The sequence below is a fragment of the Lentzea sp. NPDC055074 genome, assembly GCF_053608005.1.
Genome location: NZ_JBSGUQ010000009.1, coordinates 244,904 through 302,152 on the forward strand (window position 1 = coordinate 244,904; position 57,249 = coordinate 302,152).

Sequence of the window (57,249 nt, forward strand, 5' to 3'; positions counted from 1 at the left end):
ACGACCACGAAACCCTGCCGCGCCAGCTCCTCTCCCAGGTAGTCGTACCCGCGGTAGCTCGGGAACGCGTCCCCCGCTGGACACGGCCAGGCCCAGTCGGCCTCGGTCGCGCACGGCTTCCAGAAACCGTGTGCCAGCAACACCAGCGGGCGCTTGCCGACGAGCGTGCGCGGCGCGTGCACGACCGCGGTGAGTTCGAGGTCGGCGACCCGACCATCCGGTCCGGTGCGAAAGCCGGGCACCTGGAAGGCCCGATCACCGAGCGAGTACTCGACCTTTCTGACTGCCTGGCCGTGGCCGGACGGGCTCGCGGAGGAGGTCGGCGCGGCCAGCACCATCGCCATCACGACGGCGGCCGCGGCTTTTCCGATAACCATGCGGTGATCCCATCGGGAAGTTGTGGGCGTCCTGTGAGGGAGCTGTCACGGTTCTGCCACAGCGACGTGACCGGCGAACCCGGCGAACCGTTGCGCCAGTGGGCCTCTGCCCTCTTTCACGTCACGCCACAGCTGACGATGCCGTTCCATCGCCGATGGATCGTTCACCTGCACGACGACGATCCCCTGCCGTGCCAGTTCTTGGGCGTACGCGTCCGTGCCCAGAGTGTTGAACACCAGCGGCCGTACGCCGACGAGAGTGCGCGGCGCGTGGACCACGCCCGTCAACCAGCCCGTCTCATACCTCATGGTCATGGTCGCGGGGCGGTAGTCGTCGTCCCGCGAGGGAGCCGCCGCCACGCTCGGCGCTGTCAGCACCAGGGCGCACGCCACGGCAACAAGGACTCTGCCGAAAACCATGCACCCGATCTCATCGAGCCCGTGTGCGCTGAACGTCCGGACTATGTCACGGTTTCGCTACAGCGCCCTCGACGCCGTCGAGCAGAACTTTCAATCCACCGCGGAAGTTCTCCACCGCGTCGTTCTCCAGATAGGGCAGTTCCGGGTCGATCGGCTCACGATCGTTCTCGAGAACGTGCAGCATGGGGAACTTCTTGTCCAGGTCGGGTTCGATCTCCGCCAGCACCGCCGACCGCGCGTACCACCACTCCTCGTCGCCCTCGCCGGTCGCGCCACCGGCGGCACGGGCCTCCGCGACGGTCTGGGCCGCGCCGCGCACGAAGTAGTTGATGGCACCGACGATGCCGCGCAGCTCCCGGCCGGGCAGGCCGGTGGACACCAGGACCGCGGCCAGCGACTCGATCACCGCGAACTCGTGCGGCCCGAGCACCGGACGCGCCTGCGAGACCTGCAGCATCCACGGGTGGCGGCTGTAGAACTCCCACATGTCGTGCGCCCACCGCGTGGCAGCGGACCGCCAGCCGTCGTCGAGGGGGTACGACGCGGGCAGTTCGGCCATCGCGCGGTCGTACATGAGGTCCACGAGCTCGTTCTTGCCGGGCACGTACGTGTAGAGCGCCATGGCCGTGCGCCCGAGCCGCTCCCCCACCGCGCGCATCGAGAACGCCATGCCCTGCTCGTCGGCGACCTCGATGGCCGCGTCGACGATCGCGTCCACGCTCAGCCCCGGCTTCGGACCGGGCCGCTTCTCGGCGACCGACGCCCGCCAGAGCAGTTCGATGGACCGGCGCGGGTCGCCCTGACCTGCGTAGACGACCACGGTTGCGACTCCTTACAACGTAAAGTAACCTCGTCCGGTCGATACTTTACGACATAAACAATCTTTGGGGGAAGCAGCTGTGAACGCTGTCGCCGACAGCCATGACTGGATCCAGGTCCGCGGGGCCAGGGAGAACAACCTCGCGGACGTGTCGCTCGACCTCCCCAAACGCCGCCTGACCGTCTTCACCGGCGTGTCCGGCTCCGGCAAGTCCTCGCTGGTCTTCGGCACGATCGCGGCCGAGTCCCAGCGCATGATCAACGAGACCTACACGGCGTTCCTGCAGTCCTTCATGCCGTCGATCGGCCGGCCCGACGTGGACGCGCTGCACAACCTGAGCGCGGCGATCATCGTCGACCAGGAGCGGATGGGGGCGAACTCCCGGTCCACCGTCGGCACCGCCACCGACGCGCACACCATGCTCCGCATCGTCTTCAGCCGCCTCGGCGAGCCGTACGTCGGCACGTCCGGCGCGTTCAGCTTCAACCTGCCCGAGGGCATGTGCCCGGCCTGCGAGGGCCTCGGCAAGGTCACGACCATCGACGTGGACGCCATCGTCGACCGGACGAAGTCGCTGAACGACGGCGCGATCGACGCCCCGAACTACGGTGTCGGCACCTGGTACTGGCAGGTGCTCGCGAACTCGGGCCTCTACCCGGCCGACCAGCCGATCGACACGTTCACCGAGCAGCAGCTGCACGACCTCCTGTACAAGCCGACGACGAAGCTGGCCGTCGGCGGCAGCAACGTCACCTACGACGGCCTGATCGCCAAGCTGCAGCGCACGATCCTGTCCAAGGACCGCGAGTCCATGCAGCCGCACGTCCGCGCGTTCGTGGACAAGGCCGTCACCTACGCCCCCTGCCCGGACTGCCAGGGTGCCCGCATCAACCAGGCCGCGCTGAACTCGAAGATCCGCGGCGTGAACATCGCGGACTGCTGCGCGATGCAGATCAGCGACCTCGCGCGGTTCGTGCACTCCATCGACGACCCGTCCGTCGCACCGCTGCTCGCCACCCTGCGCGGCACGCTCGACTCGCTGGTGGAGATCGGCCTCGGCTACCTCTCCCTCGACCGCGAGTCCGGCACGTTGTCCGGCGGTGAGTCGCAGCGCGTGAAGATGGTGCGGCACCTGGGTTCCTCGCTCACCGACATCACCTACGTGTTCGACGAACCGACCGTCGGCCTGCACCCGCACGACATCCAGAGGATGAACGACCTCCTGCTCCGCCTGCGGGACAAGGGGAACACCGTCCTCGTCGTCGAGCACAAGCCGGAGACCATCGAGATCGCCGACCACGTCGTCGACCTCGGTCCCGGAGCCGGTGTCAACGGCGGCCACCTCTGCTACGCCGGCGACGTGGCAGGTCTGCGCGCGTGCGGCACGCTCACGGGCCGGCACCTCGACCACCGCGCCAAGCTGCGGTCGGAGTTCCGCTCCCCCAGGGGTTTCCTGACCATCACGGGCGCCAGCACCAACAACCTCAAGGACGTCTCGGTCGACCTGCCGCTCGGCGTGCTGACCGTCGTCACCGGCGTCGCGGGCTCCGGCAAGTCGTCGCTGATCCACGGCTCGCTGCGCCACCGCCAGGACGTCGTCACGGTCGACCAGTCCCCGATCCGCGGCTCGCGCCGGTCCAACCCCGCCACCTACACCGGCCTGCTCGACTCGGTCCGCACGGCCTTCGCCAAGGCCAACGGCGTGAAGGCCGCGTTGTTCAGCGCGAACTCCGAAGGCGCGTGCGAGAACTGCAAGGGCATCGGGCTCGTCTACACCGACCTCGCGATGATGGCCGGTGTCGCCACGGTGTGCGAGAAGTGCGAGGGCAAGCGGTTCACGCCCGAGGTCCTGCGGTACACGTTGCGGGGCAAGAACATCAGCGACGTGCTCGGCATGTCCGTCGCCGACGCCCGCGACTTCTTCCCGTCCGGTCAGGCGCACGCCGTGCTCAGCCGGCTGCACGACGTAGGCCTGTCGTACCTGTCGCTCGGGCAGCCGCTCACGACGCTGTCCGGCGGCGAGCGGCAACGGCTCAAGCTCGCGATCCGCATGGCGGAGAAGGCGTCGACGTACGTGCTGGACGAACCGACGTCCGGCCTGCACCTCGCCGACGTCGACCAGCTGCTCGGGCTGCTGGACCAGCTGATCGACGCCGGCAACACGGTGATCGTGATCGAGCACCACCTCGCCGTCATGGCGCACGCCGACTGGATCGTCGACCTGGGTCCGGGCGCGGGCCACGACGGCGGCCAGGTCGTCTTCTCCGGCACCCCCGGCGACCTCGTGTCCACTTCGGACACGCTGACCGCCCGGCACCTCAGGGAGTACCTGTCATGAGCCTGCTGACGGTCACCTCCGTCACACCGCTGACCCCGCGCATGACGCGCATGACGTTCAGCGGCCCCGGACTCGGCGAGATCGGCACCTGGCCGGACCAGCAGCTCAAGCTGCTGTTCCCCCGGCCGGGCGGGTCCGCGCACGTCTCGGACGCGCCGGACGTCGGCACCTGGTACCAGGCCTACCTCGCGCTGCCCGACGCCGAACGGCCGTGGATGCGCGGCTTCACCGTCCGGTCGCTGGCCGGCGGCGTGCTGACCGTCGACTTCGTGCTGCACGGCGACAACGGGCCGGCGTCGAGCTGGGCCGCACGCGCGCAGGCCGGCGACGTCATCGGGCGGTTCGGGCCCTCCCCCGACTACGCGCGTCCGCTCGGCACGGCGGACCTGCTGGTGTTCGCGGGCGACGAGACCGCGTTGCCCGCGATCGCCTCCCTGCTCGAACTGCTACCACCGGACCAGCGACGGCTCGTGTTCGTCGAGGTCGCCGATCCGGTGGAGGAGCAGGACGTTCCCGGCGTGCGGTGGGTGCACCGCAGCGCCGGGGAGGACCTGGTCTCGGTGGTGACGGCAGCGGAGATCGCACCGTCGACGTGGGTGTGGCTCGGCGGTGAGGCCTCCGCGGTGCGTGCGCTGCGCAGGCACTTCGTCGGCCTCGGAGTGTCCAAGAAGGACATCGAGTTCGCCGGCTACTGGCGGCGGACGCTCACCCAGGACGACGCGCCCACCGCCGACGACCTCGCCGAAGCGCAGGAACGGATCGCCGCGCTCAGCGAGTGAACTCGAGCAGGGTGCGACCACCGGTCACCCTGGTCGTGAACGCGAGGCTGAGCCCGTGCTCCGCCGCCAAGCGCTCGAAGTCGTGGAGCCCTCGGTCCCGCCCGCCGAAGTGCACGAGCATGACGAGGTCGAACTCCGAGCTCTCGCCGAGGGACTCCACGACGAGCACGCGGTCGCTCGCCTGGGCGCACCGGGCCAGGATCCGGTGCGCGTGCTCGTCGTCCCAGTCGTGCAGGACGTCGAACAGCAGGCAGGCGTCACCGGTCGGCAACGGGTCGAAGAAGCTGCCGCCGGTGACCTCGGCCCGGTCCGCGAGCCCCTCCGACCGGAACAGCTCACGGGCGCCGGCCGCGGTCTCCTCCAGGTCGACCAGGTGGCCGCGCATCCCGGGGTTCGCGTGCAGGATCGCGGCGAGCAGGCTCCCGTGGCCACCCCCGACGTCGACGAGCGTGCCGAACCGCGCCCAGTCGAACGCCGCCACCACCTGCGGGATCCAGCCGCTCATGCGGTCGTTCATCTGCCGGTCGAACGCGGCCCGCAGGTGCGGCCGCTCGGCCAGGTCCTCCCAGAAGCCCTGGCCGAACCGGAGCGGATAGGCGGGGTCGCCGGTGCGGACGCTGTGGACCAGGTCGATGAACGCGAGGTCCGCGCGTCCGGCGGCGGAGTCGTGGTGCAGCAGGTTGTTCAGGCCGTTGCCCGCGTCCACGCCTAGCAACGCGCCGAAGTCCGTTGTGCGATGACCGGCGTCTGTTCTCTCGATCACGCCGAGGGTCGTGAGGTGGGCCAGGAGCAGGTCGAGAGCGAGCGGGTCGACCCCCAGTTCGGGCGCGAGGTCGTGGGCGGTGGCGGGCCGGGAACGCAGGCGGTCCGGCAGTCCGAGGGTCACGGCGACGCGCAATGCCATCGGCGTGACCAGCCCGGACATCTCTCGAAGCTTTCGCACGTCGGTGTCCACGGAGATCCACCCTGCCACCCCGGGCAATTGAATTTCGGTCAACACTGAAGCAATAGTGTCAACACGTTCTCACCTGCTGGACGTCGACGACGCGGGCACTCGATCGGCCTACTGTCTCGCCGCGTCAGATCATCTCGGCGCAGAAGCAGGTCACGCAGTTGTCCACTCCCGTCACGCGGTCCGTGCCCGCCGCGATCAGATCGGTGCTCGCCCGCGACCGCTGGGCGCTCACCGGCACGATCACCGTCGTGGTGATCGGCCTGGTCGCGATCTTCGCGGACGTCCTCACCGCCATCGAGGGCCACGACCCGTACACCTACGACTCGTCCGCGCTCGACCTGAACACCGGGCTGCCCGCGGGACCGTTCGGCGGGGTGAGCGCCGAGCACTGGTTCGGGGTCGAGCCGCTGACCGGGCGGGACCTGTTCGCGATCATCGTGCACGGCGCGCGGACGTCGTTCCTGATCGGCCTCGCGGCCACCCTCGTGTCGATCGGGCTCGGGGTGCTGATCGGCGCGGCCGCCGGGTATCTCGGCGGGTGGGTCGACCGGGTCATCACCTGGAGCGCGGACGTCTTCCTCGGTTTCCCGTACCTGGTGTTCATGATCGCGCTGGGTGCCGTGGTGCCGGCCGAGTTCCCCCGCACGCTGCTGCTCGTCGTGGTGATCGGGTTCTTCGGGTGGCCCGCGACCGCGCGGATCGTGCGGGCGCAGGTGCTCACGCTGAAGGAGCGCAACTTCGTGAAGGCCGCACGGGTGCTCGGCGCCTCGCCGTGGCAGATCTTCCGCACCGAGCTCCTGCCGAACCTCTGGGGCCCCGTGCTGGTCATGGCAACGTTGTCAGTGCCGAACAAGGTCGGCCTGGAGGCAGCGCTGTCGTTCCTCGGGGTCGGGGTGCTGCCGCCGACGCCGAGCTGGGGCCGGTCCATCAGCGCCGCGATCGACTGGGTCCGGGTGGATCCGATGTACCTGCTGTTCCCCGGGCTGGCGCTGTTCGCCGTCACGTGGGGCTTCAACGCGCTGGGCGACGGGCTGCGGGACGCCCTCGACCCGAAGTGGGAGGCCCGGTGAAGCACGCGTTGACGCGCCTCGGCGGGATGGCGCTCGTGCTGCTGATCGTGGCGTTCTGCACGTACGTCGTGTTCTACCTCGTGCCCTCGGATCCGGCGCTGCTGGCGTGCGGCAAGCCGTGCACGCCGGAGAACCTGGCGCTGGCACGGGAGTTCATGGGCTTCGACGAACCGTGGTGGCAGCAGTTCCTCTCCTTCCTCGGCGGGATCTTCACCGGACGGACGTTCGGCACCGGCGTGACCGCGATCCACTGCGCCGCACCGTGTTTCGGCTACTCGTTCCAGCAGAACGCCGACGTGCTGGAGCTGATCGGCGACCGGCTGCCGGTGACGTTCTCGCTCGCGGTCGGCGCCGCGGTGCTGTGGGTGGTCCTGGGCGTGGGGCTCGGCGTGTACGCCGCGCTGCGCAAGGGTTCCTGGTTCGACCGGGCCGCGCTGGCCGGGTCGGTCATCGGGGTGTCCGCGCCGGTGTACCTGGTGGGACTGCTCGGCATCCTCCTGCTCGGGTTCCAGCTCAACGTCGTCCCGGTCGGCAACTACACCCCGTTCGCCGAGGACCCGGTCCGCTGGGCGTGGGGGCTGGTGCTGCCGTGGTTCGTGCTCGCGTTCGCGCACGGCGCCTACTACGTGAAGCTGACCCGCACGCAGATGCTCGAGACGCTCAGCGAGGACTACATCCGCACCGCCCGCGCCAAGGGCGTGCCGGAGCGGACCGTCGTCGGCAAACACGCGCTGCGCAACGTGTTGCTGCCCGTCGTGACGCTGACCGGCATCGAGCTCGGCTCGCTGCTGGGCGGCGCGGTGATCACCGAACGCGTGTTCAGCCTGCCGGGTCTCGGCGGTCTGCTGATCGACGCCGTGCACTCCCGTGACCTGCCGACCCTGCTCGGCTGCACCTTGTTCGCAGGTTTTCTCGTAGTCGTCGCCAACGCCGTCGTCGACCTGTCCTACGGCGTGCTCGATCCGCGAGCACGACTCACCTGAGGGAGGAAAGTCCGTTGTACAGCAAGAAACTTCTTGCGGTCGTGCTCGTCGGTGCCCTGGGGGTGTCGGCGTGTGGCGCGAACGACCAGCAGCCCTCCGGTGACGCGGCGGCCAAGCCCGGCAAGGGCGGCACGCTGCGCGTCCTGTCCGAGTCCCGCACGCTGAACCTCGACCCGGCCAAGTCGCAGAGCCTCGCGATCACGACGCTCGGCCTGGTGCACCGCAGACTGACCGGCTGGCAGAACGCCGTCGGGCAGCCCGCGAAGGTCGTGCCGGACCTCTCCGACACCGGCAAGACGTCCGACGGCGGCAAGACCTGGACGTTCGTGCTGCAGGAGGGCCTGAAGTTCAGCGACGGCACGCCGATCACGTCCGCGGACGTGAAGTGGGGCGTCGAGCGCTCGTTCGCACCGGCGTTCGGCGGCGGCCTCGGCTACCACAAGGACCTGCTCGGCGGCGGTGACTACAAGGGCCCGTTCGAGGGCAAGGAGCTCGACTCGATCGAGACGCCCGACGCCAAGACGATCACCTTCAAGCTGACCCGCCCGTACGGCGACTGGCCGTGGATCGCCTCGACGCCCGCGTTCGCGCCGGTGCCGAAGGGCAAGGGCGCCGAGCCGGACTACTCGGAGAAGGCCATCGCGTCCGGTCCGTACCAGATCGGGACCTACACCAAGGGCGTCGAGGTCAAGCTCTCGCGCAACCCGAACTGGGACGGTGCCAAGGACCAGGTCCGCGCGGGCCTGCCCGACGAGGTCGTGTTCCAGCTCGGCCAGGACGCCTCCGTCGTCTCGCAGCGCCTCGCCGCCGACTCCGGTGACGACAGGTTCGCGTTCGGCGCGTCCTTCGCCTCCCCCGCCCAGCTCGCGCAGCTGCAGGCCAACGCCTCGGCCAAGTCCCGCGTCGTGACGTCGAAGTCGGGTGCCGTCGCCTACCTGGCGCTGAACACGCAGAAGGCGCCGCTGAACAACGTCAAGGTGCGCCAGGCCTTCCAGTACGCGGTGAACAAGTCCGCGTACCAGATCGCGTCCGCCGGCACCGCCGCGCTGGCCGGGGACGCCGCGACGACGCTGATCACGCAGGGCATCGAGGGCCGCGAGCAGTTCGACCTCTACCCGAGCAAGCCCGAGGGCGACCCGGACAAGGCCAAGGCGCTGCTCGCCGAGGCGGGCTTCCCGAACGGCCTCGACAACCTCTCGCTGGTGCTGAACAAGTCCAACAACCAGACCGAGAAGGCCGAGGCGATCCAGGCCGCGCTGGCCAGGGCGAACATCAAGGTCACCCTCCGCACGCTGGAGGCCGACGCGTTCGAGACCGAGACGAACCTCTCGGAGAACCCGGCCTACGACCTCACCCTCTCGTCGTGGCAGCCGGACTTCCCCAGCGCCAACGCGAACATCCAGCCGCTCTTCGCGACCTCGGAGATCGGCAAGGGCGGCTACAACATCTCGCGGTACTCGAACCCCGAGGTGGACGAGCTGATCGAGGAGGCGCAGTCCACCGTGGACGCGGCCGAGGCCGGGAAGAAGTGGGCCGCGATCGACAAGCGGATCCTGGCGGACTCGCCGGTCGTGCCGCTGATCTACACCCGCAACTCGTTCATCCACGGCTCGAAGGTCGGCAACTTCTACATCGCCGACTTCCCGGCCTACCCGAACTACCTCCAGGTGGGTATCAGCAAGTGAGTGCGCTGCTGTCCGTCGAGAACGTCTCGGTGGACTTCGGTTCCTCCCCGGCGGTCAGCGAGGTCTCCTTCTCGCTGACCGCCGGGGAGGTCCTCGCCGTGGTCGGCGAGTCCGGGTCGGGCAAGACCGTGACCGCGATGTCGTTGCTCGGTCTGCTGCCGCCGACGGCCTCCGTGTCGGGGCGGGCGGTGCTGGCCGGGCGGGACCTGTACTCGTTGTCGGCGGACGAGCTGCGCGAGGTGCGGGGCAACGCGGTCGGCATGGTGTTCCAGGAACCCATGAGCGCCCTCAACCCCGTGTTCACCATCGGCAGCCAGATCGTGGAGGCCGTGCGGGTGCACCGCGCGGTCTCCCGGGCCGAGGCCCGTGCACGGGCGGTGGAGCTGCTCGAACTGGTCGGGCTGCCTCCCGAGCGGTTCAAGGCGTATCCGCACGAGATGTCCGGCGGGCAGCTGCAGCGCGTGGTGATCGCGATGGCGGTGGCGAACGAACCGTCGCTGCTCATCGCCGATGAACCGACGACCGCGCTGGACGTGACCGTGCAGGCCGAGATCCTCGGGCTGCTGCGGGACCTGCGTGACCGGCTCGGCGTCGCGATCCTGCTGATCACGCACGACATGGGCGTGGTCGCGGGCCTGGCGGACCGGGTGGTCGTGATGAACGCCGGGCGGGTGGTGGAGACCGGGCCCGTGAAGCAGGTCTTCGGACGGCCCGAGCAGGAGTACACGCGGACGTTGCTCGACTCGGTGCTGCGCCTCGACTCCCGTGAGCTGGACGCACGGCAGCCCGAAGAACCGGTGCTCAGGCTGTCCGGCGTCTCCGTCACCTACGGCAGGTTCCGCGCCGTGTCCGACGTGTCGTTCGAGATCGGGCGCGGCGAGACCCTAGGCCTGGTCGGCGAGTCCGGGTCGGGCAAGTCGTCGCTGGCCGGGGCGATCACCGGTCTCACCCGCTACACCGGGCGGCTCACGATCGCGGGCAGGGAGGTGTCGGCACTGCGCAAGGCCGACCGCGGCCGGATCGGACTGGTGTTCCAGGACCCGCTGTCGTCGCTGAACCCGCGTGCCACGATCGCGAGGTCGATCGCACAGCCCCTCCTGCTGCACACCCCGTTGCGCGGCAAGGAGCTGACCGCGCGCGTCGACGAGCTGCTCGACGCCGTGCGACTGTCGTCCGCGCTGAGGGACCGCTACCCGCACGAGCTGTCCGGTGGCCAGCGCCAGCGGGTCGGCATCGCCCGCGCCATCGCGCTCGGCCCGGACCTGCTGATCGCCGACGAACCGACGTCCGCGCTGGACGTGACGGTGCAGGCACGGGTGCTCGACCTGGTCCAGTCGCTGCAGCGCGACCTGCGGTTCGCGTGCCTGTTCATCAGCCACGACCTGGCTGTCGTCCAGCACCTCGCCGACCGGGTCGCGGTGCTGCACCGGGGCGTCGTGGTCGAGGAGGGCACGTCGGTGTTCGCCGCGCCGCAGGACCCGTACACACAACGATTGCTGGCGTCGGCGCTTACCGTGGACGTATGAGCACCAACTGGGCGGGCAACGTCACCTTCACCGCGGCCCAGGTCGTCAGCCCGGCCTCGGCCGACGACCTGCGTGCGCTGGTGCGCGGCTCCTCGGCCGTGCACGTCGTCGGGTCGGGTCACTCGTTCAGCACGATCGCCGACACGACCGGCACGCTGGTGTCGCTGGCGGCCATGCCCGAGGTCTTCGAGGTCTCCGGCCACACGGTCCGGGTGAGCGCGGGCATGACGCTCGCGGCGCTGGCCGTCCGGCTGGAGGCGGCGGGCCTGGCCCTGCACACGCTGCCGTCGTTGCCGCACATCACCGTGGCCGGGGCGATCGCCACGGCCACGCACGGCTCCGGCCGGCGTTCTCTCGCGGGCGCCGTGCGGTCCGTCGAGGTGCTGCGCGGGGACGGTTCGGTCGTCGAGCTGGCCTCCGCGGGCGCGGCCGTGTCGATGGGCGGTCTCGGCGTCGTCACCACCGTGACGCTGGACGTGGTGCCGACGTTCCAGGTCGCGCAGACGGTCTACCAGGACGTCGCCTGGACGACGCTGCTCGTGCGGCTCGAGCAGATCTTCGACGGCGCGTACAGCGTGAGCGCGTTCGTCGACTGGCAGGGCGGCGCGACGCTGTGGGCGAAGCACCGCGTGGGCGACGAGGAGTTCGCGTTCCCGGGGCGGCCCGCGTCCGAGCCGGCGCACCCGGTGCCCGGTCAGCCCGCCTCCCGCTGCACGCTGCAGGGCGGTGTGCCCGGCCCGTGGCACGAGCGGCTGCCGCACTTCCGCGCGGAGTTCACGCCGTCCGTCGGCGAGGAGCTGCAGACCGAGTACTTCGTGCCCCGCAGCCGCGCGGTGACGGCGTTGCGGGCGCTGGCCGAGATGTCGACGGTGATCTCGCCGCTGGTGCAGGCCTGCGAGATCCGCACGATCAACGGCGAACCGCAGTGGCTCAGCCCCGCCTACGACCGCGACAGCATCGCGATCCACTTCACCTGGGTGCCGGACACCCCGGCCGTGCTGCGGCTGCTGCCCCGCCTGGAGGAGGCGATCGCGCCGCGGCCGCACTGGGGCAAGCTCTTCACGGTGCCGCCGGCGCTGCTGGCCGCCCGGTACCCGCAGTGGGACGCCTTCCGGGCGCTGCTCGCCGAGCACGACCCGAAAGGCGTCTTCCGCAACGACTTCCTGACCCGCTACTTCGGGTCGGCCGGGCCCCTCTGACGCAGGGCATCCAGCTCGGCGTCGGAGAACCCGTAGGTCGTCACGACGGTCATCTTCGCGCTGGTGACCACGAGGCCGGGGCCGAACTCCTCGACGACGACACCGCGCTGGTTCGCCGACTCGAAGAACGGCTTCCCGTCCACGCCGAGGTCGACCTCGGACGGCCAGAACAACGTCCGCCGTTCCTCACCGGGGTGGAACTCGTGCGCGAACTTGAGCTGGTGCAGGAACGTGATCCAGCCCTCGGTGATGTCCTCGTAGTAGTCGTCCCACTCGGGTGAGGTGCCCTTGGGCGCGCGGGTCAGCACCACGCGCGTGCCCTCGGGGACGGCGCTCAGCGCGAACGTGTCGTGGCCGTGGACGATCAGCGTGGTGCCGTCCTCCTCGGCGTTCGTGAAGAAGATGTGGTCTATCTCGGCTTCGAGCTCCGGTGCGTCCCAGCCGTGCCAGTGGCGCAGCTTCTCCTTGTCCCGGAACGACTGCCACACCTCGTCGACCGGCGCGGCCACGGTGATCTCGATCCGTACTGGTTCGTCACTCATCTGCTACTCCGGGGTGGCCCAGGGCGACCACCCGGTACGGGCGGCCTGACTCGGTGTCGTACTTCAGGGCGATCTGCCGCACCGCTTCGGCCAGATCGCTGGTGAACTCGTGGACGGCGCCGGGCGCGCCGAAACGGACCGTCGCCTCCACCGTGAACGTGAGCAAGCGCTTTCCCGCACCGGCCGCGGCGCCTGACATCCGCTCGACCTCGCGCGCGGTGTCCTCGGCGACCGACACGAGGTGCGTGGCGGCGAACTGGTCCTGGACGCCGGCCGCGATCTCCCGGCCGGGCTTCGCGCGCAGCACCCGTTCGACGCAGCCCCGCCGCTGCCGCTCCTCGACCAGTTCGACGAGTCCTGCCTGCTCCAGGGCTCGCACGTGGTAGTTGACGCGCTGCCGGGGCAGGTCGAGGGCCGCCGCGAGCTGCGTCGCCGAGGCGGGCGACTTCAGCAGCTCCAGCAGCGACAGACGCAACGGCGACAGCTCCACGCATAGCACGCTCTCATTTGACAAAATCGTTTGTCAATACCGGAACGGGACCGGAAACGGTTAGGTTCGTTGACGGTTGCAACAAACCACCCTCACCCTGTGACCCGTGAGAACCCCCCTGCTGGTGGCAGCGTTGGCAGCAGCGGCGATCGTTCCTGTGTGGACGGTCGCGGCGCAGGCCGACGTGGTGCCCGGAACCTCCTATCAAGTGACGAACGTGGGCAGCGGAAAGTGCGTGGAGTCGCTGGGCACGGCCAACGGCTCCCAGCTCCGCCAACAAGGTTGCTCCGGTCAGACGTGGACCTTCACGCCCACGAGCGACGGGTACTTCACCGTCGGCCAGGGCCAGGTCTGGGACGTCTCGAACGTGTCGACCGCGGACAACGCGGCTGTCCACATGTGGCAGTCGTTCAACGCGAACAACCAGCAATGGCGCCCTGAACAGGTCGGCACGGACATCTACCGGTTCGTGAACCGCAACAGCGCCAAGTGCCTCGACGTGCCCGGCGCGTCCACGGGCGACGTGCAGCTGGTCCAGTACACCTGCAACGGGACCAACGCACAGCTCTTCCGCCTCACCGGCGGCACGCAGCAGCCGGGCCAGCCCGACTTCGGCCCGAACGTGCTCGTCTTCGACCCGTCGATGCCCGCCGCCACGATCCAGGCGCGGCTGAACGACGTCTTCCGTCAGCAGGAAGAGGGTCAGTACGACGCGCGCCGGTACGCGATCATGTTCAAGCCCGGTAACTACAACGTCGACGTGAACATCGGCTTCTTCACCCAGGTCCTCGGCCTGGGCCTGTTGCCGGACGGCGTGACGATCAACGGCCAGGTGCACGTCGAGGCCGACTGGTTCCAGGGCAACGCGACGCACAACTTCTGGCGTGGCGCGGAGAACCTCGCGATCCGCCCGCCGTCGGGCACCAACACGTGGGCCGTCTCGCAGGCGTCCGCGATGCGCCGCACCAAGACCTACGGCAACATGCAGCTCGACGACAACGGTTGGTCCAGCGGCGGTTTCCTCGCCGACTCCGTGGTCACGGGCCAGGTCCGCTCCGGTTCGCAGCAGCAGTGGCTGTCGCGCAACACCGAGTGGGGCTCGTGGACCGGCGAGAACTGGAACATGGTGTTCGTCGGTGCCCGCAACGCACCGCAGACCTCGTTCCCGGAGCCGCCGTACACGAACGTCGCGCAGACCCCCGTCATCCGGGAGAAGCCGTTCCTGAACGTCGACGGCGGCGGCAACTACAACGTGTTCGTCCCGGCCCTGCGCTCCAACACCAGCGGCACCACCTGGGCCGCGGGCAACCAGCAGGGCACGAACATCCCGCTGTCGCAGTTCTACATCGCGAAGCCGGGCACCTCGGCCGCCACGATGAACGCGCAGCTCGCGGCCGGCAAACACCTGCTCCTCACGCCGGGCATCCACCAGGTCTCGGAGCCGATCCGCGTCACCCGTCCCGACACCGTCGTGATGGGCCTCGGTCTCGCGACCGTCATGCCCACCAACGGGAACATGGCACTGGACGTGGCCGATGTGGACGGTGTGAAGGTCGCCGGGCTGCTCATCGACGCGGCCCCGACCAACTCCCCGCTCCTCGCGCAGATCGGCGCCCCGGGCAGCAACGCCAACCACTCGGCCAACCCGACGTCGCTGCACGACGTGTACGTGCGCATCGGCGGTTCGGCCGTCGGGCGGGCCACGACCTCGTTGGTGGTCAACAGCCACAACGTGATCGGCGACCACCTCTGGCTCTGGCGAGGTGACCACTCCATCGGTGTCGGCTGGGACCTCAACACGGCCGACACGGGCCTGATCGTCAACGGCAACAACGTGACGATGTACGGCCTCTTCGTGGAGCACTACCAGAAGTACCAGACCATCTGGAACGGCCAGGGCGGCCGGACGTACTTCTACCAGAACGAGATGCCGTACGAGGTCCCGAACCAGGCAGCCTGGATGAACGGCTCGACGCGCGGCTACGCGGCCTACAAGGTCTCGAACAACGTCACGACGCACGAGGCGTGGGGCCTGGGCAGCTACGCGTTCATGAACGCGAACCCGTCCGTGGTGGCCGACAGGGCGTTCGAGGTGCCGAACACGCCCGGTGTGAAGTTCCACAGCATGGTGACCGTGTCGTTGGGCGGCAAGGGAACCATCCAGCGGATCATCAACAGCTCGGGCGGCACGGCGACGGCCGGGTCGACCGAGGCCTACCTGGCGAACTACCCGTGATGACGCACCTGCGCCGAGCATGACGCAGACGGTCCCGCACTCCGCCGGAGTGCGGGACCGTTCGTCGCTCAGCCCAGGCGCTTCGGCCGGTTGATCTTCATCTCGTCCATGTCGGTGACCTTGGCCTTCAGGCCCTGGAAGTCGACGCCCAGCTCGTCGAGCGCGGTGGACGCGCGCCGCAGTCCCGCCTCGTCCGGCTTCTCGGCGGCGGTGAGGATCACGCGGTAGCTGAAGAAGTCGAGCTTCTCGTCGTAGGTGAGCGCGCCCTCTTCGCTGAAGCCCGCGTCGCGCAGGAAGTCGAAGTCCCGCAGCCGGTCCTTCAACGACACGCGCTGGTCGTCGGTCAGGTCGGCGAAGCGTCCGCGGACGAGTACCCGGTAGGTGTGTTCAGCCACGAGCGAAGATGGTCCCCGATCCCCCACCGCTCTGGCCAACGATTTCCAGGTTGCGGAAGAATCTCGACCATGAACGCAAAAGAGCTGGTCACGCGCATCCGGACGGAGCTGCACCCCGGTGACCACGACAACCTCGTGGTGAAGCTGATCGAGACCGGGCAGGCCCCGCGCGCCGTGATCCAGACGTTCGCCGCGGAAGAGAACCACATCGTGTCGTCGGACTGGCGAACATTCCTGGCGCTGGCGAGCAAGGCGAGCGAGCCGAACGCGCGGGCGTTCTTCACGTTGCTCGCGGGCGGTGAGGAGCTCGTGCTGCCGATGTTGCGGCCGCTGGCGGAGGCGGCCGGCATGTCGGCCGAGGCCTTCCAGGCCTACGAGCCGTTCCCGGGCTGCCAGGCCTACCCGGCGTACCAGGCGTGGATGGCGCTCAACGGCGAGCCGACGGACGTGATCCTCGCGATCCTGGCGAACTTCACCGCGTGGGGCGGCTACTGCGCGCGCATGGCGAAGGGGCTGCGCGAGCACTACGGGTTCGACGACGAGGCGTGCGCGTTCGTCGACTTCTTCGCCACCCCGGCGCCGCAGCTGGAGGAGCGCGCGGTCGCCGCGATCCAGGCCTCGCTCGACGCGGGCTGGCAGCCGAAGCACGCGTGGCGCTACGGCCGTCTGCTGCAGGCCTACGAACTGCAGTTCTGGTCGACGCTGGCGTGAAGGGCGGGGGCGGCCCACCAAGCCGCCCCCACACCGTCATCGAGGCAGATAAGCCCGGTGGGCCTTGGAGAACTCGTAGTTGTTGTACTTGTCCCAGTTGATCGACCACGTCATGAGGCCGCGCAGGTTCGGGTACACGCCCTTGGGCTTGTAGCTGCCGCACCGCGTTCCCTTGGTGAGGCAGTCCAGCGCGGTCTGCACGTCCGCGACGGACGTGAACCCGTTGCCCGCGTACTGCGCGGCGGGCAGGCCGATCGCGACCTGGTCCTGGCGCAGGCCCGTGAAGAACTTCGACGCGTCACCGCGCACGGGGAACCCTGCGAGCACCATGTCGGTCATCGCCACGTGGAAGTCCGCGCCACCCATGTTGTGGTACTGGTTGTCCAGCCCCATCACGGGTCCCGAGTTGTAGTCCTGCACGTGCAGCAACGTCAGGTCGTTGCGCATGGCCTCGATCACCGGCAGGTACGCGCCCGTGCGCGCGTCGCCGGTGCCCGTGCCGCCGTAGAACTGGTAGCCGACCTGCACGAAGAACGTCTCCGGGGCCATCGTCAGGACGAAGTTGGCTCCGTAGCGCGCCTTCAGCGACCGCAGCGCCGAGATCAGGTTCACGACCACGGGCGTGGTCGGGTTCTTGAAGTCGAGGTCACCGGGGTTCAGCGACAGCGAGTGGCCCTCGAAGTCGACGTCGAGCCCGTTCAGGCCGTACTTGTCGATGATGCCGCCGACCGTCCGCACGAACGCGTCCCGCGCCGCCGTCGTCTCGAGCCGCACCTGGCCGTTCTGGCCGCCGATGGAGATGTTGACCTTCTTGCCCTTCGCCTGCTGGGCGCGGATGCCGGCGATGAACTCGGCCTCGGACTCGACGTTCGGGCACTCCGCGACCGGGCACTGGCTGAACCGCAGGTCGCCCGAGGTGGCGCTGGTCGGTTCGGCGAACGAGAGGTTGATGACGTCCCACTCGTCCGGCACGTCCTTCATGCGGATGTAGCCGGAGCCGTTGGCGAAGCTCGCGTGCAGGTAGCCGACGAGCACCTTGCGCGGCAACTGCCCCGTGGGCGGCTGACCGGTCGTGGTGGTGGTCGTCGTCGTAGTCGTCGTGGTTGTGGTCGTCGTGGTCGAAGTCGTCGAGGACGTCGTCGGACCCGTGCCACCGGTGCACGCGGCACCGTTGATCGTGCAGTTCGACGGGTCGGCGGTGCCGGCGGCGTTGAAGCCGAACGTCACACTCGCGCCGGGTGCGACGGAGCCGTTGTACTCCCGGTTGACGAAGGTGTGGTGGTTGCCGCTCTTGGTGAGCAGCGAGTCCCAGTAGGCACCGACGGTGGTCGAGGCGGGGTAGTCGAACTCGACCTTCCAGGAGCTGATCGCCGCGCTGGTCTCGTTCTTGATCGTCACCGTCGCGGTGTACCCGGTGCTCCAGCCGTTCTTGGAGAACGTCGCCGTCACTCCGGCGGCGCTGGCGGGGGCGAGGCTCACGATCACGGTGCCGAGCACCAGTGCGGCCACCGCGGATATTCGAGCGAACAACAGCATGGGTTCCATCCCTCACGCGTTGGCGGCCGGCAGGGGGTCACCCCGAATTGGACTAGACCATCTATCGCGAAGTCAAGGTCGGTGGCGTGGCCGGGAACGTTGCCGGGCGGATTCGCGGTCGAACGGGTGCATCGTGGTACCGCCCCCACGTCCCCCGTACTGGTCGTACGGGTGCGTCGTGGTACCGCCACCAGGCGCCCTGCTGGGCGTGGATCCGCCCGCCAACGGGCCTGGTCACGCCACTAGACTTCGTGGTCGTGCCCCACGCTCGTGCCTCCGACGGAACCAGGCTCTTCTACTCGGTCGAGGGCTCCGGACCCCCGCTGTTGCTCATCGCGGGCCAGGCGAACTCCTCGAAGTGGTGGTCACAGGTCCGCGAGGACTTCTCCGCGCGGTTCACGACGATCGTCACCGACCACCGCGGCACCGGTTCCAGCGACAAGCCCGACGTCCCGTACAGCACGCGGATGTTCGCCGGGGACTCCGTCGCGGTCCTCGCCGACGCGGGCATCGACAGGGCCCACGTCTACGGCACGTCGATGGGCGGCCGGATCGCGCAGTGGATCGCGGCGGAGCACGGCGACCGCGTCGACCGGCTGGTGCTGGGCTGCACCTCCCCCGGCGGCGCGCACGGCGTCGAACGCAGCCCTGAGGTGCGCAAGTCGCTCGCGCAGGTCGACGCGATGAAGGCGCGCAGGGCGTTGGAAGCGCTGATGTACACGCCGGCGTACAAGGGCCCGTACAACACGCTGGGCGACCCGCAGATGCCGCCGTACGCGCGCAAGCGGCACCTCTTCGCGAGCGCCGAGCACGACGCGTGGGACGCGCTCGAGTCGATCACCGCACCGACTCTCGTCGTGCACGGCACAGAGGACGTCTTCAACCCGACGGCCAATGCTCCCCTGATCACCGAACGCATCCCGAACGCGAAGATGCACCTCATCGAAGGCGCACGGCACGGCTACTTCGAGGAGTTCCGCGCCGAAGCCTCGCCTCTCGTGGTGGACTTCCTCAGCTCGTGACCCACCGGAGGCCGCGCATCAGCGCGTGGCCCGCGAACCGCACACCGGTGGCCTCGGCGATCGGCAGGTAGGGCAGCCGGAGCGGCATCCGCGCCCACGCCGGCAGGGTGGCGACCGCCGTGGCGCTCAGGATCCCGTACGGTCCGCGCGCCAGCAGCGGGAGCGGGGCCTTGAACAGCAGGAACCTGGCCGCCTCGCGCGCCTCGGCCGTGCCCTTCAGCTCAGCGCGGTACGAGTCGAGCTTCGCCTCGAGCGCGGCGGTGGTGCGCGGCGGGTCCGGGATGCCCATGGCGTCCGCGATGACGGCCATGTCGGCGACGTACCCGTCGTAGTCGTCGAGCGGCTTCTCGCCGTAGCGCTGGTGGCAGCGCAGGAAGCTGTCCACCTCGGCCACGTGCACCCAGCCCAGCAGGTGCGGGTCGTCGGCGCGGTACCGGCGGCCGTCCGGCGCGGTGCCGTGGATGTGCCGGTGGACGCGCCCGAGCCGTTCGACGGCCTCCAGCGCGTCCACGGCGGTGCCGTAGGTGGTGACGGCGACGAACAGGCTCGTGCGCTGCAACCGGCCCCACGGATCGGTCTTGTAGTCGGAGTGCTGGGCCACCGCCGCCATCGCCAGGGGGTGCAACGACTGCAGCAGCAACGCCCGCAGCCCGCCGATGAACATGGCGTGATCAGCGTGGACGTGCCGGATCGGCCGGTCCTCGGCGAACAGGCGCGGGCCGGGCGCGTCGTGGATCCTGCGCGCGTGGTCCGCCCGCTCCGGGCCCGCGACCTTCTCGAAGAGTCCCTGGCTCAGCTGCCGCCTCAGTGCCTCCAGCATCACTCCATCATGCGCTCCAGTAGTCGCGATCCGGAAGGATCAGCCACTGGTCCGGCTCGGTGAACGCCTTGTCGTTCTTCGGGCGCACCCCCGCGTAGGCGCAGCAGAACGCCAGTGCCTTGTGCGCGTACAGGTGTTCCAGCAGCACCTGCATGGTGTCGCCGCCCTCGTTCGGGCCGCCGCCGGGGTGCAGGTCCCAGCCGACCGTCTCGCCGTCGCGCTGGATGCTGCCCTGGTTGCCGCTCTTGGGGTTCGCGTACATGCCGTACACGACGGTGCCCTCGGACAGCAGCTTCGTCACCACGGGGGTCTGCACGTTGAAGTACCAGGGCTGGAACAGGATGCACCCGCCGGGCACCTCGGTGACGCTGAACGCGCGCTCGGTCTCCTCCTCGAACGGAGAGGGGTACCAGTCCCCCGCCGGCACCTCGGCCGGCACGTCGGACGAGGGCACCACGCGGGCGTTCAGCCTGCGCGCGACCTCCGCGGCGTCGAGCCCGGCGACGCAGGCCACGCTGTAGCCGTCGTGGTACGGGAACCCCTTCAGCGCGGTCACCAGCCTCCCGCACTCCGCGGTCGCCTCCCACTCGGCCTCGGTGAGCGTCTCGCCCGACGGGATCACGTGCGGCGTGGTGAGGCTGAGCCGGGCCGGGGACCAGCCGGACATCATGGGACGCACCGGGTCCGCGCCCGCGGCGAGCAGCACCCCGACGCTGTCCGCGTCGGCCTCGCGCACCGCCCGCCACAACGCCGTGCGGCCGTCGAAGACCTGGTCGACGTCACGGACGCGGGCGACGACCTCCGCCACGACCTCGGCGGAGCCCACCTCCGCCGCCATGTGCAGCGGAGGCATCCAGAACGGGCCGCTGTCCGGGTCGGCGCCCACGTCCAGCTTCGCGCGCACCGCCGCGAGGTTCTTCCAGTCGTAGTAGGAAATGCCCTGCCACAGATTCTCTTCCCCCATGCCACCGCACCCTAACCGACCGCGATCCGGTCGAGGTCGGGAGCGCCCGAGGTGTCGTTGCCGAACCTGACGGTGTTGGCGCCGGCGTTGAGGGTCACCGGGATCTCGGCCACGGACGGGGTGGTGTTGCCGACTCCGTCGACCTCGATCTCGACGGGTGCGCCGCCGTTGACCGTCACGAAGAACGAGCGCGGCCCGTTGACCGTGAACTGGACGAAGAGCTTGTAGGAGCGCGTTTCCGGCACCGTCACGTCCGGAAAGGTCACCGACGCGTCGGCACTGCCGCCGATGTTGCGCACCTTCTCCCCGCCTGAGCACCGCGCGCAGTTCGTCAAGCCGGTGCTGCCGAGCTGGTTCGCCGAGTCCTCGGCCTCGCGCACGAACACGCGGTCGGCGGGCCTGGTGCGCACCGGAACAGCGCCGGAGACCGTGCGCTCCGAGCCCAGGAGCCGGAACGACGCCGTCACCGGGATGCTCACCGAGCCCACGTCCTGCGCGGCGGGCGAGGTCGCGGTCCACACCCCTTCGAGCAGACCGCCCAGCCGCATCGAGTCGCGCGTCGCCGGCCCGCCGGTCAGCGTCCACCCCGCGGGCGGCACCGGCGCCAGCGAGACGTCGTCGATCTGATCGTCGGCGTCGAGCCGCAGCCGGGCGGTGATCTTCACGGCCTGTTGTCCGGGCCCGACCCATTGCACGCCATGGGGATGCACGGTCACCGTCGTCTTCGGCGTGTAGCCCGCCGGAGGCGGTCCGCCGACCGAGATCCGGTCCAGCCCGAGCCGTCCGGAGCCGAAGACCTTCACCGTGTTGGCGCCCGCGTTCAACGGCACCGCGACCGACGTCGGGGACGGCACGTCTCCGCGATCCTCCGGCACCGCAACGGACACCGGTGCCGCGCCGTTCACCGAGACCGAGACGGTGGACGCCTCGGCGGCCGTCAGGTCGAGCTGCAGCCGGTGGGTTCCCGCCGTCGCAACGGAAACATCGCGATAGGTCACGGCGTTGCGCTCGCCACCACCGAGCCCGGACACCTGACGAGAGCCGGAGCACGCCGCGCAGAACTCACCGCGCGCCGCACCCGACCGTGCCGCGTCCTCGGCCTCCCCCGTGCCGCCGTGCAGCCCGCGCGGATAGCTGTGACCGACCCGGATCTCGTCGATCTTCAGGTCCTTGGAGTACGTCGGGGCCTGCGGACCGCCCCAGGTGTTCAGCACGGTCAGCCTGAGATACCTGGCCTCCTGCGCGCCGATGTCGATGAACCGCGTGCCCCGGGCGGACGGCAACGCGCCGCTGCGGACGTGCCGCCAGTCGCGGCCGTCGTCCGACGCCGTCAGCTGGTAGTCCTTGATGCGGCTCGAATCCTCCGGCCTGCCGAACGACACGCGGGCGTGCGTGGGCGACGACTCGCGCTGGCTGACCGCGAGGAACGCGGCCTTCCTGCGCCGTCCCAGGTCCAGTGAGATCGACACGGGCTGGGCGCCGGCGGCGTCCCAGTACGTCTCGTGGCTGCCGTCGGTGAGGTTCGAGGCGGGGAAGCCGTTCGCGGACGACGTCGCCGAGGCCTTCACGCCGGTGTAGAAGCCTTGCTGCCCCAGGGTTTCCACTGCGAACACCGTGTCGTACCGGTCCCACTTCGTGATGCCCTGGATGGTCAGGTGCCCGGCCGACTGCGCGAACCGCAGCCGCTCGCCGGTGCGCAGGTCACGAACACTCGTGACCCGATACCCGTTGTCCCGCAGACGAACGAAGTCCGCACGTGGCCTCGTCACCACGTGCACGTACTGCTTGCCGGTCTTCGGGCTGATGGTGATCACGCCGTGCGCGCCGTCGTTCCAGAACCCGGGCTGCATGCCGCCGTACAGGTACCCGGCGCCTTCGACGCCCTGGATCGACTCGCGGATCGGCGGCACCCACTGCGCCATGAAGTCGTTGTAGGCCTCCTGCTGCGCGGGCATCCTGCCGTTCACCATCGGCGTCTCGGCCATCAGCGACTTGATCGACGAGCCCGCGTTCGTGACGTAGCGGCCGGTGTTCAGGCGCGTGTCGACGGCGTGGCTGCCGCCGTCGTACCACCAGTCGCCCGTGGTCGGCAGCTTGTAGCAGGCCTCGGACAGGCGCGGCATCGGCGTGAACGTCGCCGCCGGGTAGTCGTAGGCCGGGACCATGCCGGTCTTCTGCTCGTTCGAGACCGTGTCCATGATCGGCGTGTCCTCGTTGTTGTTGCTCAGCAACCACGTCGGGCGCAGCTGCCGGACCTGCTCGTAGAGCCTGTTGCGCTCCCAGTACTCGTTGTCGTTGTCGATCCAGAAGCCCGCGAGGTCGTCGTAGTTCCTCATGACCTCGAAGAACAGGTCGTAGCTGTACCGGCCGAAGCCCTCGCGCGTCGTGAGGTCGACCTGCTCGCCCTTGTAGGCCGAGTAGGCGGCCGAGTCGAGCATCGGGACGCCCTGCTCGCTGTGCCACTGCGGGTCGTCGGTCATGTAGAGGACGACCTTCACACCCTTGGCCCTGCCCGCACGGACGAGCTCACCGAGCAGGTCGCGCTCGGTCGCGCAGCTGCCGGGGACCTTCGACGGCCACGGCCGCGCGTAGCCGAGCCTGCTGTGGAACGTCGCCAGCACGACGTAGGAGGCGCCGAGCTTGCGGGCCTCGTCGATCCAGTAGTCGGCCGTCCAGCCACCACCGGTGACGTCGCGCTCCCACGCGGCGCAGTCCAGGTGCTTCGGGGCGGTGAACATGCCCCAGTGCAGGAACAACCCGGCAGTGGACTGGCGCAGCCACTCCTGTCTCGGGTGCCGCACCTCGGCCTGGGCGGCTCCCTGTGCCACGACCGCGAAAAGACCTCCGAGCAACACAGCCACCATGACCAGGCACACGCGCCGTAATCCCATGACTCACGCTCATCTCGTCCGGGGCGGCGGCGAGAAGATCCGATGATTGCAACCGGGACGAGTTCCGGTCAACCCGGACGACGCCTTCGGCCACGTCGCCCGGAGAAGCGCTCGCCGGGAGATCATGATCGGGATAATCGGGAAGCCCGGCCGTGCACGACCACCCTGGCCGGCAGAGGGGGAGAGCAGCGGATGGACGAGAGGCACCTGCCCGGCTTCTACCACGACGCGGAGGCGGTCTCCCGGCGCGGACAGCGACTGACCCTGCTGTTCAGCCGGGTGCGGCTGATCGGCGCGGTGGTCGCGGCGGTGGGCGGTGCGTTCAAGTGGCAGATCGGCGGCACCGGGGTCGACCTCTGGGCGTGGGTGGCGCTGGCCGGGTTCCTGACCGCCCTGTTCGGCGAGCTGCTGCTGTGGGTGATGCACCCGGAGCTGAAGTGGAACGCGGGCCGCACCGTCGCCGAACGCGTGAAGTCGCTGGCGTGGCGCTACGCCGTGGCGGGCTCCCCGTTCCACAGCGGCCCCGGGGTCCCGCGCAGGGATCTCGAGCTGGCCATCGCCGACGCGGTGAAGGACCACCGCCGCGACGTTCTGCTGACCAGCGCGAACGACGTGGGCGAGCAGGTGATGACCGAACTGCGGGCCAAGCCGTTCGCCGAGCGCAGGCACGCCTACCGCGAGGCCCGCGTCCGGCCTCAGATGCAGTGGTACCGCCAGAGGGCCGCGATGAACGAGACCCGCGCGAACGTGTTCCGCGTGCTGATGATCGTCGGTGAGCTCGTCGCGATCGTCTTCGCCATCCTGCGCATCAACGGCGTCTGGGACGTCGACCTGTCCGGCGTGATGGCCGCGGCCGTCGCGGGCGGCGCGGCGTGGATCGGGCTGCGCCAGTTCGAGAACCTCAGGGTGTCCTACACGGCGGCGGCCGGCGAGCTCGCGGACATCTACCAGCGACTCCCCTACGCCGCGGAGGGCGAGTGGGCCTCCACGGTCGCCGAGACCGAGGCCGTGATCAGCAAGGAGCACACCGCCTGGCTCGCGTCGAGGCCGAGCGCGACCTGACCGGCCAGGCGGCGCGTCCGCTCAGCCGAGCGCCTCGACGACCTTCGTCACCATCGCGCGTTCCGCCGCCGCGACCTCGCCGTCCGCACCGGCGACCGAGCGGCACATCTCCGACACGGCCGCGCGGAAGATCGCCACGTCACGCGGTTCGTGGGCGTCGATGATCGCGACCGAGGCGCGCAGCGCGGCCAGCACGCCCGACTCCACATCGGACGTCGAGCCCGTCGGCAGCGAGGGCGGGGCGGCGGCGATGATGGCGCGCAGGTCGTCCGAGAGCAGGGTGATGGCCCTGATGCCGGCGTGGCTCTCCTCGTCGACCGAGCCGGGGTCCGCAGTGGACACCAGCACCATGGCACCGAAAACGGCCGTGCGGAGGGTCTGCCCCTCCGCCTCCGTGTACGCAGTCATGGGCGCAAGCCTATGCAACGATCAGTGGCTATGAGTGCGGGTCAGGTGCTTGGCGCCAACATCAGGGCGTTCCGGGAGCAGCGCGGGCTGTCGCTGTCGGAGCTCGCGCGGCGGTCGTCCATCGCCAAGGGCACGCTGTCCCAGCTGGAGACCGGCGCGGGCAACCCGACGATCGAGACGGTGTTCAGTTTGTCGAACGCTCTGGACGTGCCGGTGTCGGAGCTCGTCACGGAGCGAACGGCGCCGGACGTGGTGCTGGTGCGCGCCCGCGACGTCGAGGTGCTCAGCAGCAACGCCGTCGACCTGCGGCTGATGCGGCGGATGGACATCGGCGACACCGTGCTGGAGATCTACGACCAGCGCGTGCGGCCCGGCGCGGTCCAGACCAGCGAAGGTCATCCCGGCAAGGAGCACGTGCTGGTCACGGGCGGGCGGCTGCGCGTGGGCCCGGCCGAGAAGCCGTACGAGCTGGGGCCGGGCGACTACGTGTGCTTCCCCGGCTCGCTGCCCCACCTGTACGAGACGCTCGACGGTGAGGTCAGCTCGGTACTGGTGCTGGAGTACCCGAAGCACTAACGTTCATTCTAATGAACGGAGGTGGCGATGCACCCGGACGTCGTGGTCATGGGCGCGGGCATCATCGGGGCCGCATGCGCCCAGGCGTTGCAGGCGCGCGGACTCCGTGTGGTCGTCGTCGACCGCCGCGGACCGGCGTCGGGCACCAGCGCGGCCGGTGAGGGCAACGTGCTGGTCAGCGACAAGGGCCCCGGCCCCGAGCTCGAGCTGGCCCGGGCGAGCCGCCTGCTGTGGCCGGAGCTCGCGCAGGACGCCGAGTGGGAGGAGAAGGGCGGCCTCGTCGTCGCGACCACCCCGTCGGCCGTGGCGCCCCTGCAGGCCTTCGCGGCCTCCCAGCGCGAGGCGGGCATCGACGCCTGCGAGATCACGACCGAGGACGCGCTGGCCCACGAGCCGCACCTCAACCCGGAGATCACCGCCGCCGTCCACTACCTGCAGGACGCCCAGCTCAACCCGGTGAAGGCCACCCGCTCCCTGCTGCGCGGCATCGAGGTCAGGCGTCTCGAGGTGTCCACAACGGACGGCAGGTCGGTCACGACCTCCGACGGCGTGATCAGCTGCGGCGCCGTCGTCAACGCCACCGGCCCGTGGGCACGCGAGTTCGGCGTGAACGTGCTGCCCCGCCGCGGCGTCGTGCTCGTGACGACCCCGATCCCCGGCACGATCCGGCACAAGGTCTACGACGCGGACTACGTCGGCGCGGTCGCGAGCGGCGACGCCGACCTGCAGACGTCCGGCGTGGTCGAGTCGACGCAGGCGGGCACCGTGCTGATCGGGTCGAGCCGCCAGCGCAAGGGCTTCGACGAGACGATCGAGAGCCGCGTGCTGACGGCGTTGGCGCGCAGGGCGATCGCGATGTTCCCGATGCTGAGGGACGTCCCGGTGATGCGGGCGTACGGCGGCTTCCGCCCGTACGCGCCGGACCACCTGCCGATCATCGGCGAGGACCCCCGCACTCCTGGCCTGTGGCACGCGACCGGGCACGAGGGCGCGGGCGTCGGCCTCGCCCCGGCCACCGGCCGCCTGCTCGCCCAGCTGCTCACGGGACAGGACCCGCTCACGGATCCCCGCCCGTTCCGCGTCGACCGGCCGGAGGTGATGGTGTGAGGGTCACGTTCAACGGCCTCCAGCGTGAGGTCGCTCATGTCGCGGAGTTGTTGCCCGGCAGGTACTTCTGCGGCATCGGGGTGTGCTTCGGGTGCGTCGCGGAGATCAACGGCGTGCCCGAGGTGCGGGCGTGCCGGCATCCGCTGCGCGACGGCGACGTGATCAGGACGACGTCATGAGGGTGGTCGTGGTGGGCGCGGGTCCTGCCGGGATGGCCGCGGCCCGGACCGCCGCCGACGCCGGTGCCGAGGTCGTGATGGTCGACTCGGAGCCCGAGGCCGGTGGGCAGTACCTGCGCGGGCGGGCCCGGTTCGCGCACACCGGGGTCACGCACCTCAAGAACACCGAGGTGTGGATGGTGGAGGGCGACGCGGTGCACCTGCGCGGCCCCGGAGGAGCCCGTCTCCTCGCCTTCGACGCGCTGGTCGTCGCCACCGGCGCCTACGACCGTCCCCTGCCGTTCCCCGGCTGGGACGGTCCCGGTGTCATCACCGCCGGGGCCGCCCAGGCCCTGGCGAAGCAGGGCGTCACCCTGGCCGAACGGGTCGTCGTCACCGGCACCGGCCCGTTCCTGCTGCCGGTGGCCACGGCGCTGCAGGACCTCGGCGCCACCCTCGTGGGCGTCTACGAGGCCTCCTCTCCCACCCGCTGGCTCCGCGAGGCCAGGGCGATCGCGGCGAACCGCCACAAGATCGGCGAGCTGGCGAGCTACCGCAAAGTCCTGCCCCGCCTGGAGACCCGCGCCGCCGTGGTCGGCAAGCACGGCGACCGCGTGACGGTCGCGAAGCTCGACGGCCAGTGGCGCCCGGTCAGCCACCGCACCGTGCACGCCGACCTGGTGTGCGTCGGCTACGGCTTCCTCCCCCGCACGGATCTCGTCCCGGATGCCAGTCGCAGCAACGACTTCCTCGACGTCGACGAGCACCAGCGGACGTCGGTCCCCAACGTCTACGCGGCCGGCGAGGTCACGGGCATCGGCGGTGCGGACCTGGCCGAGGCCGAGGGCGTCGTCGCCGGTGCCGCCGCGGCCGGGCGGCAACCGCCCGCGAAGGCCCTGGACGCCGTGCGCCGGGGCCGGTCGTTCGCCGGTGCTCTGGCCAGGGCGCACGAGGTCCAGCCCGGTTGGCAGACCTGGCTCGACCCGGACACCACCGTGTGCCGGTGCGAGAAGGTCCGCCTCGAAGACCTCACCGAAGCCACCAGCATGCGCGAGCTCAAGCTCACCAGCCGTGTCGCGATGGGCCGGTGCCAGGGCCGGGTCTGCGCCCGCAACGCCGCCGACCTGACCGGCGTCCCGTTCGACGGCCAGCGCCGCGTCATCGCGGTCCCGATCCCCCTCGGCGATCTAGCAGAACTCCCGGAGGACAAGTCATGACCGAACGCCTCGACGGCGTCATCGTCGCCACCGCTCTCCCCTACGCGGAGGACCCGAAGGCACCCGCCGGGCTGCGGCCCGACCTCGACCGGTTCGCCGAGCACTGCCGCTGGGTCGTCGACAGCGGCTGCCGCGGCGTCGGCCCGAACGGCTCGCTGGGCGAGTACTCGTCGCTGACCGACGCGGAGCGCCGTGAGGTCGCCCAGACCGCCATCGCCGCCGTGAAGGGGCGCGGCATCGCGGTCATCGGCGTGCACGGCGTGGGCGCGCACCAGGCCCGGCACTGGGCCGAGCTCGCGGCCGAGGACGGCGCGGACGGTGTGCTGTGCCTGCCGCCGACGATGTACCGGGCCAACCGCGGCGAGGTCGTGCACCACTTCCGCGAGGTCGCGAAGGCCGGGTTGCCGATCATGGTCTACAACAACCCGATCGACACCAAGGTCGACCTGACGCCGGACCTGCTGGCCGAGCTCGGCCAGATCGAGAACGTCGTGGCGGTCAAGGAGTTCTCGGGCGACGTCCGGCGGGTGCTGGAGATCCGCGCGGCCGCCCCGCACCTCACCGTCGTGGCCGGCGCGGACGACGTCGTGCTGGAGAGCCTGCTGATGGGCGCGACGGGCTGGTTCGCGGGCTATCCCAACGTGTTCCCGGCCGAGAGCAAGCAGCTGTTCGACCTCGCCCTCGCCGGGGAGCTCGACGAGGCGCGCGCGTTGTACGAGAAGCTCGTGCCCGCGTTCCGCTGGGACTCGCGCACCGAGTTCGTGCAGGCCATTAAGCGTTCGATGGACTACGTCGGCCGGTACGGCGGCCCGTGCCGTCCCCCGCGCGGGCCGTTGAGCGCCGAGCAGCTCGCGCAGGTCGACGCGGACATGAAGCTGGCGACGTCATGAGGTTCGCCAAGTACTTCAGCGCGGTCGACTCGCACACCGAGGGCATGCCGACGCGGGTGATCACGGGCGGCGTCGGCGTGATCCCCGGCGAGACCATGGCCGAGAAGCGCCTGAACTTCATCAAGAACCACGACCACGTCCGGAAGCTGCTGGTCAACGAACCGCGCGGGCACGCGGCCATGAGCGGCGCGATCCTGCAACCGCCCACCCGGCAGGACGCGGACTGGGGCGTGCTGTTCATCGAGGTCTCCGGCCTGCTGCCGATGTGCGGTCACGGCACGATCGGCGTCGCCACGGTCCTCGTCGAGACGGGCATGGTCGAGGTGACCGAACCCGTCACGACCGTCCGCCTCGACACCCCGGCCGGGCTGGTGCTCGCCGACTACGACACCCGCACGAAGCTCGTGACGATCCGCAACGTGCCGGCGTACGCGCACGAGCTGGACGCGGTCGTCGACGTGCCCGGGATCGGCGAGGTCCGCTACGACATGGCGTACGGCGGCAACTTCTACGCGATCGTGCCGCTCGCGGACCTCGGAATCCCGTTCGACCGGGCGGAGAAGGACCGGATCCTGGCGGCGGGCCTGTCCATCATGGACGAGATCAACGCGATGAACCCGCCGGTGCACCCGGTCGACGCGGCCATCAGCGGGTGCAAGCACGTCCAGTTCGTCGCGCCCGGCGAGGACGGTGCCGACTCGCGCAACGCGATGGCGATCCACCCCGGCTGGTTCGACCGTTCCCCGTGCGGCACGGGCACCTGCGCCCGGATGGCCCAGCTGCACGCCCGCGGCCGGCTCGGGATCGGCGAGGACTTCGTGAACGAGTCGTTCATCGGCACGAGGTTCATCGGGCGGCTGCTGGAGGAGGTCCGGCTCGGTGACCGCACGGCCGTCGTGCCCGCGGTGGCCGGGCGGGCGTGGATCACCGGCATGGGTCAGTACCTGCTCGACGAGACAGATCCCTTCCCGGAGGGGTTCGCGCTCTAGTGCCGTGACCGGCGGCCTTGCCCCTTGCCAGGCGTTCGGACGGCTGCGTCGTGGTGCCGGCTCCGCGTCCTCGTCCTGGTCGGCCGTGGGCGCGGGGCCGGTGCCGCGAGGCGCCCTGCCGAGCGTCGAAGACGCGGCGAAGGTCACCCGATCGCGGCACTAGGGTCTCGTGGGTGACGACCACCCCCAGCCTGGAAGCCCTGCTGCGCATCGGACCGTTCCACTCGGCGCTGCGGGCGGCCATCCGCCGCCGGGGCCTGACGCTGGAACGGCTCCGGTCGCGCCTCGCGCACCAGCAGGTGGCGGTCGCGTTGTCGACGCTGAGCGACTGGCAGCAGGGCCGGGTCCGGCCGGTGTCGCCGAAGTCGCTCAAGGCCGTCGAGGTGCTCGAAGAGCTGCTGGAGGTGCCGCCCCGGTCGTTGCTGGACCTGCTGGAACGCACCGGTCCGAGCGGCTGGCCGGACGTCGTGCCCGGCATGATGCCCGGTTTCAACGCCAACGACCTCGAGGTCCTCTCCCGGCACGACAGGGTGTTCGTGGACGCTCGACGGCGTGCTTCGCGCATCGAGTCGCGGGTGGTCGTCCGGGCGCGCCGCGACGGCGTCGACCGCTTCCACGCGCACTACTTCTGCGACGACTCGGTCGAGTCGTCGCAGATCCGGCACGAACCCGTCCGCAACTGCGGTCTCGGCCGGTCCACCCGCGACGACGCCGAACGCCTGGTCGTCGACGAGCTGCTGTTCGGCAAGCCGTTGCGCGAGGGCGAGACCTGGGTCGTCGAGTTCGTCGCGCACGACTCGACGCGGCTGGAGAGCGTCGAGTACGCGCACGGCGTGCGGTGCTTCCTCGCGCAGAGCCTGATCGAGGTGCACTTCGACCCGGCGGCGCCGCCCGTCGACCCCCACGTCTACCTGCAGGACTGGGAGGAGCAGGAACCGCACCGCACGATCGACCTGACGCCGGACCACACCAACTCCGTGCACCACTTCGAGACTGACGTGTCGGTGAACTGGGTAGGTATCCGCTGGAGGTGGGCCTGATGATCACCACTGACTACGTCCCCGGAGCGCCGGCCTGGATCGACCTGGGCTCGTCGGACGAGGCGAAGGCCGCGGAGTTCTACGGTGGTGTGCTCGGCTGGGACTACCAGCCGCGCGACACGCCGGGCACCGGCGTGTTCACCCGCGGCGGCGTGGCGGTGGCGGGGCACGTCACCACGCAGGCCGGGTCGTGGACCGTCCACTTCGCGGGCACGGCGCCCACGACCGAGGTCGTGCTGACCGATCCGCACGGCGGCGAGTTCGGGGTGTGGCAGGGACCCGCGGGGCTCGGCGCGGTGTCGGTGCCGGGCTCGCTCACGTGGCTCGAGCTGCACTCCCCCGCCCCCAGCGCGTCGGCGGCGTTCTACCGGACGCTCTTCTCGTGGGAGATCCGGGTGATACCGGGCGCGCCGGGCCAGTTCCTGCAGCCCGCGGGCACGGGCGACGGGCGGATGTTCGGTGCGATCGTCGCGGACACCCAGGCGTTCTGGCTGCCGTACTTCGAGGTGGCCGATGTGGATCAGGTGGCCGCCGCGGCGCCGGTGCTCCTCGCACCCCACGACCTCGACGGAGTCGGGAGGATCGCGGTGCTCGTGGACCCGTTCGGGGCACGCTTCGGGGTCATGCGTTCCGTTACCTCCTGAAGCCTCCCCAAATCGGGCGGCGCCGGTTAGCGTGCGCTGGTGCAGTTGCCGTGGAGAGCCGCGCCCAGGGCAGCGCTGTCGAGCCCGCTCACGTTGCTGGTGAGCATCGCGACGACGTTGCTGCTGGGCTTCGTGGTGGCCGCGGCCGCCCTGCACTCCTCCGCCGCCGGCAGCGCCGCCCTGGCCTACCAGCAGAGCCGGATGTGCCCGCACTCCGTGCACCCCGCGCTCGACGGCGACCGGCTGCCGCTCTCGACGGCCGTCACGATGGCCGCGCGCAGTGACCTCGGCGGCGCCTACTCGCGGATCGGCCGGCCCGACTTCAACGGCATCGCGACCTACGGCCGGTTCGGCTACCGGCCGGACGCGCCGGCGCACCTGACCGTCGTGCAGGGTGGCGGCACCGGGTTGTGGGTGCCGCAGACGATCGCGACGGCCGCACGGGTCAAGGTCGGTGACCGGCTGACCGGGTCGTCGCTGACGGTCACGGCGATCTACGCCGACCTCGCGCAGCCCGTGGACGGCTGGTGGTGCTCCGAGGCGAAGACCGTGGTGCCGAACCCGCTGGCCGGTGACGGCGTCAGCACGTCGGTGATCTGGGTGCCCACGGCGGCCGATCTCTCCTTGCTGCCACCGGAGTTCGCGGAGAACGCCACGGTGACGCTGCGGTTCGCGACCCCGCCGCTGACGACGCTCGCCGAGGCGGAGGCGTTGCGGGACAAGGGCAACGCCACGCTGGCGGCGCTCGGCCTGCCGTTGACGAGGACCGACCTGCTCTCCGGTGCCATCACGGCGGCCCGGACCTCGGAGCGCAACGTGTCGTCCGCGCTGCTGCCGCTGGTGCTCATCAGCGTGCTGGTCGGGCTCGCGGGAGTCGGCACGGTGACGGTGCAGTGGGCGCAGCGCCGGCATTCCGAGCTGCGGTTGCTGTGGGTGCGCGGCGCGAGCCCGCTGGCGTTGGGCTTCCGCAGTGTGCTGGAGCTCGGATCGCCTTTGGTGCTGGGCGGTGTGCTGGGACTGGTGGTCGCCCGCCTGCTGCTTCCGCTGTACGCGCCGGGTGTGGTGCTGGCGCCCGGAACGCTCTGGGTGGCGCTGGGGTTCGTGCTGGCCGTGGTGGCGCTGAGTCTCGCCGTGACGGTGCTGGTGGCCTCGTGGCGGGCGCATCGGACGTTCCAGGGGCGGGCCCGGTCGCGGCGGCTCGGGCTGGTGCCGTGGGAGCTGGTCGTCGCCGGGCTGGCCGTGCTCGCGTGGTTCCGCCTGTCGCAGAACGGGCTGGGCACGGCGCTCAAGCCCGGTTCGCTGCCGCGCATCGACGTGGCCGCGCTCGCGTTCCCCCTGCTCGTGGTGCTGGCGGCGGCGTTGCTCGCGACGCGGCTGCTGCGCTGGTCGCTCGGGTGGTCGCACCACGTGCAGTGGTGGCAGGTCCCGGCCGCGCAGCTCGCGTTGCGCCGTCTCGCCGCCGCGGTCGGGCCGGTGACCGGTGTGCTGCTCGTCGGGGTGCTGGCCGTCGGCACCATCGCCGTCGGCAGCGCGGTGGCGGGCGCCCAGCAGTCGGCGCTGGACTCGAAGTCGGGTGTGTTCGTCGGCGCCAACAGCACCGTCCAGGTGTCGCAGGACGTCGCGCTCGGCCGGATCGCGCTGCCCGCAACGTTACGGGGCAACACGACTCTCGTCGGGGTGAGCACGGGCGCGCTGGTCGTGGACCCCGCGACGTTCACCGACGCGGCCGTGCTGGACGACCCGTCCTCGGTGCGGTCGCTGATCTCGGGGTTGAAGCGCGACGGCGAGATCGCGCCCGCGCTGCGCATCGGCCGCTCGGCGAACCAGGAGATCCAGATCGCCGGACTGCCGCTGATCAAACCAGTGGCGCAGCTGCCGTCGTTCCCGAAGCTCGGCACCCGCGGCTACGTCGTCGCCCGTGACTCGGTGCCCGCCGTCGAACAGGTCGGCTCGTGGCACCTGTGGTCGACGCTTCCGTTGTCCGCCTTGACCTCCGCTCTGAACGCCGAGGGCATCAACTACACGAACGTGGCCGACCGCGCCCGCGTCCTCGACGGTCTGCCGTTCCTCACCGTCGAGTGGACCTTCGGCTTCGTCGCGGCGATCGGCGTCGTCCTGGCCGTGGTCGCCGCCGTGGCCCTGTTGCTCGCCATCGAGGTCCGGCGGCGGCAGAACGCCGTCTCCGGGGCCCTGTCGACCCGCATGGGCATGCGCCCGTCCGTGCTGTGGTCGAGTCATCTGCTGGAAGTGGGCGCGCTGGCGTTGCTGGCCATGGGGATCGGCGTGGTGGCGTCGTTCGCGAGCACCGGCGCGGCCGTCCCGCGCCTGGACCCCGCGCCCTGGCTGAACCCCGCCCCGATGCTGCCGGACCTGCTGCCGTTGCTGGGTTCGATGGTGACGTGCGGCGCTCTGGTGGTCGTCGTGGCGGCCTGGCTTGCGTTGCGCGGTGTGCGCACCGCGCGGATGGGAGAACTGCTCAGGTGATACGCGCTTGTGGCGTAGGGGTGTCGTACGGTTCGGTGCGCGCCGTCGCGGACGTGTCGCTGTCGATCGCGCCCGGCCTCACCGTCCTCTCAGGACCGTCCGGCTCCGGCAAGTCGACGCTGCTGCGCGTGCTCTCGCTGGTCGAACGGCCGTCGCTCGGTGAGGTGTTCGTTCACGACGTGCCGACCTCGTCCATGTCGTGGGCGGAGCTGCGTGCGTTGCGCAGCAAGGAGATCGCCGTGGTGTTCCAGAACCCGGCGGACAACCTGATCTCGCACCTGACCGTCGGCGAGAACCTGCGCGCGGCCGGTGCCGACGACCTCTCGCTGCTGGACCGGCTCGGGCTCGGCGGGTCCGCGACCTGGCGGATCGGGGCCCTGTCGGGCGGGCAGCAGCAACGCCTGGCGTTCGGATGTGCCCTGGCCCGCGGCGCTTCCGTCGTGGTGGCGGACGAACCGACCTCGCAGCTCGACGTCCGGTCGGCCGACCTCGTGCTGGAGACGCTCGGATCGCTGCCGGTGCCCGCCGTGGTCGCCTCGCACGACCCGCGGCTGGTCTCGCTGGCGGACCTGTGCATCCCGCTGGCCGCGTCGTGATCCGGGCGGACGGGGTGCACCGGGCGTTCGGCGGGGTGTCCGTGCTGCGCGGGGTGGACCTGGCCGTCGCCGCCGGTGAGCTCGTGACGCTGAGCGGGCCGTCCGGGTCGGGCAAGACCGCGTTGCTGTCCCTGTTGTGCGGCTTCGACTTCCCGGACAGCGGGTCGGTGTCGCCCGGCCTGGCCTCCTGGTCCGCCTGCGCCGTGCTGCCCCAGTCGCTCGGGCTCGCGTCCGAGCTGACGCTGGAGGAGAACGTCGCCCTGCCGTTGCGGCTGGCCGGGCGGGAGGTGGCCGGAGTCGCGGAACTGCTGGCGGAGCTGGGGATCTCACGGCTGGGCGGCCGGTTCCCGGGGCAGGTGTCGTTCGGGCAGCAGCAACGCGCGGCGCTGGCCAGGGCCGTCGTGGCACGGCCCTCCGCCCTGCTGGCCGACGAGCCGACCGCGCACCTGGACTCCGTCAGCGCCGAGGCCGCGGTCGGGTTGCTGCGGCGCGTCGCTGACGAGGGCGCCGCGGTGCTGATCGCCACGCACCACGACGCCGTGCACGCCGTCGCCGACAGGGTGCTCGTGCTGGCCGACGGACGGGTTCAGACCGCGGGCGGCCTGTCCTCGTAAGGCGTCGACAGGACCACCGTCGTCCGCGTCGAGACGTTCGCCGACTCCCGGATCTTCTGCAGGAGCTCCTCCAGCGCGACCGGCGAGCCGACGCGCACGCGCAGGACGTACGACGCGTCCCCCGCCACCGAGTAGCAGGCCTCGATCTCCGGCAGGTGCTCGAGGCGCTTCGGGTAGTCGTCGGGCTCGGACGGGTTGATCGGGAACAGCGAGATGAACGCCGACATCGGCAGCCCGATCTCGGCGCCGTCCAGACGGGCCGCGTAGCCCTTCACGATGCCGCGCTGTTCGAGGCGCTTCACGCGTTGGTGCACCGCCGACACGGACAGGCCCACCCGTTCGGCCAGGTCGGTGAAGCTGCACCGGCCGTCCGAGGCGAGCTCCTTCAGTATCGCTCTGTCGATCTGCTCCAGGGTCAAAGCACCACCAGCTCGTGAGGTCGGTTGTTGAAGGACTCGACGCCGTCCGGGGTGGCGACCACGATGTCCTCGATGCGGGCACCCCAGCGGCCGGGCAGGTAGATGCCGGGCTCCACGCTGAAGGCCATGCCTGCTTCGAGCGGCAGGGAGTTGCCGCTCACGATGTAGGGCTCCTCGTGCACGTCCAGGCCGATGCCGTGGCCGGTGCGGTGGACGAAGTACTCGCCGAAGCCCGCGTCGGTGATGACCTTGCGAGCGACCGCGTCGATCTCCTCGCACGTCACACCAGGCTTGACGGCCTCGACGGCCGCCTGCTGCGCCGCCTGCAGGACCGCGTAGGTCTCCCGGACGTCGTCGTATGTGGGCTCGCCCATCACGTAGGTGCGGGTCGAGTCGGAGTTGTAGCCCTCGGCGACCGGGCCGCCGATGTCGATGACGACGACCTCCCCCGCCTGCACCACGCGCTCGGAGTCGCGGTGGTGCGGCGACGCGCCGTTGGGGCCGGAGCCGACGATCACGAAGTCGGCGACGGTGTGGCCTTCCTCGACGATCGCGTCGGCGATGTCCTTCGCCACCTCGCGCTCGGTGCGGCCGACGCGCAGGAACTCACCCATCCGGGCGTGCACGCGGTCGATCGCCTGGCCCGCCTTGCGCAGCGCGTCGATCTCGGCCGCGTCCTTGCGCATGCGCAGCTCGCGGAGGATCGGCCCGGCCAGCGACTGCGCGCCGCCGACCGCCTGGCCGAGCTTGATGGTGTGCAGGGCGGGCATCATGTCCGCCACCGCGGTCCGGTCGCCCTTGAGCGCGGCCTTGACCAGCGCGTACGGGTCCTCGCCGTCGACCCACGTGACGACCTCGACACCGAGCTCGTCCGTGGGGATGGCCGCGTAGCCCGGCTGCTCCAGCTTCGGCACCACGAGCCGCGGTGTGCCGCCCACGGGCAGCGCGAGGCAGGTGAGTCGCTCGAACGAGTCGCCACCGGCACCGATCAGGTACCGCAGGTCCGAGCCGGGCGAGATGAGGAGGGCGTCGACGCCCGCCTGCTCGGCGGCTGCGGTTGCGCGGTCGAGCCGCGCACGCAGCGCGGACACGTCGATGGGCCCGGTGATCGTTGCCATGGCCGAAAGCCTAGTAGCTTGTCCCTTCGTGAGCTCTCCCCTGGTGCTGCTCGACTCCGCGAGCCTCTACTTCCGGTCGTACTACGCGCTGCCGGACTCGATGACCGCGCCCGACGGCACGCCGGTCAACGCCGTGCGCGGGTTCGTCGACACGATCGCCCGCGTCATCACCGAACGCGGCGCCGCCCGCCTGGTCGCCTGCCTCGACGCCGACTGGCGCCCCGAGTTCCGGGTGAAGGCGCTGCCGTCCTACAAGGCGCACCGGGTCGCCGAGGACGCCGCGGACGGGTCCGAGGAGGTCCCGGACACGCTGACGCCGCAGATCCCGATCATCCTCGACGTCCTCGACGCCGCCGGCATCTGCACCGGCGAGGCGGCGGGCTACGAGGCGGACGACGTGATCGGCGCCCTGGCCCACCACGAGTCCAAGTCGCCGGTCGAGGTCGTGACGGGTGACCGCGACATGTTCCAGGTCGTGCGCTTCGAGCCCACGCCCGTGCACGTCGTCTACGTCGGCCGCGGCTGGAACAAGGCCGAGGTCCTCGGTCCCGAGGAGCTGGCCGCCAAGTACTCGCTGCCCGTCGAGAACGCCGGTTCCGCCTACGCCGACATGTCCGTGCTGCGCGGCGACCCGTCCGACGGCCTGCCGGGCGTCGCGGGCATCGGCGAGAAGACCGCGGCGAAGCTCATCACCGAGTTCGGCTCGCTCGACGCGGTGCTCGAGGCCGTGACGGACCCGATGGACCGCAAGCTCACCACCAAGGCCCGCAACGCGCTCATCGCGGCCGAGGACTACCTGGCGGTGGCGCCCGTGGTCGTCCGCACGGCACTGGACGCCCCGGTCGTGCTGGACCGCGCCGACGACGTGCCGCGCGTGCCCGCCGACCCCGAGCGGCTGCGTGAGCTCACGCAGCGCTGGGGCCTCGGCAGCTCGGTGCCGCGTCTGGTGAACGCGATGGAGCGGCGTCCCTAGAAGAACGTCGAGCAGAGCGGGGCGACGGGGCCGGCGAACAGCGCGTCGGCCTCGGCGAACCGCGAGCCCTCGATCCGCTTGGCGGCGGCGAGGTCGGAGAACCTCGTGTCGCCGAGGTACACGGCTCCGAGCAGGTCGACGGGGATCGTGATGTCAGGGTGCGCCTCGACGCGTTCGGCACCGCCGGACGAGACGCGATAGCAGCCGTCGTTGGCGGGCAGCAGCCTGTCGCGCACCTCGATGACGACGGGGTCGGCGCTGCCGTAGGTGCGGGCGGCGAGCATGCGCGGCACGTCCACCAGCCTCAGCCAGATCTGGTCGTAGACGTCCTTCGTGTACACCACGCGCGGGTCTTCGAACAGCCAGTTCAGCGGATCGTCGAGGGCGGCGTCGACGCTGATCGTGTCGACCAGGTCCAGGCGCGTGAGGTAGATCCAGAGGTCGCGCCACGCGTCGGCGCCGGCCCACGCGAAGTCCTCGACCTCCATGTGGTGCTTGAAGTCCTTGTCCTCCGACACCTTGTAGCAGACGTACCCGTCGTCACCGTCCGGTCCACTGTGGACGACGGTCACCAGGTTGTCGGAGTCGCCCTTGCGGTCGAACGCCCTGACCCACCAGCCCGGCCAGCGGGAGATCTGCCCCGGCCGGTCCAGGCCGAACGTGGTGTGAAGCTCCGGCAGCACCTTCTCCGCGGTGTCCTGGTCGATCATCCGCACCCGCCCGGCCGGCGCACCAGGGATCACGGCCTTGCGCGCGTCGACCCGCAGGAACCGCACCCGCCCTGCGAGTCCGTACCCGAAGCGGCCGTAGATGCGGCCCTCCGACGCACGCAACGTCGCGACGGGCTCCGCGAGCGTCGAGAGTTGCTCCTTCATCAGGGCACTCACCACGCCACGGCGCGTGTAGTCCGCACGCACGCCAACGCGTGACACGGCGGCATGCGGCACAACGGCGCCGCCGGGCACCACCATGGAGCCGCCGAACGTCTGGGTCGTGCCGACCATCTCGTCGCCCTCGAACGCGGCGAGCGCCCGGCCGGGCTCGTAGGAGGGCAGGGTGACCGCCCACTGTTCGTCCGTGGGCGCGCTCCAGTGCATCGCACGGCGGAAGAGCGTGTTGTGGGCGCGGTACTGCGCTTCGTCGGTGAGAACGCGGATCTCCGTCACGCCCGCGATCGTGACTCAGGCGGACGGCGAGCGCACCTCAGTTTCCGCAGGCCCGCCACCACTGCCGCGCCCAGTCGAGGACCTCCTCGAACTGGGCCGGCGTGATCGGTACGGCCTCGTCGTGGAAAGACCCGACGTCGATCCTGCGCAGCACCTCGGTGGGGGGTCCACCCGTCCTCGGTCAGGAAGTCCCACGTCTCCGCACGCCAGCGGTTCACCTGCGGGTCACGGCCGTTGTCCCGCGGCTGCCGGATGATCTGGGAGGCGTTGCGGAGGTCCACCGCGTCGCGTTCGTCGCGGAAGATCCCGTAGTACTGGTACGGGCCGCCCTCGTCGCGGCGCCGGCACAGGTTCATCAGGCGGACCATCTCGCCGATCGCCCGCCGCGCCTCCGGCTCGGTCGCCTCGCGGACGCGGACCGGTGTGCGGTGCCGCAGATCGGAGCGCTCCCACACCAGGTCACGGGTGAAGACCTCCTCGCTGCCGTCGGCACGCACGAGGACGACACCGGCGGGGATCGCGTCGTCCTCGGCCCAGATCACGTGCCACTCGGCCGGTTCCGGTGCCCGGACGCCACGGGCCGCCAGCCGTGCGGCCTCGCCGGCGTCGATCGCGACAGCGGCAGGCCCCGGCGTCGCCCACCTCCGCACGGCGAAGGCCGGGACCTCCTCGCGGCACGGCTGCCACGAGCCGTCCGGGGTGAGCTCGTGCAGGGCCTCGTCCTGGTCCCGCCTCACCAGGCCGTGGCACGCGTCCAGGTCCAGGACGTCCGCCCGTTCGCGGAACAACGCGTGGTAGACGAATCCGTCGGCGTGCGGTCGCCCGTACTTCGCCGCGCGCGTCTCGACGACCATGTCCGTGAGGAACGCCGTGGCGTACTCCGGCCCGGTCTCCCAGGCCCCGACGGGCAGGGCGTCCCCGAGCGTGCTCGACCGCTCCCACACCAGGTCCCGCGTGAAGGTCTCCTCGGTGCCGTCCGGGAACAGCCGCACGACCTTCAGCGGGCACCGCGGCACGGACTCGACGGCGGCGAACACGACATGCCGAACGGACAAGAAAGCCTCCCCCAGAAGTGCTCCGGGGGAGGCTATCGCGAAGTGCGGGCGAGGATCAGCCGGTCGGCTGGCCGACCTCGTACTCGCCGTCCTCGGTCTTGACGACGATCTTGACCTTCTTGTCCTTGCCGCCGACCTGCACCTTGCACTCGAACGAGGTGTTGGGCTTGACCTCGTTCTCACCGCCGCAGGTCGCGGCGCCGACGTCGGAGATCTTGTACTCGTCCTTCAGGATCTGGACGATGCCGGTCTGGACGGCCGTGTTGTCGAAGATCTTCTTCTTGAAGAAGGCCGGCGACACGAACCCGGTGAACAGCACGCCACCGACGAGCAGGACGACGACCACCGCCGCCACCCAGATGGCCGCGCTGGACTTCTTCTTCGGCGGCATCGGCGGGCCGTAGCCCGGCTGCTGGCCGTACGGGTTCGGCTGCTGCTGGCCGTACGGGTCCTGCTGCTGGCCCGGCATGCCGTACTGCTGGGTCTGCTGGCCGTACGGGTCCTGGGCAGGCGTGCCGTACGGGTTCGACTGCGGCTGCTGGCCGGGCACGCCGTACTGCTGCGTCTGCTGCTGCGACGGGTCGAAGCCCGGGTACGGCTGCTGCTGGCCCGGCTGGGGCTGCTGCTGGCCGGGCTGCGGCGGGCCGTACGGGTTCTGCTGCCCCGGCTGCTGAGCCGGGAAGCCGCCGGACGGGGTACCAGGAGGGAAACCGCCCCCGTACGGCTGCTGCGGCGGTTGCGGCTGCTGGCCCCACGGCTGCTGAGGATCGTTCCCTCCGGACGGTCCGTACGGGCTGCTCATCTGTCGACCTCCGTGTGTACGACGTTGCGGCGAAATCCAATCACACCGTGCACGTCAGTCTTTACTCCGACTCGCAAAACCTTCGTCAGGCTCATGTCACATCATCGCCACAACTCCGCGCCTGAGCGCGTCGACGGCCTTGGCGGCGGCCGCGCCGACCGGGTCCTGGCGGCCGACGACCTCGCGGATCTGGTCCAGCAGGTCGATCACCTGCCGGCACCAGCGCACGAAATCGCCTGCTCCGAGCTCGTTCCCACCGGCCTCGGCCGCGCTGAGGACCTTCTCCAGCGACTCGCCGCGCGCCCAGCGGAACACAGGCCACGCGAAGCCGGGGTCGGGCTGGCGGGTGATGCGTTCGAGCTTGTGGCGGCGCTCGTCGTCCTCGATCTCCGCCCACAGCCGCACGGTCTTGAGCATCGCGTCGGCCACCGGGCCCTGCGGCAGGCGTGCCTCGACCGGGCCGTCCCGGCGCGCCTCGTAGACCAGCGACGACACGACGGCGGCCAACTCCTCGGGCTTGAGGCCCTTCCACACACCGTTGCGGATGCACTCCGCGGCGAGCAGGTCAGACTCGCTGTAGAGCCTGGTCAGGCGCTTGCCGTCGGCGGTGACCTCCTCGGCCTCGCTCAGGTAGCCGCGCTCGCGCAGCAACGCGCGGATGCGGTCGAACTGGCGGGCCAGCGAGTGCGTCGTCGCGGCGACCTTGCGCTCCAGCTGCTGGTTCTCGGCCAGCAGCCGGTGGTAGCGCTCGCCCCAGCGGGCGTGGTCCTCGCGCTGGTCGCAGCCGTGGCACGGGTGCGCGCGCAGGGCCCGGCGCAGCGTCGCGAGCTCGGGGTCGTCGTCCGCCGTGGTCTGCCGGCGGCCGCGCGACGGCACGGTGATGCCCGTGTTGCGGATCGTCGACGCGAGGTCGCGCCGCGACTTGGGCGAGCGCACGTCGACCTGCTTGGGCAGCCGGATGTGGCCGAGCACCTCGACCGGCGACGGGAAGTCGGCCGACGTCAGGCGGCCCGACCAGCGGTCCTCGGTGACGACCAGCGGCTTGGCCTCCCCCATCGGCTCCAGGCCGGGGTCGACGACGACGGCGAGACCGCTGCGGCGCCCGGACGGCACGGCGATCACGTCGCCCTTGCGCAGCCTCTCGAGCGACTTGGCCGTCTCGATGCGGCGCGCGTTCGTGTTCTGCTTCGCGAGCTGCTTCTCCCGGTCGCCGATGCGGCGGCGCAGCGAGGCGTACTCCGTGAAGTCGCCCAGGTGGCACGTCATCGACTCGGTGTAGCCCGCGAGCGCCTCCTTGTTGCGCTCGATGCGGCGGGCGAGCCCGACGACCGAGCGGTCCGCCTGGAACTGCGCGAGCGACTGCTCGAGGATCGCGCGCGCGGACTCGGCACCGAGCTGGTTCACGAGGTTGACGGCCATGTTGTAGCCCGGCCGGAACGACGAGCGCAGCGGGTACGTGCGCGTGGACGCGAGCCCGCCGACCGCCTTGGGGTCGATCCCCGGCTGCCAGACGACGACCGCGTGCCCCTCGACGTCGATGCCACGACGGCCCGCACGGCCCGTGAGCTGCGTGTACTCGCCCGGCGTGAGGTCGACGTGCGCCTCGCCGTTGTACTTCACGAGCTTCTCGAGCACGACCGTGCGCGCGGGCATGTTGATGCCCAGCGCGAGCGTCTCGGTCGCGAAGACGACCTTGCACAGCCCCCGGACGAACAGCTCCTCGACCGTCTCCTTGAACGCGGGCAGCAGGCCGGCGTGGTGCGACGCGATGCCGCGCTCCAGCGCCTCGCGCCACTCCCAGAAGCCCAGCACGCCCAGGTCGGCCTCGGGCAGGTCGCGGGTCTTCTCGTCGATGATCCGGCGGACCTCCTCGGTCTCCTCCGGCGTGTTGAGCCGCAACCCGGCCCGCGCCGTCTGCGCGACCGCCGCGTCACAGCCCGCACGGCTGAACACGAACACGATCGCCGGCAGCAACGACGCCGCGTCGAGACGCTGCATCATGTCCGTGCGCGACGGCGGCTTGTACCCGCTGTTGCGCGACGGCCGCCCCGGCCCGCCGCTGCGGTTGCGCCCGCGGCTGAACGGCACGTGGTAGCGCGCGAGCTCCTCGGTCTTGCGCAGCACCTGGGAGTTGATCCGCGCGTGGTTCTGGTCGCCCTCGAACAGGTCGAGGATCTGGTTGCCGACCATCATGTGCTGCCACAGCGGCACGGGCCGGTGCTCGTCGACCACGACGGCGGTGTCGCCCCGCACCTCGACCAGCCACTCGCCGAACTCCTCGGCGTTGCTGACCGTCGCGGACAGACCGACCACCTGCACGTGCTCGGGCAGGTGCAGGATGACCTCTTCCCACACGGGCCCGCGGAAGCGGTCGGCGAGGTAGTGCACCTCGTCCATCACGACGTACGCGAGACCGTCCAGAGTGGACGAGCCCGAGTACAGCATGTTCCGCAGCACCTCGGTCGTCATGACGACGACCGGCGCGCCACCGTTCACGCTCGTGTCACCGGTGAGCAGGCCGATGTTCTCGGGGCCGTACCGGGCGGTGAGGTCGGCGAACTTCTGGTTGCTCAGGGCCTTGATCGGCGTGGTGTAGAAGCACTTGCGGCCCTCGGTGAGCGCGAGGTGCACGGCGAACTCGCCCACCACCGTCTTACCGGCACCGGTGGGGGCGCAGACGAGCACTCCGTGACCGTCCTCCAGGGCCTCGCAGGCCTGGCGCTGGAACGGGTCCAGCTCGAACGAGATCACGGACAGGAAGTCGGTCAGCTTGGGCCGCTGGGCGTTGCGCCGGGAGTGGGCGTAGGCCTCGGCCGGGGACCGCGAAGCACTTGACACCCCTTCAGGCTTTCACATCACACCGACAATTGCCGTCGAGATAGATTAATTTCAACCCACACTGAAGCTATCGAGTCGACTGGCAGGGTCTGCGACGGAGGGGCCGGGGTGGTTCGGCCTGGTCAGACGAGCTGGTGCCGTGGCGGTGCCGGACGTGGGCCGGACGGCGGGGCGCGACACCGGCACCCGCGCGCGGTGGCACGGCTTCGCCGCACCCGAGCGGGCAGTAATGCCACACCTCTCCCGAGCGCGGCGGTACGGATTTGCCGCACCCGAGCGGGCGGAACTGCCACACCCGCACCCGAGCGCGGCGGCACGACGACACCGCACCCGAGCGCGGCGGACCGGCGGTGCCGGCAGGCGCGGTCGCCGCCGCGCCTGCCCGGCCACCAGCGTCAGAACGTGCGCTGCACCCGGTCCGCCACCAGCTTCACGAACCGCGACGGGTCGGCGAGCTCGCCACCCTCGGCCAGCAGCGCCAGCCCGTAGATCAGCTCCGCCGTGTCGGCCAGCGACTCGCGTTCGCCGCCCGCGAACGCCTGGTGCAGGCCCTCGACCAGCGGGTGCGACGGGTTGAGCTCGAGGATCCGCTTGATCTTCGGCATCTCCTGCCCCATCGCCTTGAACATCTTCTCCAGCGTCGGAGTCATGTCCTGGGCGTCGCCGACCACGCACGCGGGCGAGGTCGTCAGACGGGTCGAGAGGCGGACCTCCTTGACGTCGTCGGCCAGCGACGTCCCCATCCAGGTCAGCAGGTCGGAGAACTCGGCGGCCTTGGCCTCGTTGGCCGTCTTCTCCTCGTCGGTCTCCAGGTCGACCTGCCCCTTGGCGACGGACTGCAGCGGCTTGCCGTCGAAGGCGGGGACGGAGTCGACCCACATCTCGTCGATCTGGTCGGTCAGGATCAGCACCTCGAAGCCCTTGGCGCGCAGGGCTTCCATGTGCGGCGACTTCTCGACGGCGACCCGCGAGTCGCCGGTCATGAAGTAGATGTGCTCCTGGCCCTCCTTCATCCGCGAGACGTACGAGGCCAGCGTGGTCTTCGCGTCCTCGGAGTCGGTCGAGGCGAAGGAGCAGACCTCCAGGATCGCGTCGCGGTTGTCCGGGTCGGAGAGCAGGCCCTCCTTGAGCGCGGCGCCGACCTCGCCCCAGAGCTTCGCGTAGTCGTCGGGCCGCGAGGACTGCAGCGCCTTGATCGACTGCAGCACCTTCTTCACCAGGCGGCGGCGCATCAGCTGGATCTGGCGGTCCTGCTGCAGGATCTCGCGCGACACGTTCAGCGAGAGGTCCGCGGCGTCGACGACGCCCTTCACGAACCGCAGGTACTCCGGCATCAGCTCGGCGCAGTCCTCCATGATGAAGACGCGCTTCACGTAGAGCTGGACGCCGCGCTTGCCGTCGCGCATGAACAGGTCCATCGGCGCCTGCGACGGCAGGAACAGCAGGGCCTGGTACTCGAACGTGCCCTCCGCCTGCATGCGGATCGTCTCGAGCGGCGCGTTCCAGTCGTGGCTGATGTGCCGGTAGAACTCGGCGTACTCCTCCTCCGTCACCTCGGAGGCCGGGCGCGCCCACAGGGCCTTGCGCGAGTTGATCTCCTCGCCGCCCAGGCGCACGGGCCAGGTGATGAAGTCCGAGTAGCGCTTGACGATCTCCTTGATCTTCGCCGGCTCGGTGTAGTCCGGCAGGCGGTCCTCGTCGTCGGACGGCTTGAGGTGCAACGTGACCGAGGTGCCCTGCGGTGCGTCGTCCACGTCGTCGATCGTGTACGTGGCCTCGCCGGTCGACTCCCAGCGGACGCCCTTCTCGGCGTGCGGGTACTTCGTCACGAGGGTGACCTTGTCCGCCACCATGAACGACGAGTAGAAGCCGATGCCGAACTGGCCGATCAGGTCGGACGTGCTGCCCGACTGCTGTTCCTTGAGCTGCTTCAGGAACTCCGCGGTGCCGGACTTCGCGATCGTGCCGATGAGCCGCACGACGTCCTCGCGCGTCATCCCGATGCCGTTGTCCCGCACGGTCAGCGTGCGCTCCGCGGGATCGGACTCGATCACGACGTGCAGGTCGTCGACGTCGACGACCATGTCCTTGTCGCGGAACGACTCCAGCCGCAGCTTGTCGAGCGCGTCGGAGGCGTTCGAGACCAGCTCGCGCAGGAACGTGTCCTTGTTCGAGTAGATCGAGTGGATCATCAGCTGCAGCAGCTGACGCGCCTCGGACTGAAACTCCAGCGTCTCCATGAATCCCTACCGAAGAACCGAAAAACGAACCGAACAGCCGTACAACTTAGCGACCCACGACGGTGAGAGCGTCCGGAACCGTGCGAACCGTCACCGGCAACGCCTCCTGGCGTTCGCCGTCGGCGTAGGCGATCCAGCCGTTTCCACCCGACAACGACACCTCGCGCGCGCGGAACGTCCGCACGGCCGGGTGCTCGGTGTGCTTGCCCGTGCGCAACGTCGGCAGCATCCGGACCAGCATCGAGCGGCTGCCGCCCTCGACGACCGTGACGTCGAACACCCCGTCATGGGCGTCGGCCGCCGGGCACACGGGGATGCCGCCGCCGTAGTTCGGGGTGTTGCCGATCGCGACGAGCGTGGCGTCCAGCTCGAACGTCTCCGACTCGGTCTTCACCACCAGCGGCGCCGACCTCAGCGACGCCAGCTCGGCCACGATCGCGAGGTCGTAGCGGCGCGGACCGGCGGGCCAGCGCATCGCGTTCGCCCGCTCGTTGACCGCGGAGTCGAACCCGGCGCACAGCACCGTCGCGAACCACTGCCCCGTCGACAGCCGGCCCAGGTCCAGGGTCTTGCGCGTGCCGTGCACGACGTCCTCGACCGACTGCGAGCCGATGGCCGCCGCCAGGTCGTTGCCGGTGCCCGCCGGGACGACGCCCAGCGCCGTGGACGTGCCCGCGACGGCCTGGATGCCCAGGTGGGCGGCCCCGTCACCGCCGAGCACGACGAGCAGGTCGACCCCGGACGCGACGGCCTCGTGAGCCATCGCCAGCGTGCCCTCGGCGTCGTGCGCGACCAGCTGCGTCAGCGACGAGACGTGGGGACGCAACGCCGCGGCGGTCGACCCGGCCATGCGGGCCGCCCGCCCCTTGCCCGACGCGGGGCAGACCAGCAAAGCCGCCCGCGTCACGTGGCGTCGTCGTAGTTCACGCGCTTCGGGGGCTCCGGAGCGATGACCTTCTCACCGGGGTCGTTGCCCTCGGCGTCGGAGGCCACGTAGTTGAACGGCGCCGCCTCGTCGTCGTCCAGCGCGTCCCAGCCCTCGGCCTTGCGGAGCTTGGCCTTGCGCTTGTCGTGGACGCGGGCGATCTGGGTCGCCATCTCGAACAGCAGCACCAGCGCGAGGGCCAGCACGACCATCGAGATCGGGTCGGTGCCCGGCGTCGCGATCGCGGCGAACACGAACAGGCCCATCATCAGGCCGCGCCGCCACTTCGCCAGCCGCTCGTAGGACAGCACGCCCGCGCGGTTGAGCATCACGACGACCAGCGGGATCAGGAAGCTGACGCCGAAGATGAACAGCATCGTGATGACGAAGTTGATGTACTTGCTACCGGTGAGCGCCGTGACCCAGTTGTCGCCACCGAAGCCGAGCAGCACCTTCAGGCCCTCGGGCACCACCAGGTAGGCGAGCACCGCGCCGGCCACGAACAGCAGCGCGCCGGCGGCGACGAACACGCGGGCGAAGCTGCGTTCCTTCTGGTACAGGCCGGGCGTGATGAACGCCCAGATCTGGAACAGCCACGCCGGGCTGAGCAGCACCGCACCCGCCGCGGCGCCGACCTGCAACCGCACCATGAAGATCTCGAACGGCTCGGTCTGCAGCAGCGCGCAGGTGCCGTTGTTGGTGATGTTCGCCCGGTACTTCGCCAGATCCGGCTGGCAGTACGGCCCCGTCAGGATGTCGCCCAGCGACGGGATCGGGCCGAGGCGCACCTCGAACCAGATGAAACCGAAGATCGCGCCGATGGCGATGAACAGCATCGCCAGACCGAGCCGGTACCTCAGCTCGTAGAGGTGCTCTTTGAGCGACATCGTGCCGTCGGCGTTGCCCCGACGGCGCCTGCCGCGTTCCCGGCGTTCAGCGACCCACCGGAACGGACCTGCCACCGCGTCGACCGTCCTTACAAGTCAGGGACCGGGAGGTCAGTTGCCGGCGGCCTTGTTCTGGCTGGTCTGCTCGATGGGAGGAGCGACCTGGGGCTGCTGGACCGGCTGCGGCTGGGCGGGCGGGAGCTGCTGGACCGGCTGCTGCACGGGCTGCTGCTGCACCGGCGCGTCGTCCGCGTCCTGGTCGCGCAGGCCCTTGGTCTCAGCCTTGAAGATCTTCGCCGACTTGCCGAGCGAACGGGCCATGTCGGGAAGCTTCTTCGCACCGAACAGCAGAATGATCACCACAGCGATGATGATCAGCTCGGTGGGTCCGAGGTTACCCATTGGTGATCCTCCTGTCTCCCCCGCCACGACGATCGTACGCGGGGTTTGCCCTGGTGCGGGCCTGTTCCTCAGGCCGCCGTCCGGCGATGGCCACCTTCAGCGCCGCGGTGCGCGCCTTGAGCAGACCGACGCCGTCACCGACCGCGTCCCCCACCAGAGTGCGGGCGCGGGCGAATCGACGCAAGGATCGGATGACTCGGACCGCGCCTGCGATGAGGACGATCAGGCCGAGCGCGATCAGCGCCAGGGTCGGTGTGGACGGCACAAGCACACGTTATACGGCTCAGGTGGACAGCAGGTGATCTGCCCGGGTCAATGCCTCGCGGGCTTGGCGGACCACCTCCGCGGCGAGCTCCTCCGGCTGCTCTACGTGCACGTCACCGCCCAGCCCCAGGAGCAGGCGGACCATCCAGGACGGGTCGTCGTAGCGCATGAGGACACGGGTGCGGCCGTCGGAGAGCTCGGCGGAGTGATCAACGGGGTAGTACTCGGCGACCCAGTGGGCGTCCGGTTCGAGAAGAAGGACCGCGATCTTCTGATCGTCCCTCGGGTGGAACAAGCCCTCCGATGTATCGGTCGGCTGGGCGTGCGGCGGAGGCGACGAGGGTTCGTCGAGCACCTGCACCTCGTCGATCCGGTCCAGCCGGAACAGCCGAACGCCGAGGGCGGCGCGGCACCATCCTTCGAGATAACCGCGGCCCTCCACGAGCAGCAGACGCATCGGATCGACCACTCGGTCGCTCATCGCGTCGTGCGACTGCGAGTAGTACCGGATGCGCACGGCCCGTTCGCGCTTCACGGCGTCCTGCACCGCGGCACGGATCTCCGCGGTCTCCCCGCGCTCGAACCCGCCGAGCCCGACGACCATGCCCGCGGGCTGCGCCTTGCCGACCGCCGCCTCGATCTTGGCCAGCGCCCGCTGCACGGCGTCCGTGTCGACCACACCCGGTGTGTCGGCCAGCGCCCGCAGCGCGACCAGCAGCGACGCCGCCTCGGCCGCGGTCAGGCGCAACGGCCGGTCGAGCCCCGCGTCGAACGAGACGGTGATCGTCTCGCCCTCGAACGACAGGTCGATCAGGTCGCCCGGCCCGTAGCCCGGCAGACCGCACATCCAGAGCAGCTCGAGGTCCTTGCGCAGCTGCTTGGGCGTGATGCCGAAGTCGGCCGCGGCCTCCTTCACGGTGATGGCGGGCCGGTTGAGCAGGTACGGCACGAGTGCGAGCAGGCGCGGCAGCCGTTCGTTCGACGCGGTCACCGCGCTCCTTCCAGTGCGCCCTGCAGGCGGTCGCGGACCGACTTGGCCAGGACCTCGGGTTCCAGCACCACGACGTCGGGACCGAACCCGGCGAGCCACTTGGCCGCCGAGTCGGGGAACTTCAGGTCGATCTCGACGACGTCGCCGCCGTCGCGTTCCTCGACGACCTTCGCGTGCCGCCGCACGCCCTGCGCCCGGTCCTTGGCCACCCAGATCCTGGCGGGCGCGGTGTGGTGCGGATCGGCCTGCGTGCGCGCGATGAGGCTCATCAGGTCCGTGCCCTCGGGAACGGTGAACGCGCCGGGCTTGCCGACGGTCCGCACGGTGCCGACGACGCGGGAGAGCCGGAAGCAGCGGGTGTCGTCGCGTTCACGGTCCCAGCCGACGAGGTACCACTTGCCGCGCCACGCGACGACGCCCCACGGCTCGACCGTGCGTTCCTTCTGCCCGCCCGGCGGCGGCTTGCGGTAGTCGAACGCGACGACCTGGCCCGCCTGCACGGCCTGCAGCAGCGGCGGGAACGCGGGTTCGTTGGCCCGCACCTTGGGCTCGACGGTCGCGGGCGTGTCCTGGTCGACGTCGACCCCGGCCGCCCGCAGCTTGATCAACGCGCCGTGCACGGCACCCGTGAGCTGCGGCGAGTCCCACAGCCGGGCGGCCAGCGCCACGGCGGCGGCCTCGTCGGGTTCGAGGTCGATGTCCCCGAGCTCGTAGTCGCGCCGCGCGATGCGGTACCCGTCCTCCGCGCCCTCGGCGTTGGACTGCCGCCCGGTCTCGAGCGGCACGCCGAGATCACGCAGCTCGGACTTGTCCCGTTCGAACATGCGGAAGAACGCCTCGTCCGTCGGCGCTTCGTGATAGCCGGGGACGATGGCGCGGATGCGCTCCGCTGTCAGGTACTGACGGGTCGACAGCAGGCACAACACCAGGTTGACGAGGCGTTCGGCACGTGCGATGGCCACGCACAGACCCTAACGCGTGCGCGCACCGAAACCTCATCACCACCTGTCGTCAACGGTCCGTTCAGAACAACGAGCGCAGCTCGCGCACGAGTTCGACAGGTGCTTCCTCGGCCATGTGGTGCCCGCAGTCGAGGGAACGAATGCGCACGTCGTCGGCCCATTCCGCCCAGATCCCCGCCAGGTCGCCGTACAGCTCGCCCAGGTCGTCCTTGGCCGACCACAAAGCCAGCACGGGACATGTGATCCGGCGTCCCGCCGCCAGGTCCTCGTCGTCGTGGTGGCGGTCGACCTCCAGTCCGGCGCGGTAGTCGCCGCACATCGCGAGCACCGTCGCGGGGTCGTGGATCGCCCGCTGGAAGTCGGCCCAGTTCTCGACGCCCATCGCGAGGGGTGTGTCGTGGTAGCGGCCGCCGTACCAGAGGTCGGGGTTCTCGTTGATCATCGCGGCGGCGAGCTCCTGGCGCGCCAGGAAGAACCAGTGGAACCAGGCCTGGGCGAACCGGGCGTCGGCACGGGCGAGGTGGGCGCCGATCGGCAGTCCGTCGAGCACGGCGAGGTGCGTGACGCGGTCCGGGTGGTCGAGCGCCAGCCTGATCGCGGCGGCGGCTCCGCGGTCGTGTCCGGCGACGGCGAACCTCTCGTGGCCCAGCCCGCGCATGAGCTCCACGAAGTCGCGCGCCATCGCGCGTTTCGAGTAGTCACCGGGTTTGCTGGATTCGCCGTAGCCGCGCAGATCGGGGCACACGACGGTGAAGTCGTCGGCCAGCAACGGCGCGACGCGATGCCAGGTGGTGTGCGTCCGGGGGTGGCCGTGAAGGAGAAGGACCGGCGGCCCTGCACCGCCGGTCCTCACTCTGAGCACGGCCTCGCCAACGTCCCTGCAACGCAACGAGAAGCCTTCGAACACTCACGTCGGCTACCCCGCAGGGGTGACGCCGACACGTGCTTCTTCGGTGCGGGCCTCGCGAGCGTTACACCGCGACGACGATTTCGGACCGGGGATCGTGGGCGAGGGTGGTCGTACCTGCCACGACGACGGTCGCGTGTGACCACGGTCGCTCGCGGAGCAGGAACGGGACCTCCTCGGCCAGCCAGGCCTCGACGTGCCGCCGCTGCTCCGCGGAGTCACCGTCTCGAGCGGACAGCCGGCGTTCCTGTTCGTCCAGGTCGCCCTGCACCCAGATCGAGGCGTCGATCCACTCGGCGAGCTCGGCGCGGACGATCCCGGTGCCCTCGATCCACACGACGTCCGTCCCGGCGGGAACGCGGATCTCACCGGGACGGTCGCGCTCGACCCACGCCGGGGGCCGGAACGCCACCGCCTCCGCCCGGTGCAGGGGCGCGAGGACGTTGTCCGCGATCAGCGCTCCCCAGTCGAAGTACGCGTGGTGCCAAGCGATGTCGTCGGTGTGGATGACGACGGAACCGGGAACGACCTCCCGCAACCGTCCGGCCAGGGTGGACTTCCCGGCACCTCCGCGCCCGTCGATCGCGACGAGGAGGGGACGCCCGACGACGCCGACCTCCTCGCGCAACCGCCGCACGACGTCGGTCAGCGCCGCGACGCGCCACCCCGCGGCCTCGGTCTCACCTGGACTCAGTCGCATCACGTGCGGCCGACGCGTCCCTTCTCACCGGCGGCCCAGCACGTGTGCCCGACGCAGTCCACGGTGTCGAAGCTCCCGGTGTCCGCGACCTTCCAGGTCCTGCCGTCACGACTGGTGTCCGTCCCGGACGGACCGACCGCGACCAGCCCGTCGCCGCGGTAGGCGATGCCGGACCGGTAGCCGACGGGTGCCTGCTTCCCGGCCTTCCAGCCACGCCCGTCGTTGGTGGCGAACGCCGGCGTGGGATCGGTCGGCAACAGGTAGTCGCCACCGATCGCGACACCGCGCCACGGCGTCTTGAACGCCACCGCGAACACCCCGGCCGCCTCGCCCGACGGCAGCGGCACCTCGCTCGCCTTCCACGACCTGCCGCCGTCACGCGACTCCAGCACCCGTGCCTTCGCGCCGCCGCCGGTCGCGATCCACGCGTGGTTGCCGCTGGTCGTCACGCACTGCCCGGACGCCGCGAACGCGAACTCGCCCGGCAGCGCGTCCGGCATGCCCTTCGGGTCGTTGACGTGCCACGACCGGCCGCCGTCCCACGTCCGCAGCACGCGGAACCTGCCGTCGACGGGGTCGCTCAGCGCGATGCCGCGGAACCGGTCGAAGAACGCCACGCAGTCGTAGAACGCCTTCGGGTCGGTGTTGCGGAACTCCTCCTGCCAGGACTTCCCGCCGTCGGAGGTGCGGTAGATCCGGGACGACTCGCCCTCGCCGATCGACAGCGCGACGGCGTTGCGCGCGTCGAAGGCCTCGATGTCGCGGAACTCCAGCGCCTCGGTGCCGGGCGGGCCGACGGACTCCCACGTCCGGCCCGCGTTCGTCGTGCGCAGGACCGTGCCCTTCGAGCCGCTCGCCCACGCGACCTGGCCGGACACGGCGGACAGGCCCCGCAGCCGGGCGTCCGTGCCGGTCGGCTTGAGCTCCCAGTAGGTGTCCGACGCCGACGCCACACCGGGCAGAACCAGAAGTGCGGCGAGCGCCGCCGCGAGGATCCTCATGCGGTCACTCTGGTCGAGCCGATGATCGCTTCCTAGCCCCGATCGGCGGTCAGGGCGCGATGCGGGCGAGGTCCACGCGGGACCCGATGGCGAGCTTGCGGTAGATCTGCCGCAGGTGGAAGCCGACCGTGTGCGGCGAGATGAAGAGCTCCTTCGCGACCTGGCGGTTGGTCAGCCCGTCCGCGACGAGGCGGGCGACCTTCCGCTCGGTGCCGGTGAGGCTGTCCCAGCCGGTGCGCGGCCTCGGTTCGGGCTCGGGCTCGTCGGGGCGTCTCGCCGTGGTGCGGCGGCGCCGGACACCGAGCCGCCGCAGCGTGCGGCGCACTCGGGCGGAGTCCAGCTCGGCCTCGATCTCGTCGTACCCGGCCAGGGCGCGGTTGAGTTCGTCGACCGCCTGTTCACGGCAGGTGTCGAGGTGCACGGCCGCGATGTCCTCCGCGAGAGAGGCTCTGGTCCAAGGGTCGGTGCAGCTGTCTCGCAGTTCCGCCAGCACGGTGACGTCCTGCTTCACCAGTGCACGGCCGTGTGCGGCCGCCGTGACCGCCGAGTCGTGACCCGGGTTGGCGCCGGCCAGGTCCTCGGCCGTGCTCACGAGCAGTTCGGCGAGGGCGTGGTCGTCGGCGGCCATGGCGGTGCGCACGCACCACGCCGTCGCGGTCGGTGCCTCCAGCAGGAGCTGGACGCGCAGCCCCAGGTCCTCGGCGAACGGGCGGATCTCGTCGATCGCCGCCACGGCGCCGTCGTTGGCCGCGGCCACCTGGCCCGCGATCAGCCGCAGCGTCACCGCGCACGGGTGGGTGTCCCCGGCGGGGATCGACTCCTCGAGCCGGCGCAGTCCGTCGGTGGCCGTGACGAGGTCGCCCCGGCGCAGCGCGCAGAGCACCAGCACCGCGCCGAGCTGCGGCTGGAACAACGGCATCTCGGCCAGCTCGGAGGCCGCGAGTCCCGTGGTGGCGGCGGCCTCGGCGGCGGTGATGTCCCCCTGGGCCAGCAGGACGGCCGCGCGCAACGTGAGCGGGACCGACGTCATCACACCGGTCCCGTGCGCCTCGGCCGTGCCGCACGCCTCGTCCACCGCGGCCAGCGCCTCGTCGAGACGGCCGAGCCGGGTGAGGATCCAGACCTTCGTCCACAGTGGATCGCTCTGCCAGATCCTGGTCAGCTCGTCGCGCACGACCACGGCCGACTCGGCCGCCTCGATCGCCGCGTCGAGGCTTCCCTCTCGCCAGCTCGCCATCGCCCGCACGGTGAACGCGGCGGCCAGCACGTCCGAGCTGTACTGGCAGGACTGCGCGAGCACCTGGTCGGCCATGCCGATCGCGGCGGCGAGGTTGTAGAGCGACAGGATGTTGAGCAGCAACAGTTCCGGCGACAGGTCGTGCCCGTGCGCGGACGACTCGGTGACCTCCAGGCCGACCGTGCACACCGTCGTGGCATCGCCGCGCAGCATCTCCGCGATGGTCTGCCAGGTGCGCAGCACGGACGCCGACTGCACGTGGCCCGGGTCGTCGGGGCGCAGCAGCTCGCGGGAGAGCTCCACGGCCTGGCTGAGCCTGCCCATCCGGACCAGGGCGGCGGCCGCCGTGACGCCCAGCGCCGTCCGGTTGGGCTCGCCCGGCTCGGTGATCCTCAGGCCGTTGATCGCGAGGGCCGCGGCCGCCTCCGGGGAGTCCGGCAGCAGGCTCTGCGCCGCCTCGTCGACCGCGCTGATGGCCTGGGCGTCCCCGGTTCGCGCGCAGTGCACCAGGTGCACGGCCACGGACACGGCGTCCTGACGCTCGCGGCCCTGCAGCATCGTGGCGGTCTGCCGGTGCAGCGCCGACCGCATCGGTTCCGGCACGGAGCCCAGCACCGCCCGCCACACCGGCTCGCGGTGGAAGACGAACTCAGGCCCGCCCCCGCGCAGGAACCCGGCCGCCAGCGCCTCCCGCAACGGCCGCAGCAGCACGGCCACGGGCTCGCCCAGCATCTCCGCCAGGTCCTCCGGCGCGAAACCGCTGCCGAGCACCGCCGCGACCTGGAGCACGTCCTGCGCCTGCGGCGACAACCCGTGCAGACGCTCGACCATCCTCCGGCGGAACGGCGCGGGCAGCTGCCCGGCCGGGTCGGGGGACACCGCGCAGGCGACGCCTCGGTCGAGCGGGCCCGCCATCAGCCGGGCGACGCCGGCCACGACCTGGACGTGGTTGTCCCGCACCAGGTCCAGGACGACCTCGACGACCGCGGACGGCGTGCCGCCGGCGCTGCCGACGAGCGAGGCGATGTCCGGGTCGGGCACCGCGCCCAGCAGGTCGGCGGCGATCGCGAACGACGCGTCGTCCGACAACGGCGTGAGCGGCTCAAGCCAGTCGCACGGCAGGACGCGTGCCATGTCGTGCAACAGTTCGCTCGCAGCAGTGGCGAAGTGTTCGGCGTGCACGGTGAAAAGCCAGCACACGGGCTGGTTCGTGAGCTTGGCCATCACCGCGCTCACGGCGCCGAGGACCGAGGGCGGCGTGCGGTGGGCGTCGTCGAGCGTGACGAGCACCGGTCCGTGCCGCAGCCGCTGGACGAGCCTCGGTTCGATCTGGGCGGTCAGCGCGCTGACGCTGTGGGGCCCGTCCGCCGGGAACGCGCCCGGTGACAGGTCCACCGACGAGAAGCCGCGCGCCGAGGCCAGGGACACGCCCTCGGCCACCAGCCTGGTGTTGCCCGTGCCCGCCGGGGACGCCACCACGAGCATCCGCGCCGGCGGGGACTCCGCGGCCAGGATGAACCGCTTCAGCCTCCGGGTCTCCTCGTCACGTCCGCGCAACGGGAGTGGGACGGGCGGATCAGCGGGGTGGTCCCACGCGAGAATCTCGCCGAGTGGTGTGCACGACACTTGTTTTCCTGTCCTGTGAGCACAGTCGGAACGACGCAAGTGAGGTATTCACACCTCTATGGCAAGAATCCGCCAATCAAGACGCGGGTTTCCCGTGGAAGCAATTGCTGACGGCATCATCCGCGAACCTCCCCTCATCCACCCGGAGACTCGCGCGACCCCACCTGCCCTGTCAACTCTCTTGACAGAACCCGGACATATGGGTTCTTTCGCGGGCTGCATGACAACGACGGGCAATCGTGGCGTGGAATGTCGTTCCGCCCCAGGTACACAACCAAATCCAGGCTCGGTCCCCACTACCAGCGCCGTTAGGGAGAAACCGCAGCTGACAGACCAGAAGTGGCAGCCTGCTGAGACGCGGATCCGGGCACGAACCGGGCAGATCGAGGCCTGGCCGGTTCGCGCCACGTCAATCCGGTCGTCTCATTTCGGCGAGCGCGCACAGAACGATCGCCTCGCCCGACGAAACCGAGGTTTCACCGGACGAGGCGATCGGGGTTCTTGACGTTCACATCTGCGTCAGCGCAGGGTCGCGGGCAGAACGCTCATCCGGCGGATCATCCACTCGGATTCCCACTCGAACGGCGTGGAGCTGCTCAGCCGGGCCTCCGGGAATCGCCGCAGGAACCCGCTCACCGCGATCTGCGCCTCCAGCCGCACGAGGGACGCGCCGATGCAGTAGTGCATGCCGAGGCCGAACGAGAGGTGGCCGTGGCCGCCCCGCGCGGAGTCGAAGCTGTCCGCCTCCTCCCCCGGTTCGCGGTTGGCCGCGGCGATGCTCACCTGGACGGGCGCGCCCTTGGGGATCAGGTACCCGCCGAGCTCGATGTCCTCCAGCGGGAAGCGCCAGGTCGGGTGCGGGAACGGCGGGTGCACGCGCAGTGCCTCCTCGATCCACGACTTGATCTCGGCCTCGGTCTTCGGCCGCTCCTCCACCGGACGCCGCAACGCCTCGAAGAGCGACGCCGAGATCAGGCTGCCCGTGGTCTCGTAGCCCGTGATGATCATGCCCAGGGTCCACACGATCACCTCGCCCTCCGTCACGGCCGCGTCGATGCCGTTGGAGGACGCCAGGAGCCCGGTGATGACGCCGTCGCGCAACGGCGCGGGGTCGGCCACCCAGCCCTCGACGGCCCCGTACAGCGCCCGCACGGCCAGCGTCCGGGCCTCGTAGTCCGAGGAGTAGAGCATC

Annotated in this window: 53 protein-coding genes (2 of these 53 only partly in view); 23 read left to right on the forward strand and 30 right to left on the reverse strand. The window is 70.5% G+C overall.

Features of this window, described 5'->3' with window-relative positions; all coding sequences use genetic code 11:
- The 3 genes in view from ACWF7A_RS22385 to ACWF7A_RS22395 are tightly spaced (at most 46 nt apart) and all read right to left on the reverse strand, a layout consistent with a single transcriptional unit that may run on beyond the window.
- A protein-coding gene (locus tag ACWF7A_RS22385) for a hypothetical protein (protein ID WP_452252405.1) crosses the window boundary here: on the reverse strand, positions 1-377 show its 5' end (the start). Its footprint begins 673 nt before the window's first position; only the first 377 of its 1,050 coding nucleotides appear in the window; its start codon is at positions 375-377; the stop codon falls past the left edge of the window.
- A 45-nt stretch (positions 378-422) separates the two neighbouring features.
- Complete coding sequence (locus tag ACWF7A_RS22390) at positions 423-797, reverse strand: hypothetical protein (RefSeq protein WP_452252406.1); 375 nt, start codon at positions 795-797, stop codon at positions 423-425.
- Positions 798-843: 46 nt separating this feature from the next.
- Complete coding sequence (locus tag ACWF7A_RS22395; protein WP_452252407.1) at positions 844-1,617, reverse strand: TetR/AcrR family transcriptional regulator; 774 nt, start codon at positions 1,615-1,617, stop codon at positions 844-846.
- A 79-nt stretch (positions 1,618-1,696) separates the two neighbouring features.
- Here ACWF7A_RS22395 and ACWF7A_RS22400 point away from each other — a divergent pair, with 79 nt between their 5' ends.
- Together ACWF7A_RS22400 and ACWF7A_RS22405 are read left to right on the forward strand one after the other, a co-directional pair.
- Positions 1,697-3,955, forward strand: coding sequence for an ATP-binding cassette domain-containing protein (locus ACWF7A_RS22400; protein WP_452252408.1), 2,259 nt, complete (start codon positions 1,697-1,699; stop codon positions 3,953-3,955).
- Positions 3,952-4,734, forward strand: coding sequence for a siderophore-interacting protein (locus ACWF7A_RS22405; protein ID WP_452252409.1), 783 nt, complete (start codon positions 3,952-3,954; stop codon positions 4,732-4,734). Before ACWF7A_RS22400 ends, ACWF7A_RS22405 begins: the two co-directional genes overlap by 4 nt.
- Here the strand turns inward: ACWF7A_RS22405 and ACWF7A_RS22410 are convergent.
- Complete coding sequence (locus ACWF7A_RS22410) at positions 4,724-5,677, reverse strand: methyltransferase (protein WP_452252410.1); 954 nt, start codon at positions 5,675-5,677, stop codon at positions 4,724-4,726. The two genes, ACWF7A_RS22405 and ACWF7A_RS22410, sit on opposite strands and share 11 nt — an antisense overlap.
- 170 nt (positions 5,678-5,847) lie before the next feature.
- On the opposite strand from ACWF7A_RS22410, the gene ACWF7A_RS22415 reads away from it, so the two are divergent.
- Genes ACWF7A_RS22415 through ACWF7A_RS22435 form a run of 5 tightly spaced genes read left to right on the forward strand, consistent with a single transcriptional unit; the run spans position 5,848 to position 12,152 of the window.
- Positions 5,848-6,759 (forward strand): ABC transporter permease, encoded by a 912-nt coding sequence (locus ACWF7A_RS22415; RefSeq protein ID WP_452252411.1) that lies wholly within the window; start codon positions 5,848-5,850, stop codon positions 6,757-6,759.
- The gene (locus tag ACWF7A_RS22420) at positions 6,756-7,742 is read left to right on the forward strand and encodes an ABC transporter permease (protein ID WP_452252412.1); all 987 of its coding nucleotides are present in this window, start codon (positions 6,756-6,758) and stop codon (positions 7,740-7,742) included. The genes ACWF7A_RS22415 and ACWF7A_RS22420 overlap by 4 nt, the downstream gene beginning before the upstream one ends.
- A 14-nt stretch (positions 7,743-7,756) precedes the next feature.
- Entirely contained in the window at positions 7,757-9,427 is a 1,671-nt protein-coding gene (locus ACWF7A_RS22425) for an ABC transporter substrate-binding protein (RefSeq protein ID WP_452252413.1), read from the forward strand.
- Positions 9,424-10,953 (forward strand): ABC transporter ATP-binding protein, encoded by a 1,530-nt coding sequence (locus ACWF7A_RS22430; RefSeq protein ID WP_452252414.1) that lies wholly within the window; start codon positions 9,424-9,426, stop codon positions 10,951-10,953. Before ACWF7A_RS22425 ends, ACWF7A_RS22430 begins: the two co-directional genes overlap by 4 nt.
- On the forward strand, positions 10,950-12,152 hold the full coding sequence (locus tag ACWF7A_RS22435) for an FAD-binding protein (protein ID WP_452252415.1): 1,203 nt from the start codon (positions 10,950-10,952) through the stop codon (positions 12,150-12,152). Before ACWF7A_RS22430 ends, ACWF7A_RS22435 begins: the two co-directional genes overlap by 4 nt.
- Here ACWF7A_RS22435 and ACWF7A_RS22440 read toward each other — a convergent pair.
- On the reverse strand, positions 12,125-12,694 hold the full coding sequence (locus ACWF7A_RS22440; RefSeq protein ID WP_452252416.1) for an SRPBCC family protein: 570 nt from the start codon (positions 12,692-12,694) through the stop codon (positions 12,125-12,127). The genes ACWF7A_RS22435 and ACWF7A_RS22440 overlap by 28 nt on opposite strands.
- Entirely contained in the window at positions 12,687-13,184 is a 498-nt protein-coding gene (locus ACWF7A_RS22445) for a helix-turn-helix domain-containing protein (RefSeq protein ID WP_452252417.1), read from the reverse strand. The genes ACWF7A_RS22440 and ACWF7A_RS22445 overlap by 8 nt, the downstream gene beginning before the upstream one ends.
- A 106-nt stretch (positions 13,185-13,290) precedes the next feature.
- Between ACWF7A_RS22445 and ACWF7A_RS22450 the strand changes: the two genes are divergently transcribed.
- Positions 13,291-15,420 (forward strand): RICIN domain-containing protein, encoded by a 2,130-nt coding sequence (locus ACWF7A_RS22450; RefSeq protein WP_452252418.1) that lies wholly within the window; start codon positions 13,291-13,293, stop codon positions 15,418-15,420.
- Between the two features lie 68 nt (positions 15,421-15,488).
- Here the strand turns inward: ACWF7A_RS22450 and ACWF7A_RS22455 are convergent, their stop codons facing one another.
- Positions 15,489-15,815, reverse strand: a complete 327-nt coding sequence (locus tag ACWF7A_RS22455) for a DUF6204 family protein (protein ID WP_452252419.1) — start codon at positions 15,813-15,815, stop codon at positions 15,489-15,491.
- A gap of 69 nt (positions 15,816-15,884) precedes the next feature.
- Between ACWF7A_RS22455 and ACWF7A_RS22460 the strand changes: the two genes are divergently transcribed.
- Positions 15,885-16,526: a thiaminase II/PqqC family protein gene (locus tag ACWF7A_RS22460; protein ID WP_452252420.1), complete on the forward strand. Its 642-nt coding sequence runs from the start codon at positions 15,885-15,887 to the stop codon at positions 16,524-16,526.
- A gap of 36 nt (positions 16,527-16,562) precedes the next feature.
- On the opposite strand, the gene ACWF7A_RS22465 is transcribed toward ACWF7A_RS22460, so the two are convergent.
- Positions 16,563-18,062 carry a chitinase gene (locus ACWF7A_RS22465; protein ID WP_452252421.1) on the reverse strand — a complete coding sequence of 500 codons (1,500 nt, stop codon included), beginning with the start codon at positions 18,060-18,062 and terminating at the stop codon, positions 16,563-16,565.
- A gap of 257 nt (positions 18,063-18,319) precedes the next feature.
- On the opposite strand from ACWF7A_RS22465, the gene ACWF7A_RS22470 reads away from it, so the two are divergent.
- Complete coding sequence (locus tag ACWF7A_RS22470; RefSeq protein ID WP_452252422.1) at positions 18,320-19,084, forward strand: alpha/beta fold hydrolase; 765 nt, start codon at positions 18,320-18,322, stop codon at positions 19,082-19,084.
- Here ACWF7A_RS22470 and ACWF7A_RS22475 read toward each other — a convergent pair.
- From ACWF7A_RS22475 to ACWF7A_RS22485, 3 genes are read right to left on the reverse strand one after another with little or no spacing between them, the layout of a single operon-like run.
- Complete coding sequence (locus tag ACWF7A_RS22475) at positions 19,074-19,904, reverse strand: oxygenase MpaB family protein (protein ID WP_452252423.1); 831 nt, start codon at positions 19,902-19,904, stop codon at positions 19,074-19,076. The genes ACWF7A_RS22470 and ACWF7A_RS22475 overlap by 11 nt on opposite strands.
- Positions 19,905-19,911: 7 nt before the next feature.
- Entirely contained in the window at positions 19,912-20,868 is a 957-nt protein-coding gene (locus tag ACWF7A_RS22480; protein WP_452252424.1) for a hypothetical protein, read from the reverse strand.
- Between the two features lie 11 nt (positions 20,869-20,879).
- Positions 20,880-23,732, reverse strand: coding sequence for an alpha-L-fucosidase (locus tag ACWF7A_RS22485; protein ID WP_452252481.1), 2,853 nt, complete (start codon positions 23,730-23,732; stop codon positions 20,880-20,882).
- Between the two features lie 219 nt (positions 23,733-23,951).
- Between ACWF7A_RS22485 and ACWF7A_RS22490 the strand changes: the two genes are divergently transcribed.
- Positions 23,952-24,821, forward strand: coding sequence for a DUF4231 domain-containing protein (locus ACWF7A_RS22490; RefSeq protein WP_452252425.1), 870 nt, complete (start codon positions 23,952-23,954; stop codon positions 24,819-24,821).
- A gap of 21 nt (positions 24,822-24,842) precedes the next feature.
- Here ACWF7A_RS22490 and ACWF7A_RS22495 read toward each other — a convergent pair whose 3' ends face one another.
- A complete protein-coding gene (locus ACWF7A_RS22495; protein WP_452252426.1) occupies positions 24,843-25,229 on the reverse strand; it encodes a hypothetical protein in 387 nt (128 codons plus the stop codon).
- A 30-nt stretch (positions 25,230-25,259) separates the two neighbouring features.
- On the opposite strand from ACWF7A_RS22495, the gene ACWF7A_RS22500 reads away from it, so the two are divergent.
- The 11 genes from ACWF7A_RS22500 to ACWF7A_RS22550 all read left to right on the forward strand — a co-directional run bounded on the left by ACWF7A_RS22500 (position 25,260) and on the right by ACWF7A_RS22550 (position 35,544).
- A complete protein-coding gene (locus tag ACWF7A_RS22500) occupies positions 25,260-25,805 on the forward strand; it encodes a helix-turn-helix domain-containing protein (protein WP_452252427.1) in 546 nt (181 codons plus the stop codon).
- Between the two features lie 27 nt (positions 25,806-25,832).
- The gene (locus ACWF7A_RS22505; RefSeq protein ID WP_452252428.1) at positions 25,833-26,912 is read left to right on the forward strand and encodes an NAD(P)/FAD-dependent oxidoreductase; all 1,080 of its coding nucleotides are present in this window, start codon (positions 25,833-25,835) and stop codon (positions 26,910-26,912) included.
- On the forward strand, positions 26,909-27,091 hold the full coding sequence (locus ACWF7A_RS22510) for a 2Fe-2S iron-sulfur cluster-binding protein (RefSeq protein ID WP_452252429.1): 183 nt from the start codon (positions 26,909-26,911) through the stop codon (positions 27,089-27,091). Before ACWF7A_RS22505 ends, ACWF7A_RS22510 begins: the two co-directional genes overlap by 4 nt.
- Positions 27,088-28,287, forward strand: a complete 1,200-nt coding sequence (locus ACWF7A_RS22515; RefSeq protein WP_452252430.1) for an FAD-dependent oxidoreductase — start codon at positions 27,088-27,090, stop codon at positions 28,285-28,287. Before ACWF7A_RS22510 ends, ACWF7A_RS22515 begins: the two co-directional genes overlap by 4 nt.
- On the forward strand, positions 28,284-29,177 hold the full coding sequence (locus ACWF7A_RS22520) for a dihydrodipicolinate synthase family protein (protein ID WP_452252431.1): 894 nt from the start codon (positions 28,284-28,286) through the stop codon (positions 29,175-29,177). Before ACWF7A_RS22515 ends, ACWF7A_RS22520 begins: the two co-directional genes overlap by 4 nt.
- On the forward strand, positions 29,174-30,166 hold the full coding sequence (locus tag ACWF7A_RS22525; RefSeq protein WP_452252432.1) for a proline racemase family protein: 993 nt from the start codon (positions 29,174-29,176) through the stop codon (positions 30,164-30,166). Before ACWF7A_RS22520 ends, ACWF7A_RS22525 begins: the two co-directional genes overlap by 4 nt.
- Positions 30,167-30,339: 173 nt before the next feature.
- Positions 30,340-31,206, forward strand: coding sequence for a hypothetical protein (locus ACWF7A_RS22530; RefSeq protein ID WP_452252433.1), 867 nt, complete (start codon positions 30,340-30,342; stop codon positions 31,204-31,206).
- Positions 31,206-31,850 (forward strand): hypothetical protein, encoded by a 645-nt coding sequence (locus ACWF7A_RS22535; RefSeq protein ID WP_452252434.1) that lies wholly within the window; start codon positions 31,206-31,208, stop codon positions 31,848-31,850. Before ACWF7A_RS22530 ends, ACWF7A_RS22535 begins: the two co-directional genes overlap by 1 nt.
- Positions 31,851-31,889: 39 nt before the next feature.
- Positions 31,890-34,334 carry an ABC transporter permease gene (locus ACWF7A_RS22540; RefSeq protein WP_452252435.1) on the forward strand — a complete coding sequence of 815 codons (2,445 nt, stop codon included), beginning with the start codon at positions 31,890-31,892 and terminating at the stop codon, positions 34,332-34,334.
- A gap of 20 nt (positions 34,335-34,354) precedes the next feature.
- Complete coding sequence (locus ACWF7A_RS22545) at positions 34,355-34,930, forward strand: ABC transporter ATP-binding protein (RefSeq protein ID WP_452252436.1); 576 nt, start codon at positions 34,355-34,357, stop codon at positions 34,928-34,930.
- Entirely contained in the window at positions 34,906-35,544 is a 639-nt protein-coding gene (locus ACWF7A_RS22550; protein ID WP_452252437.1) for an ABC transporter ATP-binding protein, read from the forward strand. The genes ACWF7A_RS22545 and ACWF7A_RS22550 overlap by 25 nt, the downstream gene beginning before the upstream one ends.
- Here the strand turns inward: ACWF7A_RS22550 and ACWF7A_RS22555 are convergent.
- Positions 35,517-35,957 (reverse strand): Lrp/AsnC family transcriptional regulator, encoded by a 441-nt coding sequence (locus ACWF7A_RS22555; RefSeq protein ID WP_452252482.1) that lies wholly within the window; start codon positions 35,955-35,957, stop codon positions 35,517-35,519. The two genes, ACWF7A_RS22550 and ACWF7A_RS22555, sit on opposite strands and share 28 nt — an antisense overlap.
- A gap of 2 nt (positions 35,958-35,959) precedes the next feature.
- Complete coding sequence (locus ACWF7A_RS22560; RefSeq protein WP_452252438.1) at positions 35,960-37,081, reverse strand: M24 family metallopeptidase; 1,122 nt, start codon at positions 37,079-37,081, stop codon at positions 35,960-35,962.
- A gap of 28 nt (positions 37,082-37,109) precedes the next feature.
- Here ACWF7A_RS22560 and ACWF7A_RS22565 point away from each other — a divergent pair, with 28 nt between their 5' ends.
- Entirely contained in the window at positions 37,110-38,054 is a 945-nt protein-coding gene (locus ACWF7A_RS22565) for a 5'-3' exonuclease (RefSeq protein ID WP_452252439.1), read from the forward strand.
- On the opposite strand, the gene ACWF7A_RS22570 is transcribed toward ACWF7A_RS22565, so the two are convergent.
- From ACWF7A_RS22570 to ACWF7A_RS22645, 16 genes are all read right to left on the reverse strand, one after another.
- A complete protein-coding gene (locus ACWF7A_RS22570; RefSeq protein WP_452252440.1) occupies positions 38,051-39,220 on the reverse strand; it encodes a GNAT family N-acetyltransferase in 1,170 nt (389 codons plus the stop codon). The two genes, ACWF7A_RS22565 and ACWF7A_RS22570, sit on opposite strands and share 4 nt — an antisense overlap.
- Complete coding sequence (locus tag ACWF7A_RS22575; protein ID WP_452252441.1) at positions 39,217-40,275, reverse strand: hypothetical protein; 1,059 nt, start codon at positions 40,273-40,275, stop codon at positions 39,217-39,219. The genes ACWF7A_RS22570 and ACWF7A_RS22575 overlap by 4 nt, the downstream gene beginning before the upstream one ends.
- Positions 40,276-40,330: 55 nt before the next feature.
- Positions 40,331-41,077 (reverse strand): DUF4333 domain-containing protein, encoded by a 747-nt coding sequence (locus ACWF7A_RS22580; RefSeq protein WP_452252442.1) that lies wholly within the window; start codon positions 41,075-41,077, stop codon positions 40,331-40,333.
- A gap of 96 nt (positions 41,078-41,173) precedes the next feature.
- Entirely contained in the window at positions 41,174-43,915 is a 2,742-nt protein-coding gene (locus ACWF7A_RS22585) for a DEAD/DEAH box helicase (RefSeq protein ID WP_452252443.1), read from the reverse strand.
- Between the two features lie 395 nt (positions 43,916-44,310).
- On the reverse strand, positions 44,311-46,155 hold the full coding sequence (htpG, locus tag ACWF7A_RS22590; RefSeq protein WP_452252444.1) for a molecular chaperone HtpG: 1,845 nt from the start codon (positions 46,153-46,155) through the stop codon (positions 44,311-44,313).
- Positions 46,156-46,201: 46 nt separating this feature from the next.
- Positions 46,202-47,062, reverse strand: a complete 861-nt coding sequence (locus ACWF7A_RS22595; RefSeq protein WP_452252445.1) for a diacylglycerol/lipid kinase family protein — start codon at positions 47,060-47,062, stop codon at positions 46,202-46,204.
- Positions 47,059-47,967, reverse strand: coding sequence for a twin-arginine translocase subunit TatC (tatC, locus tag ACWF7A_RS22600; protein WP_452252483.1), 909 nt, complete (start codon positions 47,965-47,967; stop codon positions 47,059-47,061). The genes ACWF7A_RS22595 and tatC overlap by 4 nt, the downstream gene beginning before the upstream one ends.
- Positions 47,968-48,078: 111 nt before the next feature.
- Entirely contained in the window at positions 48,079-48,369 is a 291-nt protein-coding gene (gene tatA, locus ACWF7A_RS22605; RefSeq protein ID WP_452252446.1) for a Sec-independent protein translocase subunit TatA, read from the reverse strand.
- Positions 48,362-48,634, reverse strand: coding sequence for a bacteriophage holin (locus ACWF7A_RS22610; protein WP_452252447.1), 273 nt, complete (start codon positions 48,632-48,634; stop codon positions 48,362-48,364). The genes tatA and ACWF7A_RS22610 overlap by 8 nt, the downstream gene beginning before the upstream one ends.
- 18 nt (positions 48,635-48,652) lie before the next feature.
- Positions 48,653-49,624 (reverse strand): helix-turn-helix transcriptional regulator, encoded by a 972-nt coding sequence (locus ACWF7A_RS22615; protein WP_452252448.1) that lies wholly within the window; start codon positions 49,622-49,624, stop codon positions 48,653-48,655.
- The gene (locus ACWF7A_RS22620; RefSeq protein WP_452252449.1) at positions 49,621-50,586 is read right to left on the reverse strand and encodes a helix-turn-helix transcriptional regulator; all 966 of its coding nucleotides are present in this window, start codon (positions 50,584-50,586) and stop codon (positions 49,621-49,623) included. The genes ACWF7A_RS22615 and ACWF7A_RS22620 overlap by 4 nt, the downstream gene beginning before the upstream one ends.
- A gap of 61 nt (positions 50,587-50,647) precedes the next feature.
- Positions 50,648-51,448 (reverse strand): alpha/beta fold hydrolase, encoded by an 801-nt coding sequence (locus tag ACWF7A_RS22625; RefSeq protein WP_452252450.1) that lies wholly within the window; start codon positions 51,446-51,448, stop codon positions 50,648-50,650.
- 109 nt (positions 51,449-51,557) lie between these two features.
- Entirely contained in the window at positions 51,558-52,193 is a 636-nt protein-coding gene (locus tag ACWF7A_RS22630) for a hypothetical protein (RefSeq protein ID WP_452252451.1), read from the reverse strand.
- Positions 52,193-53,194 carry a WD40/YVTN/BNR-like repeat-containing protein gene (locus ACWF7A_RS22635; protein ID WP_452252452.1) on the reverse strand — a complete coding sequence of 334 codons (1,002 nt, stop codon included), beginning with the start codon at positions 53,192-53,194 and terminating at the stop codon, positions 52,193-52,195. The genes ACWF7A_RS22630 and ACWF7A_RS22635 overlap by 1 nt, the downstream gene beginning before the upstream one ends.
- 49 nt (positions 53,195-53,243) lie before the next feature.
- A complete protein-coding gene (locus ACWF7A_RS22640; protein WP_452252453.1) occupies positions 53,244-56,057 on the reverse strand; it encodes a LuxR C-terminal-related transcriptional regulator in 2,814 nt (937 codons plus the stop codon).
- Between the two features lie 519 nt (positions 56,058-56,576).
- Positions 56,577-57,249, reverse strand: the 3' portion of a protein-coding gene (locus ACWF7A_RS22645; protein ID WP_452252454.1) for a cytochrome P450. The gene runs 551 nt beyond the window's last position; the window shows 673 of its 1,224 coding nt (coding positions 552-1,224); its start codon lies beyond the right edge, outside the window — the gene reads right to left on this strand; the stop codon is at positions 56,577-56,579.

What these genes read in the sequence shown, in the direction of transcription:
- ACWF7A_RS22390 (WP_452252406.1), bottom strand. Translation starts at nt 797, where the DNA reads ATGGTTTTCGGCAGAGTCCTTGTTGCCGTGGCGTGCGCCCTGGTGCTG.
- ACWF7A_RS22405 (WP_452252409.1), top strand. Translation starts at nt 3,952, where the DNA reads ATGAGCCTGCTGACGGTCACCTCCGTCACACCGCTGACCCCGCGCATG.
- ACWF7A_RS22435 (WP_452252415.1), top strand. Translation starts at nt 10,950, where the DNA reads ATGAGCACCAACTGGGCGGGCAACGTCACCTTCACCGCGGCCCAGGTC.
- ACWF7A_RS22440 (WP_452252416.1), bottom strand. Translation starts at nt 12,694, where the DNA reads ATGAGTGACGAACCAGTACGGATCGAGATCACCGTGGCCGCGCCGGTC.
- ACWF7A_RS22460 (WP_452252420.1), top strand. Translation starts at nt 15,885, where the DNA reads ATGAACGCAAAAGAGCTGGTCACGCGCATCCGGACGGAGCTGCACCCC.
- ACWF7A_RS22465 (WP_452252421.1), bottom strand. Translation starts at nt 18,062, where the DNA reads ATGCTGTTGTTCGCTCGAATATCCGCGGTGGCCGCACTGGTGCTCGGC.
- ACWF7A_RS22475 (WP_452252423.1), bottom strand. Translation starts at nt 19,904, where the DNA reads ATGCTGGAGGCACTGAGGCGGCAGCTGAGCCAGGGACTCTTCGAGAAG.
- ACWF7A_RS22480 (WP_452252424.1), bottom strand. Translation starts at nt 20,868, where the DNA reads ATGGGGGAAGAGAATCTGTGGCAGGGCATTTCCTACTACGACTGGAAG.
- ACWF7A_RS22485 (WP_452252481.1), bottom strand. Translation starts at nt 23,732, where the DNA reads ATGGTGGCTGTGTTGCTCGGAGGTCTTTTCGCGGTCGTGGCACAGGGA.
- ACWF7A_RS22490 (WP_452252425.1), top strand. Translation starts at nt 23,952, where the DNA reads ATGGACGAGAGGCACCTGCCCGGCTTCTACCACGACGCGGAGGCGGTC.
- ACWF7A_RS22495 (WP_452252426.1), bottom strand. Translation starts at nt 25,229, where the DNA reads ATGACTGCGTACACGGAGGCGGAGGGGCAGACCCTCCGCACGGCCGTT.
- ACWF7A_RS22500 (WP_452252427.1), top strand. Translation starts at nt 25,260, where the DNA reads ATGAGTGCGGGTCAGGTGCTTGGCGCCAACATCAGGGCGTTCCGGGAG.
- ACWF7A_RS22505 (WP_452252428.1), top strand. Translation starts at nt 25,833, where the DNA reads ATGCACCCGGACGTCGTGGTCATGGGCGCGGGCATCATCGGGGCCGCA.
- ACWF7A_RS22515 (WP_452252430.1), top strand. Translation starts at nt 27,088, where the DNA reads ATGAGGGTGGTCGTGGTGGGCGCGGGTCCTGCCGGGATGGCCGCGGCC.
- ACWF7A_RS22520 (WP_452252431.1), top strand. Translation starts at nt 28,284, where the DNA reads ATGACCGAACGCCTCGACGGCGTCATCGTCGCCACCGCTCTCCCCTAC.
- ACWF7A_RS22525 (WP_452252432.1), top strand. Translation starts at nt 29,174, where the DNA reads ATGAGGTTCGCCAAGTACTTCAGCGCGGTCGACTCGCACACCGAGGGC.
- ACWF7A_RS22535 (WP_452252434.1), top strand. Translation starts at nt 31,206, where the DNA reads ATGATCACCACTGACTACGTCCCCGGAGCGCCGGCCTGGATCGACCTG.
- ACWF7A_RS22560 (WP_452252438.1), bottom strand. Translation starts at nt 37,081, where the DNA reads ATGGCAACGATCACCGGGCCCATCGACGTGTCCGCGCTGCGTGCGCGG.
- ACWF7A_RS22580 (WP_452252442.1), bottom strand. Translation starts at nt 41,077, where the DNA reads ATGAGCAGCCCGTACGGACCGTCCGGAGGGAACGATCCTCAGCAGCCG.
- htpG (WP_452252444.1), bottom strand. Translation starts at nt 46,155, where the DNA reads ATGGAGACGCTGGAGTTTCAGTCCGAGGCGCGTCAGCTGCTGCAGCTG.
- tatC (WP_452252483.1), bottom strand. Translation starts at nt 47,967, where the DNA reads ATGTCGCTCAAAGAGCACCTCTACGAGCTGAGGTACCGGCTCGGTCTG.
- tatA (WP_452252446.1), bottom strand. Translation starts at nt 48,369, where the DNA reads ATGGGTAACCTCGGACCCACCGAGCTGATCATCATCGCTGTGGTGATC.
- ACWF7A_RS22630 (WP_452252451.1), bottom strand. Translation starts at nt 52,193, where the DNA reads ATGCGACTGAGTCCAGGTGAGACCGAGGCCGCGGGGTGGCGCGTCGCG.
- ACWF7A_RS22635 (WP_452252452.1), bottom strand. Translation starts at nt 53,194, where the DNA reads ATGAGGATCCTCGCGGCGGCGCTCGCCGCACTTCTGGTTCTGCCCGGT.